This window comes from Pseudomonas sp. LBUM1678 (assembly GCF_059695575.1).
In genome coordinates this window covers 4,750,834-4,805,188 of record NZ_CP166775.1, presented here as the reverse complement: position 1 = coordinate 4,805,188, position 54,355 = coordinate 4,750,834, and the positions used below count along the sequence as shown (strand labels likewise).

The following is a 54,355-nucleotide window of genomic DNA, read 5'->3' as shown; positions in this document are numbered from 1 at the left end:
GCAACCAGCGGCGGCAGGGCAAAACCGGCCAAGGCCACCAGTCCGGTACCGATCCCGGCGATGGCAGGAAACAGACCGCCCGGTGGCACATCGGTCGGCAACAAATCATGCAGCAATGCGAACAATCCAAGCTGTGCGAGCCAGCCGAGGAGGGCGCCACCGAGGCTGGCGAGCAGGCCGAGTACCGTCAGTTGCAAACTGAACAGCACCATGGTTTCCCGGCGCGACAGACCCAGGCAGCGCAGCAAGGCACTGGCATCGAAGCGGCGGGTAGCGAAGCGCGTCGCCGACAGCGCCACGGCCACGCCGGACAGCAGAACCGCCACCAGACTGGCCATGTTCAAGTAACGCTCGGCCTTGCCCAGCGCGCCGCCGATCTGCCGATTGCCGTCGCGCGCATCCTGTATGCGCTGGTTGGCGGCCAGGCCGGGTTTGATCAATTGGCGATAGGTTTCCAGCGCTTCGGCTTTGCCGCGCCAGAGTTCGCGGTAACTGACCCGGCTGCCCGGTTGCACCACGCCGGTCGCGGCGAGGTCGTTGAGGTTGATCAGCACCCGCGGCGTGAGGCTGTAGAAATTGCCGGCACGGTCCGGTTCGTAGGTCAGGACGCGCGCCAGCTTCAGGGTGCGCAGGCCGACATCGATGCTGTCGCCGATCTTCAAATCGAGCGCGGTCAGCAGTCGCGCTTCGACCCAGGCTTCGCCGGGTTTCGGACCGCCACCGGCTTCTTCCGGGGCGAAGGGCGCCGGGGCGCTTTTCAGTTCGCCACGCAGCGGATAAACGTCGTCGGCCGCCTTGATGCTGGACAGCTGAATGCCGTTGTCAGTGGCAATGACACTGGAGAATTCCACCACTTGAGCGTGTTCGAGTCCCAGTTCCGTGCCGCTTTTGATCTGTTCGGGCCGAGCGGGAGAGCTGCCCTCAAGCAGAAGGTCGGCGCCGAGAAACTCGGTGGCGCGCAGCATCATGGCGCCGTTCAGGCGGGCACCGAAATAACCGATGGCGGTACTCGCCGCCACGGCCACCACCAGGGCGAAGAACAACACGCGCAGCTCACCGGCACGGGCGTCGCGCAGGAGTTGGCGGATGGCAAGACTGAACAGGCGCAACAGCGGCAGGCGTGCCATCAAGGCTCCAGAGGGGCGACCAGCAGGCCGGCTTCAAGGCGGATCAGGCGCCGGCAGCGATGTGCCAGGCGTTCGTCGTGGGTCACCAGCACCAGGGTCGTGCCGCGTTCCTGGTTGAGTTCGAACAACAGGTCACTGATGCGCTCGCCGGTGTGGCTGTCGAGGTTGCCGGTGGGTTCGTCGGCGAACAGCACATCGGGTTCGGCGGCAAACGCTCGGGCAATCGCCACGCGCTGCTGCTCGCCACCGGAAAGCTGGCGCGGTGAATGGGTCAGGCGCTGGCCCAGACCAACCCGCTGGAGCAATTGCGTGGCACGCTCACGGGCGTCTTTGCGGCCGTCGAGTTCCAGCGGCAACATGACGTTTTCCAGCGCGTTGAGGCTGTCCAGCAGTTGAAAGGACTGAAACACAAAACCGACATGTTCGGCGCGAATGCGCGCACGCTGGTCTTCGTCGAGATTGCTCAGGCCCTGGCCGGCGAGGGTGACTTCACCGCTGCTCGGCAGGTCGAGGCCGGCGAGCAGGCCAAGGAGGGTGGATTTGCCGGAACCGGAGGCGCCAACGATGGCCAGGCTGTCGCCCTTGTTCAGTTCCAGGCTGAGTTCGTGCAGGATAGTCAGTTCACCTTCCGCGCTGGGGACCACTTTGCTGAGGTTCTTCGCGGTGAGAATGCTTGCGCCCATGGAGAATCCGATGCGAGTGTGGTTTTTGAGTGCTGGCCTGGCCTTGATGTGCATGGCCCAGAACGCAGCGGCGGGTACAGTCCTGATCGTTGGCGATAGTATCAGCGCCGGTTTCGGCCTGGATACCCGCTTGGGGTGGGTCTCGTTGCTTGAACAACGGCTCAAGCGCGAAGGTTTCGACGATAAAGTGGTGAACGCCTCCATCAGCGGCGACACCAGCGCCGGAGGCCAGGCGCGCCTGCCCGCGCTGCTTGCAGAGCATAAGCCTGAGCTGGTGATCCTCGAGTTGGGTGGCAACGACGGCCTGCGCGGAATGCCCCCGGCTAATTTGCAACAAAACCTTGCGTCGATGATCGACAGCTCCAGGGACAGTGGCGCCAAGGTGCTTTTGCTCGGCATGCAGTTGCCACCCAACTATGGCGTTCGTTACACCGAGGCCTTTGCGAAGGTCTACAGCGCGCTGGCCGACGAGAAAAAAATCCCGCTGGTGCCGTTTTTTCTCGACGGCGTGGGCGGTCATCCTGACCTGATGCAGGCCGACGGATTGCACCCGGCTGCCGGGGCTCAGGACAAGTTGCTGGAAAATGTCTGGCCGACACTGAAACCGCTGCTTTGACGCTTTTCTAGCGGCGGTGTTTCGGCTAAGGTGGCGCCCCCGATTTGGAGCCCCCGATGCCGCGTCCCGCCTGGTCCCTTTTTGCCTACCAACTGATCGAGCCTGACGAGCAGCTGGATCTGTTCGCCTGCCAGGAAGTGCGGGTGCATCTGGTGACCCGTCAGCTGGAGCTGGGCGGCTCGGCCGATCGAACCTTGTGCGGCAGTCTGTTGCCCGCGCAACCGCGCTGGTCGAGTGTCGACCGCCGGGTGTTCCAGGACCAGCGCCTTTGTTCGCTGTGCCGGGCCATCCTGGAATCGCAAAAACGTGGCACCTCGCCGATCTGGCCAGAGTTGCGGTTCGAGCTGTAAAGCGTCAAAGATAGCTTGCTATCGGCCAACTCCCCGAAATTCCGGATGCCGGTGTACAATCGCGTTTTTATACCCTTGTCGATCATGCGAAGGATTTTCCGGATGTTGCCGCGTTTTCCTGCCGTCACCCGCTGCCTGTCTCTTGCCGCCCTTTGTGTGGCGGGCCCCGTAGCCGCATTGGAGCTGCCCCTGCCACCACCCGGTGAAGACATCATCGGTCAGGTGCAAGTGATCAAGGCCAAGTACGAAGACACCTTCGCCGACCTCGGCACCACCTACGATCTGGGCTACACGGAAATGGTCGCGGCCAACCCTGGCGTGGACCCATGGTTGCCGGGCGCTGGTACCGAGATCGTCCTGCCGACGCGCTTCATCCTGCCGCCGGGCCCGCGTGAAGGCATCGTCATCAACCTGGCTGAATACCGCCTCTACTACTTCCCGAAAGGCCGGAACGTGGTCTACACCTTCCCGCTGGGTATTGGTCGTGAAGGCTGGGGTTCGCCGATTGCCCACACCAGTATCACCGCCAAGACGCCGAACCCGACGTGGACCCCTCCAGCGTCGATCAAGGCCGAGCACGCCGCTGATGGCGATCCGCTGCCGAACGTCGTACCGGCAGGCCCGGATAACCCTCTGGGGCCGTTCAAGTTCACCTTGGGCACACCGGGCTACCTGATCCACGGTTCGAACAAGAAGTTCGGCATCGGCATGCGCACCAGCCACGGCTGCTTCCGTATGTTCAACAACAACGTGCTGGAAATGGCGGGCATGGTGCCGGTCGGTACGTCGGTACGCATTCTCAGCGATCCGTACAAATTCGGCGTCAGTGGTGGCAAGGTCTATCTGGAAGCGCACACACCGCTGGACGACAAGGGCAACCCTTCTGTGGTCGACAAGCACACGGCGGTGATCAACGCGATGCTCAAGCGTGAGGACATCACCAATAACCTGCGCATGAACTGGGATGTGGTCCGCGACGTGGTGGCCGCTGAAGATGGCCTGCCGGTGGAAATCGGAGTGCCGAACTCCTCGGCGCCGATGGTGACGAGTGCACCGATCGACCCGCTGCAGTAACGCTTGAAAAGAACCCGCCGACGCAGGCCGCGTCGGCGGGTTTTTTGTTGCCGACAGGAAACATCAGGCAATAAAAAAGCCGACCCATAAATGGGTCGGCTTGATAACAATCCCGAGGGATTATTACTTGCGGCTAGCTTTGTCCAGCATGCGCAGAGCACGCTCGTTAGCTTCGTCAGCAGTCTGTTGTGCTTTTTGAGCAGCAGCCAGAGCTTCATCAGCTTTACGGTAAGCTTCGTCTGCACGAGCCTGGGAGCGAGCTGCTGCGTCTTCAGTAGCAGTCAGACGTGCTTCGGTTTCTTTCGATACGCTGCTGCAACCGGTAGCCAGAACTGCGGCCAGAGCCAGAGCAGAGAATTTCAGAACGTTGTTCATCGTGTTCCCCTTCAAGGACTTTCTATTAAGTTAGCTGTCTCCTCAGAGTGAGGAAATAGCCGGCGTACATACTACCCATTACTTCTAGTAAGTAAACTGACGTGTAGCAAGAAGCAAAAAAAATTGTAGGCGTTGATTCTTTTTCGAGCAACTTTTAACTGCATTGTTTAAAAAATATCCAGCTGGGAGGCCCGAGCTGAGCGAGCCGGCGAAAAAAAGTTCCGCGCACTCAGCGCTGTTTTTCTCAATCTTGGCTAAAGTCTGTCTATATGGATTCGTCCATACTTTTGTTCGGATTTTGCGCCGTGGCTCTCATAATCTTTAACCATCTTGATGGTGACTTTAAGAGCGCGCGTTCGTCTTAAGTCTCAACATCCGGCAATGTTCAGGCTATCGACCCGCGGATACCTTCGGTCGAGCCGTCCCTGCGTAACCCGGAGCAGCACCCGCCACCTGCGCGCGATGACGAGCGTACCTTGAGCATTTTTGCCAATGGTGCCTACTATTTGATACGTGTCAGGTTGCGCGAGATCGGTGCAGCTCTTCTCGGTGTCCATTCAGGCACGGGGTGGCGTAGATGTTCCTTCGCCGGAAAAACATCGGTAAGGTAGGGGTCAGAATTCAAGACCCGCGAGGAGTAGTGATGAGCGAGGCGTTGTCCATCCACCATGACCAGGCTGGTCATCAGTTCGAGACCAGTGTGGACGGTCATCGTGCCTACCTGACCTATATGGATCTGGGGAAACAGACCCTGGATATCTATCGCACGTTCGTGCCCAACGCATTGCGTGGTCGCGGCATTGCGGCAGCCTTGACCGAGAAGGCGCTGGAGTACGCCGAGGAAATGGGCTACACCGTCATTCCTTCGTGTTCCTACGTGGAGCGCTACATGGAGCGTCACCAGCGGCATGCCGCCAAGCTGAGCCAGTAACCTCAAAATACGGACACAAAAAAACGCCGGGTTTAGCCCGGCGTTTTTGTGTGCGGCGAAAAGTGATCAGGTGCGAGCGCGTTTCGGCAGCACATCCTTGAGCTTGGCGTGCATGCTGCGCAAGGTGTTTTCAGTCGCGGACCAATCGATGCAGGCATCGGTGACCGACACGCCGTATTGCAGGTCGGCGAGGTCTTTCGGGATGGCCTGGCAGCCCCAGTTCAGGTGACTTTCGACCATCAGGCCGATGATCGACTGGTTGCCTTCGAGGATCTGGTTGGCGACGTTCTCCATCACCAGCGGTTGCAGGGCCGGGTCTTTGTTGGAGTTGGCGTGGCTGCAATCGACCATGATGTTCGGCTTGATCTTCGCCTTGTTCAGCGCCTGCTCGCAGAGCGCGACGCTGACCGAATCATAGTTCGGCTTGCCGTTGCCGCCGCGCAGTACGACGTGACCGTAGGCGTTGCCCTTGGTGGTGACGATCGACACGCCACCTTCCTGGTTGATCCCCAGGAACCGGTGCGGGCTGGAAACCGACTGCAGGGCGTTGATCGCAACCGTCAGGCCGCCATCGGTGCCGTTCTTGAAGCCGACGGCCGAAGACAGGCCGGAAGCCATTTCACGGTGAGTCTGGGATTCGGTGGTGCGCGCGCCGATGGCCGACCAACTGATCAGGTCCTGCAAGTATTGCGGGGAGATCGGGTCAAGGGCTTCAGTGGCGGTTGGCAGGCCCATCTCGGCCAGGTCCAGCAGCAACTGACGACCGATGTGCAGACCGTCCTGAATCTTGAAGGAGTCATCCAGGTACGGGTCGTTGATCAAGCCTTTCCAGCCAACGGTGGTGCGTGGCTTCTCGAAATACACGCGCATGACCAGATACAAGGTATCGGACACTTCTGCGGCAAGCACTTTCAGGCGCTCGGCGTATTCGTGGGCGGCCTTGATGTCGTGAATCGAGCAAGGCCCGATCACGACGAACAGGCGGTGGTCGGTGCCATCGAGAATGTTGCGAATGACTTCGCGGCCCTTGGTGACGGTGCGCAGGGCAGCGTCGCTCAGAGGGATATCACGCTTGAGCTGATCGGGAGTGATCAGGGTCTCGTTGGAGGCGACGTTTAGGTCGTTGATCGGTAAATCAGCCATCGTTTACTCGTCAGGTCACGGGTGCCGCCGCCAGCGAACCCGCGCGGCGGAGCACAGCAAATTAAGCGCGTCGGGGAGCCGAACCTTAGCGCGTTACGCGCCTGCTCGACAATGGGCAGACACCAGTTTGCGGGGCATTCTCAGTAATTGAGAGCGCCGCTCAACCCAGCGCAGGCTGTGCAAATGCCTTGCGAACCGTATCGTGAGAGAACTCGTCGGCATGCTGCTGGACCCAGTCGAGGGCCATGGCCTGATTATCTTGCAGGTCTTCGTGTGCGTCACGCAGGCGGCAATAACGTTCGATCTGGCAAACCTGCTCGCCCATTCGCGCACTGAACAGCATCTGTTCGTCGACGAAGGCAATGCCCACCAGATAGCCGCGCTTGCGTCGCAGGCACCAGGCCACATAGCCCAGATAGCGCAAATCGGGATTCAAGGTTGGCATGCGCACTTCCAGCGCCGTACCGTGGCGCCAGGCGCGGTGGTAATTGCAAGCCATGCCGCCGAGGCTGATAGTGTGCAGCCGTTGCCGCGAAATGCACTCATGCTTGAGCAACGTTAATTCGACGGGCACATCGTCAGGGTGAGGTAGAAAACGTCCCATGAGCACAGACTCCATGTGTCGGCCATTTGACATTGTTTCCCCCAGTATAGTGGTCGAATTGGAACTGACCGATTTCGACGCCGACCAACGGCTGCTGGCGATGAGCGGTGTGTCGCTGGTGATTTTCACCAGTGTCGGCTGCGCCAGTTGCCGTTTTGCCCGTGAGCAGTTGCCAAGACTCGATCTGGCAATCGACCGGCTGTGCTGGATTGATGCCGGGGACAATGGCGGGGTGGTCGAGCGTTATCAGGTTTTTCATTTGCCGGCGCTGTTTGTGGTGCGCGACGGTGAGTTCTTCGGGCCAGTACAGTCGCGCATGACCAGCACCGGGCTCAATGAAGCCTTGCGTCAGGCGCTCAGTCGACATGCAGAGGAGTTGCCATGATGGGGGCAGTTGCCAAACCGACAATCGGTGTTATCGGAACCGGCGCGATCGGCGGGTTCTATGGGGTGATGCTGGCGCGTGCCGGGTTCGACGTGCACTTCTTGTTGCGCAGTGAGTTTGCAGCCGTCGCAGAAGGAGGGCTGCAAGTCGACAGTGCGGCCCATGGCGCACTGACGTTGAACCCGGTCCAGGCCTATTCATGCGCTGAAGACATGCCCGCCTGCGACTGGTTGCTGGTCGGCGCAAAAACCACCAGCAACGCGGACCTGGCGCCCGCCATCATTCAAGCCGCCGCGCCGAATGCCAAAGTCTTGCTGTTGCAAAATGGCCTGGACGTCGAAGACAGCTTGCGCGACTTGCTCCCCGATTCCCTGCATTTGCTCGGTGGGCTGTGTTTTATCTGCGTCCATCGCGCAGGGCCTGGCGTCATCACCCATCAAGCGCTTGGCGCGGTGAATGTCGGCTACCACAGTGGTCCCGCAACCGATGAACAGGCGCGAATGACAATTGTCGAGAAGGGCGCCGGGCTGTTCCGCAGCGCCGGCATCGACTCTCAGGCCATGCCGAACCTGCATCAGGCACGCTGGCAAAAACTGGTCTGGAATATTCCTTACAACGGTCTGTCGGTTCTGCTTGGGGCCAGCACCACGCCATTGATGGCCGATGCCGACAGCCGGGAATTGATCCAGGCGCTGATGGCCGAAGTGGTTCAGGGGGCAATCGCCTGCGGTCACGACATACCGGCCGGGTATGCCGACCATTTGTTCAAGGTGACTGAGAAAATGCCCGACTATTGGCCGAGCATGTACCACGATTTTCTACATAAACGACCGCTGGAATTGCAGGCGATTTACGCGCGGCCTCTGGCAGCGGCCAAGGCGGCAGGGTGCGAATTGCCGCGAATCGAAGCCTTGTATCGCAGCTTGAGTTTTATCGATCGACGCAACACGTGAGTCGATCAACCTGAGGGGGAAGGGCATGGCAAAGACTATCGACGACAAACTGGTGCTGGCGATCTCGTCGCGGGCATTGTTCGACCTGAGCGAAAGTCACAAGGTCTATCTGTCGAGCGGCGTCGAGGCCTACCGGCAATATCAGATCGAACACGAAGACGAAATCCTCCAGCCCGGTGATGCGTTTCCGCTGGTGGAAAAGCTGCTGAGCTTGAACGCCAGCCTCGGTCGCGCCCGGGTCGAGGTGATCCTCGTGTCGCGCAACAGCGCCGACACCGGCCTGCGGGTGTTCAATTCGATTGATCATTATGGGCTGGCGATTTCCCGTGCTGCGTTTGTCGGCGGGCGCAGCCCTTATCCGTACCTCAAGGCCTTTGGCTGCGACCTGTTTCTCTCTACCCATGCCGAAGACGTTCGCAGCGCGCTGGATGCCGGGTTCGCCGCGGCGACCATTCTGTCGGGCGGTGCCAGCCGTGCGGCCAGCGATGAATTACGCATTGCGTTCGACGGTGATGCCGTGCTGTTTTCTGACGAGTCCGAGCGGGTTTATCAGTCCGGTGGCCTGGAAGCGTTTCAGGCCAGCGAACGCGAATCGGCCCGCGAGCCGTTGCGCGGTGGGCCGTTCAAAGGCTTTCTCGCGGCGCTCAATCTGTTGCAGCGCGAGTTTCCCGATGACGCCTGCCCGATCCGCACCGCCCTGGTGACGGCGCGGTCGGCGCCGGCCCATGAACGGGTGATCCGTACGTTGCGCGAATGGGACATTCGTCTGGATGAGTCGCTGTTTCTTGGCGGGCTGACCAAGTCGGCGTTTCTCGAAGCGTTTGCCGCCGACGTGTTTTTCGACGATCAGGCTGGCCATTGCGAGTTGGCCCGGGAAGTGGTCGCCACCGGTCACGTACCTCACGGCATAAGCAACGAGCAAAAAGTTTAAGCCCGCCGTTCAACGCGTTACGCCGAGCGTCGTACTCGTCAAGGCACTGCTAAGCTGAATCAAATCTCCGCCATGTTGGCACGCGAGGAGGTCATATGATTCGTTCGATGCTGTATGCCACTGACCTCGGCCTGTATGCACCGTTGGTGATGCAGCATGCCCTGGCGTTGGCGCGGACATTCAATGCCGACTTGTATGTGGTGCACGCCGTTGAACCCATGGGGTTGTTTGCTGAATCCGTGCTGCAGAGTTACCTCGATGAGCAGGCCTTGAGCGAGTTTCACAGTCAGGGCCTGAGCACGGTGATTGCCAGTATCGAGCAGCGGGTGCTCGACAGCTTCCGGGAGGAGTTGGGGGATGAAGGGGAGCAGGACCTGGAGCGGATTCAAGCGGTGCGGGTGCTGCAGGGTGACCCGTCACAGGTGATTCTCGACCAGGCGCAGAAACTCTCTGTGGATTTGTTGATCGTAGGTAGTCATAGCCATGGTGCTGGCGCGGAAACGCCTCTGGGCAGGACCGCTGCGCGGGTGTTGCAACTGTCTCGGGTGCCGGTCTATCTGGTGCCGCTGGTAGAACGTCGTCGCCAGGGCGACCGCTAGAACACGAATAGTGGCAATTTGACAAAAAAGTTCTAGATTTATTCTTCAAACCATTAATATAGTTATATACCGTCGCTGATGCCCGTGGCGTCTACCTGCTTTGAGGGATTCATATGAAGCTTCAACAACTGCGCTACATCTGGGAAGTGGCGCACCACGACCTCAACGTTTCCGCTACAGCCCAAAGCTTGTACACCTCGCAACCGGGTATCAGTAAACAGATCCGCCTGCTGGAAGACGAATTGGGCGTCGAGGTTTTTGCTCGCAGCGGCAAGCACCTGACCCGCGTCACCCCGGCCGGCGAGCGCATCATCACCACCGCCGGCGAGATCCTGCGCAAGGTTGAGAGCATCAAGCAGATCGCCCAGGAATTCTCCAACGAGAAGAAAGGCACCCTGTCGATCGCCACCACTCACACCCAGGCACGTTATGCATTGCCACCGGTGATCAGCAATTTCATCAAGCAGTACCCGGACGTTGCGCTGCACATGCACCAGGGCTCGCCGATGCAAATCGCCGAAATGGCCGCTGACGGCACCGTCGATTTCGCCATCGCCACCGAAGCGCTGGAACTGTTCGGTGACCTGGTGATGATGCCGTGCTACCGCTGGAACCGCTGCGTGGTCGTGCCGCAGGGCCACCCGCTGACCAAGCTGTCGAAGCTGACCCTGGAAGCCCTGGCCGAATACCCGATCGTAACGTACGTGTTCGGTTTCACCGGTCGTTCGAAACTCGACGAAGCCTTCAGCCACCGTGGCCTGACGCCGAAAGTGGTGTTCACCGCCGCCGACGCCGACGTGATCAAGACTTACGTTCGCCTGGGCCTGGGCGTAGGCATCGTGGCGAAAATGGCTGTTGACGCCAAACTCGACAGCGACCTGGTCATGCTCGACGCCAGCGACTTGTTCGAATCCAGCATCACCAAAATCGGTTTCCGGCGTGGCACCTTCCTGCGTGGCTTCATGTGCGACTTCATCGAGAAGTTTGCCCCGCACCTGACCCGCGAAGTCATGGCCAAGGCCATTCAGTGCCACAACAAGCAGGAACTGGAAGAGCTGTTCGACGGCGTCGAACTGCCGGTTCATTAATTTTTCTAGACCACCTCGGTGACAGCAAACTGTTGCCGAGCGCCCGCCACCAGAATCTCCACCTCGTCCCCTTCGAACTTGCCCAGCAGGCTTTTGCCCAGCGGTGAGCGAGGGGTGATGACAGTGATCATTTGCCCCACCATCTCGACTTTCAATCCCGCCGCGTCGGGTGCCAGAAACAGCCACTGCTCACGACCCTTTTCGTCTTCGAGGCCGAGCAGGGCGCCGACTTCGATCCCGCGTTGTTCGTCATAAGCACGCAAGGTCAGGTTCTGGCAAAGCGTGAGTGAATGACGGATTTCTTCCACTCGTCTGGCCTGGCCTGCCGCCAGATAAGAAGCCTCGAGGCCCAGAGTGTCGTACTTGTTTTCGGCGATGTTTTCTTCGTGGGTCGCGGTTTCGTAAGCGGTTTGCGCGGCACGCTCGGCGATGTCGAGATCGATCCGAAGCTTGTCGATAATTAACTCGTGGACGGCATGCTTATTCATGGTCAGTCGCAGAATTGCAGGACGTTGGCGCGGCTTTTTTCGCTCGGCGCGGTCTGGTCCTGTTGGAGCCAGAACTGGCATTTCGGATTGGACAGATTGCGGCCGCTGCTACGGGCCTGATCCAGTCGTTGCTGCTGCTCGTTCTTGCGCAGGTTCTCTTCGTACTGTTCAAACAGCGGGCTCTGCGGCGGGATGTCCGGCACCGGTTGCACCACCACCGGCGGCTTGGCCAGTTGCTCTACCGCGGCGGCGACTGGCGCGAGTTGCTCGCTGAACAGCAAGCGCGAGGCGAGCCAGCAGGTCAGCGCGATCGCGAGAAATCCAAGCCACAGACCGAGGGCAATGCTGCCGGTCAATTGCAGCGCATTGAGCTGAATCGGCAACGGACGGCGCGGGTTGGGACGGTAGGGCATGGCTGCCTCCTGGCGGGTGGTCGCGGGCGAATGGCGATTGTCGCACGAAGATTAATCGCCGTCGGCTCTTCTGCGCGAGGTAATTTATGCGGACAATCGGCGCCTTTGCCAACGGGAGCCTGGAATGCCTGAAATGAACACCCGCTGGGATATTTTTTGCACCGTGGTCGACAACTTTGGCGACATCGGTGTGACCTGGCGCCTGGCCCGACAGCTGGTGGCCGAACATGCCGTGGCGGTGCGCTTGTGGGTCGATGACCTGCGGGCCTTCGAACGCATCTGCCCTGAAATCGACATCAGCGCCGCGCAGCAATGGCAGCAGGGTGTCGAGGTGCGTCAGTGGCCGACCGAATGGCAACCCACTGAAGCCGCCGATGTAGTGATTGCCGCATTCGCCTGCCAGTTGCCAAGCGCCTACATGGACGCCATGGCCTCGCGGGAAAAGCCGCCGCTGTGGATGAACCTCGACTACCTGAGCGCCGAAGACTGGGTGATCGGCTGCCACGGTTTGCCGTCGGTGAAGTACAAGAGCGTGCAGAAGTACTTCTTCTTTCCGGGGTTTCAGAAAGGTACGGGAGGCTTGTTGCGTGAAAGCGGATTGCTTGAAAGTCGCAGGCAGTTTCAGCAAAACCCCGAGGCGCAGAGAGAATTCCTGCAAGGCCTGGGGATTGATCGCGCACCCGACGCCCAACTGATCTCATTATTTGCCTACGAAAACAGCGGATTGGCCAGTTGGCTGGAGGTGATGGCCGCCGATTCGATACCCACGCATCTGCTGGTGCCCGAAAGCCGGATTCTCGGGGATGTCGAAAGTTGGCTCGGTGTCGATCAGCTGGCGGCCGGTGCGTTGCATGTGCGTGGCGAATTGACTGTGCAAGTCCTGCCGTTCGTCCGACAAGATCAATACGACCACCTGCTCTGGTGCTGCGATTTCAACGCCGTGCGCGGCGAAGATTCCTTCGTTCGCGCGCAATGGGCAGGGCGGCCGCTGCTCTGGCACATCTATCAGCAAGACGAAGATATCCACCTGGACAAGCTCGATGCCTTCCTGGCTCTGTACGTACGAGGCCTGTCCGAGCCTGCCAGCGAGGCGATCAGCAGTCTTTGGCATGCATGGAATGCTGGTCAGGATATGTCCGACCACTGGCGCACGGCCCGTAAACACTGGCCAGAGCTACAAAAACACGCCGAGGTGTGGTGTCTGGAACAGGCCTTGCAGGCCGATCTTGCCGCAGCGCTGGTACAGTTTTATGTAAATTGGATATGATACGCGGCCTAGATTTTTGTAAATCCCATCCAAATTCGGATATTCGCAATGAAAACTGGTAAAGAACTGAAACCCGGTACCGTGATCCGTCTCGAAAACGATCCTTGGCTGGTTCAGAAAGCTGAATTCACCAAATCCGGTCGTAACAGCGCGATCATGAAGACCAAGCTGAAAAACCTGCTGACCGGTTACAAGACCGAGATCGTTTACAGCGCCGACGACAAACTGGACGACGTAATCCTCGACCGCAAAGAAGCGACCCTGTCCTTCATCAGCGGCGACACCTACACGTTCATGGACACCACCGACTACACCATGTACGAGCTGAACGCTGAAGACATCGAAGCCGTTCTGCCTTTCGTTGAAGAAGGCATGACCGATGTTTGCGAAGCGATCTTCTTCGAAGAGCGTCTGGTTTCCGTAGAGCTGCCGACCACCATCGTGCGTCAGGTTGACTACACCGAAGGTTCCGCTCGCGGTGACACTTCCGGCAAGGTGATGAAGCCTGCCAAACTGAAGAACGGTACCGAGCTGTCGGTTGCTGACTTCATCGAAATCGGCGACATGATCGAGATCGATACCCGCGAAGGCGGTTCCTACAAAGGCCGTGCTAAATAAGCACAGCTTCAGGAATGAAAAAGCCCGACCATTGAGTCGGGCTTTTTTGTGGGCGCAGTTTCACGCTCAACCATGAACCCTGTGGGAGCGGGCTTGCTCGCGAAGGCGGTGTGTCAGTCGACAAAAATGCTGACTGATGTACCGCCTTCGCGAGCAAGCCCGCTCCCACATTTTGACCTGTGTTATTTCTTCAGGTGTTGTTTCAGTTCCTCGGAGGCTTGCCGCATCGCGGAGCGTACTGCTGGAACCTGGCTCACCACATTCAACAAACCATAATCATGAATCAGGCCGTTGTAGCGAACCGCCGTGACCGGCACACCCGCCTCGTCGAGTTTACGGGCATAGGCTTCACCTTCATCGCGCAACACGTCGGCACCGGCCGTCTGCACCAGCGCAGGAGGCAAGCCCTTCAGTTGCGCAGTGGTTGCCCGCAGCGGTGAGGCGTAGATCTCGTTACGTTGCTTGGCGTCGGTGGTGTAGTTGTCCCAGAACCACTTCATCATGTTTTTGGTGAGGAAGTGTCCCTCGGCAAACTGGTTGTAGGACGCGGTTTCGAAGCTGGCATCCGTCACCGGCCACAGCAGCACCTGGAACTTGATCGCCGGGGTGCCCTTGTCTTTGGCCATCAGCGCAACCACGGCCGCCATGTTACCACCGACACTGTTGCCGGCCACGGCCAGACGTTTGCCGTCGACGTTGATCTCTTTACCGTGCTCGGCCACCCATTGGGTCGCGGCGTAAGCCTGGTTGATCGCCACCGGGTAATGCGCTTCCGGCGACGGGGTGTAATTGACGAACACCGCCGCCGCACCCGAACCCGTCACCAGGTCACGAACCAGGCGTTCGTGGGTCGGGAAGTCCCCAAGCACCCAGCCACCGCCGTGGAAGAACATGAACACCGGCAGCTCGCCTTTGACCCCGGCCGGCCGGACGATGGTCAGGCTAAGCGGTTGGCCGTCGACTTGAATGGTCTTCTCGCTGACATCGGCTTTTGGCAGTGTCAGTTTCACCGAGGCTTGCGCACCCACCAGCACCGCACGGGCTTCCTTGGGGGTGAGTTGTTCCATCGGTTTGCCGGTGCCCGCATTCAGGACGTCGAGGAAGGCCTGGGTGTTGTGTTCAACCCCATCGCCTGCAAATGCGTTGCTGATGGACAAAGCGAGAAGGGTGCCGGTCAAGACTTTGCTGAAAGTGTTCATGTTCATTTCCTGTTCGGGCCTGGTAGTCAGCGGTTAGACGGTTACGTGCAGGCGTACATCGACGTTGCCACGGGTAGCGTTCGAGTACGGGCAGACCTGGTGGGCAGCCTCGACCAGGCTTTGCGCGTCGGCTTGTTCAAGCCCCGGCAGACTGATGTGCAAGTCGATATCCAGACCGAAGCCACCAGGGATCTGGCCGATGCCGACATGGGCGGTGATCGACGCGTCGTTCGGGATGCTGCGCTTGGTCTGGCTGGCGACGAATTTCAGCGCGCCGATGAAGCAGGCGGAGTAGCCGGCTGCGAACAGTTGCTCAGGGTTGGTCGCAGCACCGCCGGCACCACCGAGTTCTTTCGGGGTAGCGAGTTTGACATCGAGGATGTTGTCACTGGAAACCGCACGACCGTCACGGCCGCCAGTGGAGGTTGCGATTGCGGTGTAGAGAGTTTGCATGGTGTGAGCCTCGTTTGGATTTGAGTGTTTTGCGCTAAATGTTTGCGCGCTAAGTAAGTGCGAGGTGAATGTATCGCGCTAATATTTAGCGCGCAAGATAAATTTTTGAAAAAGTTGTGGATTGGAGGAGGGCGTGGATTGGATGTGTTGAGTTAGAGCGGTCGCGGCAGGGTTTTTCAGCAGAGATTATTTTGGTGGGCAGCGACGGAGGAAGGGCACCACAGAGCAAATGTAGGAGTGAGCCTGCTCGCGATGGCAGCTTCACATTCAACAGATGTGTTGACTGATCTACCGCTATCTCGAGCAGGCTCGCTCCTACAGGGGATTTGTGGAGGTTTGAGAGTTAGAGGCTGTCTTGCAGGTTGCTGCGCAGCACTTGCAGCTCCGCTTGCAGTTTCTGCAATCGTTCAAGCGTCATGCCGCTGGCGCCGAGGATGCATTGGGGCACGCTGCGCGCCTTGTCCCGCAAGGCTCGACCCTGTTCAGTCAGCTCGACAATCACCACCCGTTCATCCTCTCGGCTGCGGGTGCGGCTGAGCAATCCCTCGACCTCCAGACGTTTGAGCAAAGGTGTCAGTGAGCCGGGGTCTGTCAGCAGTCGCGTGCTGATTTCGCCTACGGTCAAACCATCCCGCTCCCACAGCACCATCATCGCCAGGTACTGCGGATAGGTCAGCCCCAGCGCTTGCAGCAGGGGCTTGTACACCTTGGTCATCAACAGAGATGTGGAATGCAGGGCGAAACACGCTTGATTGTCCAGCAGCAGGTCTTCGCAGTTATCCGGGGTGTTGCGGTCGGTGTTCATTTCAAAGCCTTGATCAGTGATCTTCATGAATCTAGCGGGCGAATCTTTAATGCGCCAGATAATTCTCGACTAGTGATGGATCAGCGTGTTTTGTAGGGCCAGATCCCACGGCGGAATGGGGCTGAAGCGGGTTTTCAGGTATTCCAGCAACAAACGACTGCGGGAGTTCGGTTGTTGCGACAGGCGCAGCGCATAGATACCGGTGGTTTCCGCAGGTGGCAGGCCGCTTTCACAAAACAGCGGCAGCAGCTCGCCGCGCAACAGGTACTCGCTGGCCAGCCAGGTCGGCAAATGCGCGATGCCCAATCCGGCCAGTGCACCGCAGACCAGCGCCTCGGCATTGTTGGCGCTCATGCGGATTCGCGCAGGACGATGCAGGTGCATGTGGCCGTCACGTTCAAAGCGCCAGGCGAAGGGTGGGGCCAGGCCGTCCCAGTCGAGGCCGTCATGTTCGATCAACTGCGCCGGCTCGGTCGGCACGCCGCGACGTTTCAGGTACTCAGGGCTGGCGCAGGCAATGCGCACCATACTCGCCAGCGGCGTGGCCACCAGCCGGGTGTCGGCCATTTGCCCGGCGCGTAGCACCAGATCAACCTTGCCGAGGTTCAGCCCCTGCATGTCGACAAAACTGTCGATCAAATGCAATTGCACATCGAGGCCGGGGTAGAGCGTCAGGAAGTCAGCAATCACCGGCGCCAGATGCCGTCGGCCGAATGCCGCTGGTGCATCAATCCGGATCAAGCCTTCCGGCGCGCTGCTCAGGGACACGGCTTCGGCGCGGGCCAGGCGCAATTCCGCCACGATCCTCCGCGCCCGTTCGGCAAACGCCAGGCCGGCGGGAGTCGCGCGCACCGCGTGGGTGCTGCGAATGAACAGTTGGCTGCCGACTGCATTCTCAAGGCTGTCGATACGCCGCGCCACAGCCGAAGGCGTCAGCGGATGCCGGCGGGACGCAGCGGAAAAGCTCCCGGTTTCCAGCACATCGAGAAACAGGCCGAGCTGATCAGTCAATTGATTGGGGTTCATGATTTGGCGGCGCTTATGCGAAGTTGGCACAGCCATTGTGCGTTGCTGTGCGTTTCCCCGCCAGCCTCGACTGCGTAGGATGAGTAGCCTGACAAATGGGAAATCGCCTGTGATTGAGTTCGTGATGTATCTGGCCTTTGGCGCAGCCCTGGGAACGCTCGGCGGGATATTCGGCATTGGCGGTGGATTGATCGCAATTCCGTTGCTCGGTGTGCTGTTTGGTCTCGATCAGCAAATTGCCCAAGGTACGGCGTTGGTCATGGTCGTGCCCAATGTGATGCTGGCGTTGTGGCGTTATCACCAGCGCAACCGCATCGAAATGCGTCATGCACTGCCATTGGCCGCGATGGGTTTCTGTTTCGCCTGGGCCGGCTCGATTTGGGCGGTAGGCATCGACGCGCAAACCATGCGCGTGGGGTTTGTCGCGTTCCTGATTGCTCTGTCGGCCTACAATCTTGTGCGCATGTTCATTGCTAACGCGCCGGTCTCTGCACAGATGCGTTATTCCTGGCCATGGTTGGGCGTACTCGGTGCGGCATCCGGCACCATGGGCGGGTTGTTCGGGGTCGGCGGTGCGGTCGTGGCAACGCCGGTGTTGACCAGCGTGTTTGGCACCACCCAAGTCGTGGCACAAGGTTTATCCCTGGCTCTGGCGCTGCCCAGCACCGGTGTCACGCTGGTGACTTACGCGGTGCATCATCAGGTGGACTGGACGATCGGGTTGCCATTGGCCGTCGGCGGATTGATGAGCATCAGCTGGGGCGTGAAGATTGCCCACGCCATGCCGGAGCGGCTATTGCGCGGGTTGTTTTGCGGTTTCCTGGTGCTGTGCGCGGTGATGCTCGCGTTTAAAGTTTGAAGCCTTCAACGATGTGCTCGGCCAGGCACTCGGTGATTGGTGACGGGTTGTGCAGGTTGCGCACCAGCATGATGCTGGCTTCCGGCAACAGCGGCAGGTCTTCGGCGGCGCCGAGGATGCGCATGTCCGGTGTGATCAGGCTTTCCAGTTGCGCGGTCACCGCGAGGCCCGCACTGACCACGGCCATCAACGCCGACAGGCTCGAACTGTTGTAGGCAATGCGGTAATCGCGACCCATGGCGTCCAGCGCATTGCACGCCCACAGCCTGCAGAAACAATCACTGTTGAACATCGCCAGTGGCAGCGGCGTCTGCTCATGGGCGCTGTAGCATTGTGCTTCGGCCCAGACGAAACGTTCCTTGCGCAACAACTGGCCGATTTCAGTACCGGGTTCACGGGTAACGATGGACAAATCCAGGTCCTGGCGCTGCAACAGTTGTTTGGTTGATTCGCAGTGAACCTCGATCTGGATCAGCGGATAGAACTTGGCGAAGCGCGACAGGATCCCCGGCAGGAAACGCATGACGTAATCGTCGGGCGTGCCGATGCGCACAGTGCCGACCATGTGCGGCTCGCGCAGGGTATTGAAGACTTCGCTATGGAGTTTGAGGATGCGCCGCGCGTAACCCAGCAATACCTGGCCTTCGGCGGTCAACTTGACCTGGCGTCCATCACGCTCGAACAGCTGGCGTTGCAACACGTCTTCTTCCAGACGCTTCATCTGCATGCTCACCGCTGACTGCGTGCGGTTGACCATTTCACCGGCTCGGGTAAACCCGCCCTGATCGGCAATGGCGACGAAGGTGCGCAGAACATCAGTATCGATACTTGGGTACGCCGACATCCATCAATCTCCGAGATGGTTACCATCAGAAACATTCGTTGGATTGATCTTAGCCCTGAGGCGAGACTTGAGCCATCCCTAAAGGAGGGCAACAAGATGAAAGGTCAACATGAGCATGTAACGGCAGAAAAATTCTCAATCCACGCGGTATCCGATCTGCTGCACAAGTTTAGTCGCTGGTACGAACTTCACCGTGAGCGTGAGCTACTGGCAAGCTTGAGCGACGAAGCATTGAAAGACATCGGCGTGAGTCGTGCAGATGTGGAACATGAATCGGTCAGACCGTTCTGGGACGATCCGATGCATAAATGATGAGGCCATTGCTACACAAACCCCTCTACGGTGAGGTAGGTTGCGAGCAGACAAGGAGATGCTCATGCCCGCAACAGCGTCCTTTACCCTCAAACAGGCTCGACGTCTGGCGCTGGCCGCCCAAGGGTTCAACGGGCGGCAACCGCCAGCGGCGATCAAACCGGTTCAGCTCAACCGGTTGATCGAACGGCTGGGCATTCTGCAGATCGATTCGGTCAATGCGTTGGTGCGTTCGCACTACCTTCCCTTGTTTTCCCGCCTCGGAAATTACTCCCCCGATTTGCTCGATCAGGCTGCCTGGAGTCAGGGCCGTCGGCGCACGTTGTTCGAATATTGGGGCCATGAAGCTTCGTTGCTGCCCATGTCGATGTACCCCTTGATGCGTTGGCGCATGCTGCGTGCGACTCGCGGTGAAGACATCTATCAGCAATTGGCGCGTTTTGGTCGCGAGCAGCAGGACACCATTCGCCGGGTGCTGGCATCGGTTCAGGAACTCGGCGCACTTGGGGCCGGAAGCTTGTCGACCCGTCAGGAACGGGCTGGGCCGTGGTGGGACTGGAGCGCTGAAAAACATGCGCTGGAATGGTTGTTCGCCGCCGGTGAAGTAACGGTCGCCGGCCGCCGTGGATTCGAGCGGCTTTATGACCTGCCGGAACGGGTGATTTCTTCGGCGGTTCTGCAACAGCCTTTGCTCAGTGAGGCCGAGGCCCAGCGTGGGCTGTTGCTGCATGCGGCGACGGCATTGGGCGTCGGCACGGAAAAGGATCTGCGTGATTATTTCCGTCTGAACCCGGCAGACAGCCGGCCGCGTCTGGCGGAGCTGGTAGAGGCGGGTGAGTTGCTGGCCTGCGAGGTTCAGGGCTGGCGGCAACCGGCCTACTGCTTGCCCGAGCCGAAAGTGCCGCGCAAGGTCGAGGCGAGTGCCTTGCTATCACCGTTTGATTCGTTGATCTGGGAGCGCAGCCGTACCGAGCGATTGTTCGATTTCCGTTATCGATTGGAGATCTATACGCCGCAGGACAAGCGGGTCTATGGCTATTACGTGCTGCCGTTTTTGCACAATGAACGGATTGCCGCACGGGTGGATCTGCGCGCCGAGCGAGCGTTGGGCCGGTTGGCGGTGCATGCCGTGCATGAAGAGGAACCGGGGCTGGACGAGGCGGGGATGCTGGCGTTGGCGCTCAATCTGCGGCAGATGGCGGATTGGCTGGGGCTTGCGCAGGTTCAGTTGAACTGCCCGCGGGCGAGTGCGGCGCGGTTGCGGGTGGCATTGGCGCAGATTGGTGCAGACTGACCTGACGCATCGCGAGCAAGCTCGCTCCCACATTAGATCGAGTTTTCGATATAGACGCGGTCCATTGTGGGAGCGAGCTTGCTCGCGATAGCGGTGTATCCGGAAACCAAAGACTTACTGACTCAACGGCGGACTTGTTTCAAGGTCTCGGCAATCAAAAAAGCCAACTCCAGCGACTGATCGGCATTCATCCGCGGGTCGCAATGGGTGTGATACCGATCCGACAACCCGTCTTCAGTAATTGGCCGAGCGCCACCAATGCATTCGGTCACGTTCTGCCCGGTCATCTCGATGTGGATACCGCCGGCGTAACTGCCTTCCGCTTCGTGAACCTGGAAGAACTGCTTCACCTCACCGAGGATCTGCGCGAAGTCGCGAGTCTTGTAGCCGCTGCTGGCCTTGATGGTGTTGCCGTGCATTGGGTCAGAGCTCCAGAGCACCTGCTTGCCTTCACGCTGCACCGCGCGGATCAACGCCGGCAAGTGATCGCCGACCTTGTTCGCACCCATCCGCGCAATCAAGTTCAAGCGGCCCGGATCGTTGTCCGGGTTGAGCACGTCGATCAGGCGAATCAGGTCTTCGGGGTTCATGCTCGGGCCGACCTTGACCCCGATCGGGTTATTCACGCCGCGCAGGAATTCGACGTGGGCGCCGTCAAGCTGGCGGGTGCGGTCGCCGATCCACAGCATGTGCGCCGAGCAGTCGTAGTAATCGTTAGTCAAGCTGTCGCGGCGCACGAAGGCTTCTTCGTAATTGAGCAGCAGCGCTTCGTGGGCGGTGAAGAAACTTGTTTCGCGCAGTTGCGGCGAAGTGTCCATGCCGCAGGCGCGCATGAAGGCCAGGGTTTCATCGATGCGATCGGCCAGGTGGCTGTATTTCTCGGCCAGTGCCGAGTTGGCGATGAAATCCAGGTTCCACTTGTGTACCTGATGCAGGTCGGCAAAACCGCCCTGGGCGAAAGCACGCAGCAGGTTCAGGGTGGCTGTGGACTGGTGATAGGACTGCAGCAGACGCTCCGGGTCCGGCACGCGGCTTTTTTCGTCGAAACCGATGCCGTTGACGATGTCGCCGCGGTAGGCGGGCAGGGTCACGCCGTCGATGGTTTCGTCGTTGGCCGAACGAGGCTTGGCAAACTGGCCGGCCATGCGCCCGACCTTGACCACCGGGCAGCCTGCGGCGAAGGTCATGACGATCGCCATTTGCAGCAAGACTTTAAAGGTGTCGCGAATTTTTGCGGCCGAGAACTCGGCAAAGCTTTCAGCGCAGTCGCCACCTTGCAACAGAAACGCGCGGCCCTGGGTGACCTGGGCAAACTGACGGCGCAACTCCCGGGCCTCACCGGCAAACACCAGTGGCGGATAGCTCGCCAGGGTTTGCTCGACCTGCAGCAAATGCGCCGCGTCGGGGTAGTGGGGTTGTTGCTGGATCGGCAGGGCGCGCCAGCTGTCAGGGCTCCAGGGTTGGCTCATCACGGTCTCGGTTGTTTTACGCTCGGACGTTCATGTTATCAGCAAATTAGTGCGTGACCTGTTCCCGTTGCTTCGCGGACAATCGCGCCTTTGCCGCTTCATGTTGCGGCGGGCCCGGCGACAATCTGGAGACAAAATGACTGAGGAGCGCGTCGAGCATCTGCTCGCCGAGGTACAGGATGAGTTCGGCGTGATTCGCGTGCTGGAAGTGGCCGATTACCGTTTTCTCGAGTTCGGTGATGCCATCGAGCAGAGCTGCGTGTTCACGGCTGACCCGAGCTGGCTCGAGTACGATTACACCCGGGCGATGCTGATTGGCGCGCTGTGCCACGAACAGCCGGAAAGCGCACTGTTTCTCGGCCTCGGCGCGGGCACGCTGACCCAGGCGTGCCTCAAGTTTCTGCCGCTTGAAGATGTCGAAGCCATTGAGCTGCGCCCCGACGTACCGCGTCTGGCCATCGAATACCTGGGGCTGGATGATGATCCGCGGCTGTATATCCGCGTCGGCGATGCGCTGGAGTTGCTCGATACCGCTGAGCCGGCGGACCTGATTTTCGTCGACCTCTATACCGATGTCGGGCCGGGAGTCGGTCATCTGGCCTGGCGTTTTCTGGAAGACTGTCAAAAGCGCCTGAATCCAGGCGGCTGGCTGGTGATCAATCAATGGGCCACCGACGATGGCAAGCCATTGGGCGCTGCGTTGTTGCGTGGCCTCTATCACCGGCATTACTGGGAGTTGCCGGTGAAGGAGGGCAACGTGATTTTGCTCGTGCCTTCGGAGCTGGATCAGGAGCTGGACATGGACGGGCTGATCGCCCGGGCTGAAGGGCTGGCGCCGCGGTTGGGGTATTCGTTGCAGTCGTTGATCAAGGCCATCCGCCCGGCGACTTGAAAGCTGTTGAGATAACTGTGGCGAGGGAGCTTGCTCCCGTTTGAGTGCGCAGCACTCACAAAATCCCCGTCGATTGCCAGGATTTGTGGGGCCGCTTCGCAGCCCAGCGGGAGCAAGCTCCCTCGCCACAACAACCGGCTTGTCAGCAGCCTTTGAAGATTCCCGGCCGCTTCTCGACCATCGATCGCACACCTTCCCGGGCATCCTCACTCGCCAGCAACTTCTTCACCAGCGGCGGCAACCCCTGAGCCGCTGCCGTTTCCCCTTCGTAACGCGCCTGCCGGGCCGACATCAACGTCGCCTGAACCCCCAGCGGCGCCTGCCGGGCAATCCGCTCAGCCAATTCAATCGCCCGTGGCAGCAGATCCTCGCTGGCCATGACTTCCTGCACCAACCCCAGGTGCAGGGCTTCGTGAGCATCGAATTCATCGCCGGTCAGCAGCCAGCGCATGGCATTGCCCCAGCCGGCGACTTGATGCAAGCGCAACGTCGCGCCACCGAAGGGGAAGATCCCGCGCTGGACTTCCTTCTGGGCGAAACGGGTGTTGCTGGCGCAGAGGTTGATGTCGGCGGCCAGCATCAGTTCGATGCCGATGGTCAGGCAATAGCCTTGCGCGGCGACAATCACCGGTTTGCTTACCCGGGGGCCGGCAAACACGCCCCACGGATCGCACCCGCCGGGCGGCGCCTGCCAGCCGTCGGCCAGGGCCGAGCTGGCATTGATCAAGTCGAGCCCCGCGGTGAAATGCTCACCATGAGCGAACACTACCGCCACCCGCGCCTCGCTGTCGGCCTCGAATTCGCCGTAGGCCAGGCTCAGTTCGTTGAGCAGGTCGAGATCGAAAGCGTTGCGCTTGGCCACCCGATCCAGGCCGATCATCAGGACATGGCCGTGTTTTTCACGGGTGACACGACTGGAGCCGGGCTGATTCATGGAGCATTTCCTCGGGCGGGAAGGGTGTGCCAGACCGCAGGTCTGCGTCACAAGGATTAACCGTTTTAGCGCCATCGCCAGCAGGGCCGGGCCTTTGAAAAATAGACCGTTGCACGATTATCCGCAAAGCCTGTGACACAACGGTGTATACGTCAGTTTTCCGACAAATAATGCTCCCTTTTTGGCCGAATTCCGGTATAGTGCGCGCCGGCCTTTAACCGGGCCGCGTTTAGGTAGCGCAATTTCCCGAAGTCAGCTTCGGCTGCACGTCCGCACAGCGGACTCTCCCTTGACGAATCTTTTTCATTCATTCGTTTTCGCAAATCCCCGCCGACAAAGCAGCCAGGGCGACTCTTGAGTCTTACACGGCATGCGCAGCTTTGGAGCATGGGTCTTTGCGGATGCACTTAGAGGCAGACCCATGACCCAGGAAACCGGCGGCTTCGCCGCTTTTAATCTTAATCCGAATATTCTTGCAGCCGTCATCGCGACTGGCTACGAAGAGCCTTCGGCTATTCAGCATCAATCGATCCCGATCATCATGGCCGGTCACGACATGATTGGTCAGGCGCAAACCGGTACGGGTAAAACCGCTGCGTTCGCCCTGCCGATCCTGCATCGCATCGATCCTGCTAAGCGCGAGCCGCAAGCCCTGATCCTGGCGCCAACCCGTGAGTTGGCGCTGCAAGTAGCAACCGCTTTCGAAACCTACGCCAAGCAAATGCCGGGCGTTACCGTTGTGGCCGTTTACGGCGGCGCCCCTATGGGTCCACAACTGAAAGCAATCCGTAATGGCGCACAGATCGTTGTCGCCACGCCGGGCCGTCTGTGCGACCACCTGCGTCGTGACGAAAAAGTCCTGTCGACCGTGAACCACCTGGTTCTCGACGAAGCGGACGAAATGCTCAAACTGGGTTTCATGGACGACCTCGAAGTTATCTTCAAGGCTCTGCCACCAACCCGTCAGACCGTATTGTTCTCGGCCACCCTGCCACAGTCGATCCGTGCCATTGCCGAACGCCATCTGCGCGATCCGCAACACGTGAAGATCCAGACCAAGACTCAGACCGTTACCGCGATCGAACAGGCTCACCTGTTGGTTCACGCTGACCAGAAGACCTCGGCTGTATTGAGCCTGCTGGAAGTGGAAGACTTCGACGCCCTGATCATGTTCGTGCGCACCAAGCAAGCGACCCTGGACCTGGCCAGTGCCCTGGAAGCCAAAGGCTACAAAGCCGCTGCGCTGAACGGTGACATTGCCCAGAACCAACGTGAGCGCGTGATCGAATCCCTCAAGGATGGCCGTCTGGACATCGTTGTGGCGACCGACGTTGCTGCTCGTGGCCTGGACGTTCCGCGCATCACTCACGTGTTCAACGTTGATATGCCTTACGACCCGGAATCCTACGTTCACCGTATCGGCCGTACCGGTCGTGCCGGTCGCGAAGGTCGTGCACTGCTGTTGGTGACTCCACGTGAGCGCCGCATGCTGCAAGTGATCGAGCGTGTAACCGGTCAGAAAGTTGCCGAAGTCCGCCTGCCGGATGCTCAGGCTGTTCTCGATGCCCGCATCAAGAAACTGACCAACAGCCTGTCGCCGCTGGTGGCTGATGCCGAATCGACTCACGGTGATCTGCTGGATCGCCTGACTGCCGACATCGGTTGCACCCCGCGTGCACTGGCCGCTGCTCTGCTGCGCAAGGCGACCAACGCTCAGGCGTTGACCCTGGCTGCGATCGAGAAAGAACGTCCATTGGTGCCGAACAACGCACCGCGTGGCGATCGTCCAGAGCGTACCGGTGATCGTCCGGACCGTGGTGATCGTGAGCGTCGTGCTCCGGTTGCATTGGCCGAAGGCCGTGCTCGTTGCCGTACCGCGCTGGGTGCGCGTGATGGTATCGCTGCCAAGAACCTGCTGGGCGCCATCCTCAACGAAGGTGGCCTGGCTCGCGAAGCAATCGGTCGCATCCAGGTGCGTGACAGCTTCAGCCTCGTCGAGCTGCCGGAAGATGGTCTGGAAAAACTCCTGACCAAACTGAAGGACACTCGCGTTGCTGGTAAGCAGTTGAAGCTGCGTCGCTACCGCGAAGATTGATCCGCTTTCGGGCTGATTGATCGAACATAGAAAATCCCCGACTGGCTCGGGGATTTTTTTTGGCCTGCTGTTTGTGCCTGGCTGGAGACCGAGTTGCCCTCATTCGCGAGCAAGCCCGCTCCCACAGGGGATCTCTGGAATACACAGATATTGTGTTCACTGAAGATCTACTGTGGGAGCGAGCCTGCTCGCGATGGGGGTGACTCGGTCTACCGGTCAGTCAAAGCGATAAATGTCCATCCCCAGCGCCCCCATGGTGAACCCCTGGTGCGCAATGCTGAACTCACCCCCAGCCCCACGAGCAAAGTACAACGGCAGCAAATGCTCATCGCTGGGATGGTTGCGCACAGCATTCGGCGCCTGCTGACGATAATCGTGCAGCGCCGCTTCATCGTTGGTCGAGAGTTTCTCGATCATCCAGTCACGAAACGTCTTGGCCCACGGTTCAACGCTGTCCGGGCCGGCGTGCCAGTCCAGCTCTCGCAGGTTGTGGGTGATGCTGCCAGAACCGATCAACAACACGCCGTGTTCGCGCAAGCTGGCCAAGGCATGGCCGACTCGGGTTTGAAGGGCAGGGCCGCCACGGGTGGGCAGGGAGACTTGCACCACCGGGATGTCGGCCTGCGGATACATCAAAGACAACGGCACCCAGACCCCGTGATCGAACGGCCGCTTGACATCGATGCGAGAAGGCATTCCATCGGCCTTCAACAACTCCACAACCTCTGCCGCCAGCTGCGGCTCGCCCGGCGCCGGGTATTGCACCTCGAACAGGGCCTTGGGAAAGCCGCCGAAGTCATGCCAGGTTTCAGGCCGGGAATTGCCGCTGACCAGCAGCTCGTTACTTTCCCAGTGCGCAGACACAATCACGATGGCTTTCGGTTTCGGCAATTCTGCGGCCAGGCGAGCCAGGGCGGGTCCGCTGGCGCCGGGTTCCAGTGCCAACATGGGCGAGCCATGGGATATGTACAGGCTGGGGAACATGAATGACCTCCTGAGGGGTAAGATGGCAGCATCTTCAGTCAGATCATTGATCTAAATCTAATATAAGTTTTAGGGTCTTTTGATCGAATTTTCGGGATTAATTATGCAGCCGGAGTTTTGGCACAAGCGGTGGACGTCGAATCAGATCGGCTTTCACCTGCCGGAAGTGAATCCATATCTGCAACGCTACTGGCCGCAGCTGGGCCTGGAGGAGGGCGCGCGCGTACTGGTGCCGTTATGTGGGAAAAGCCTGGACCTGCTGTGGCTGGCGAAATGCGGTCACGAAGTGTTGGGCATCGAGTTGTCGGAAAAGGCTGTGGAAGACTTTTTCCACGAGCACCAATTTGACCCGGATGTCAGCGACCAGGGCCCCTTCACGGTCTACCGCGCGGGTTCGATCGAAGTCTGGTGCGGCGACTTCTTCGCGTTGACTGCCGGCGATGTCGCCGATTGCAGCGCGCTGTACGACCGCGCGGCGCTGATCGCCTTGCCGCCGACGATGCGTGAGCAATACGCCGAGCACCTGAAGCGGATTCTGCCGAATGATTCGCTGGGGCTGTTGATTACCCTGGATTACGAGCAGGCGCAAAAGGACGGCCCGCCGTTTGCCGTGCTGGATGACGAAGTGCAACGGTTGTTCGGGGCGACCTGGGAGCTGAAGATTCTGGAAGACCAGGACGTGCTGGGTGAGAGCTGGAAGTTTGTCGAGAGTGGTGTCACGCGGCTTGAAGAGCGGGTGTATCGGGTTTCCAGTCGATAGCTTGTGTTGTTAATGCCGGCCCCATCGTCGGAACGCCGCCCGGAGCAAGCTCGCTCCCACAATGGAATGCATTCCCCTGTGGGAGCGAGCCTGCTCGCGATGGGGCCCTGACAGGCACTACAGAAATCATCTGACAAAAAAGGCCCGCAATCACTGCGGGCCTTTTCTTTTAATGCGTAGTACGGAAGCTATCAGCCCCGACGACGCAACGCGTCAATACGCTCTTCCAGCGGCGGGTGGCTCATGAACATCCGAGCGAACCCTTGTTTGATGCCACCGTTGATGCCAAAGGCATTCAGCGTATCCGGCATGTGCACCGGCAGGCCCTGTTCGGCACGAAGCCGTTGCAAGGCACCAATCATTGCACTGGTACCGGCCAGGCGCGCACCGGCTTCGTCTGCGCGGAATTCACGTTTGCGCGAGAACCACATGACGATGGAACTGGCCAGGATACCCAGGACCAGTTCGGCGAAGATGGTCGCCACGTAGTAGGCGATGCCCTGGCCTTCTTCGTTCTTGAAGATCACCTTGTCGACAAAGTTGCCGATGATCCGCGCGAAGAACATCACGAAGGTGTTCACCACGCCCTGGATCAACGCCAGGGTGACCATGTCGCCATTGGCCACGTGGCCGATTTCGTGGGCCAGAACGGCCTTCACTTCATCCGGCGAGAAACGCTCGAGCAAGCCCTGGCTGACCGCGACCAGTGCGTCGTTCTTGTTCCAGCCCGTGGCGAACGCGTTGGCCTCGTAGGCCGGGAAAATCCCGACTTCGGGCATTTTGATCCCTGCTTCGCGGGACAGTTGCTCGACGGTTTGCAGCAGCCATTGCTCGTGACGTGTGCGCGGCTGGCTGATGATTTGGGTGCTGGTGCTCATCTTCGCCATCCACTTGGAGATGAACAGCGAGAACAGCGAACCGGCGAAACCAAAGACCGCACAGAAAATCAGCAGCTGATTGAGGTTGAGATCAACCCCGTTGGCCGCCATGAACCCGTTGAAGCCGAAAAGGCTCAGGGTGATGCTGGCAATCAGCACGACCGCCAGGTTAGTGGCCAAAAACAGCAGGATGCGCATCATGGTTGTAGAAATCTCCTCATGCTAAAGATGTAGCGTACTGCGGGGTATATAAGGTGCTGCACCGGGCTATTCAACCGAGTGACTATTTCAAACTGTGTCCTACGGCAACAGTCTAGCTGCTTGAAGGGCATTTCCGACGGGGATGCCGGATGCGTTTGACAGGCAATTCGCGTCGCAGGCCCCGTCTTTGTTAGACGCGGCCACGAAGCAGGGCATCAATCAGCGATAAGCGCAGTGATGTCTGGCAGGGCGCAAAGATATGTTGCTGAATTAATCACCGTGCGACAAACGCACGCGTCGCACGGTGAACATCAGTTTACTGACGGTAGGATTTGAGGAAGTTGCCGATCCGGCCGATGGCCATGTCCAGGTCGTCCACCCGTGGCAAAGTCACGACACGGAAGTGATCCGGCCAAGGCCAGTTGAAGGCCGTGCCTTGTACCACGAGCAGCTTCTCGGAGAGCAGCAGGTCGAGCACGAACTTCTCGTCGTTGTGGATCGGGCAGACTTTCGGGTCGATCCGCGGGAACGCATACAACGCGCCCATCGGCTTGACGCAGCTGACGCCCGGAATATCGTTGAGCAATTCCCAGGTGCGATTGCGCTGTTCCAGCAAGCGACCTTGCGGCAACACCAGGTCATTGATGCTCTGATAACCCCCGAGTGCGGTCTGGATCGCGTGTTGGCTCGGCACGTTGGCACACAGGCGCATGTTGGCCAGCATGTCGATGCCTTCAATGTAGCTCTGGGCGTGGTGTTTCGGGCCGGAAATGGCGATCCAGCCGGAACGGAAACCGGCGACGCGATAGGACTTGGACAGACCGTTGAAAGTCAGGCACAGGAGGTCCGGCGCCAGGGACGCGGTGCAGATGTGTACGGCATCGTCGTACAGGATCTTGTCGTAGATCTCGTCGGAGAACACCACCAGATTGTGCTGGCGAGCCAGTTCCAGCATGCCCAGCAGCACTTCCTTCGAATACACCGCGCCGGTCGGGTTGTTCGGGTTGATGATCACCAGGGCCTTGGTGTTCGGGGTGATCTTGGCCTTGATGTCGGCCAGGTCCGGCCACCAGTTGGCCTGCTCGTCGCACAGGTAATGCACCGGGTTGCCGCCGGACAGGCTCACGGCCGCGGTCCACAGCGGATAGTCAGGCGCTGGCACCAGCACTTCGTCGCCATTGTTCAGCAAAGCCTGCATCGACATCACGATCAGCTCGGAAACGCCGTTGCCCAGGTAGATGTCTTCAATGCCGACGCCTTCCACCTGTTTTTGCTGGTAGTACTGCATGACGGCCTTGCGCGCACTGAACAGGCCCTTGGAGTCGCTATAGCCCTGAGCGGTCGGCAGGTTGCGGATCACGTCCTGGAGGATTTCGTCCGGCGCTTCGAAACCAAAAGGCGCCGGGTTGCCGATGTTCAGCTTGAGGATGCGATGACCTTCCTCTTCCAGGCGCTTGGCGTGCTTGAGCACTGGGCCGCGAATGTCGTAGCAGACGTTGGCGAGCTTGTTCGATTTGCTGACCTGCATGGCGATGTGTTCCCGAAAATGAACGATCCAGGCGGCGTATGAACTACCGTACTGGGAATCCTGCGTATTCACACAGGCCCGGCGCCTTGAAATGCAGCACCCATAAATCCGTTTGAATGCGCGTGGTCTGGCTGCCAGACTGGCGTTTGACGAGGCGCAATCATACGTGCCGCCCGATCCGTGGAAAAGGTACAGATCGGGCTTTTTCAGCTGCTGAGGTGTGACGATGGAAAAGTTGGAAAAAACCCTGGAAGAATGGAAGGCGATGCTCGATCCAGAGCAGTACAACGTTTGCCGTCTCAAGGGCACCGAACGGCCGTTCTCCGGCAAATACAACGACACCAAAACTGACGGCGTTTACCACTGCATCTGCTGCAAAGAGCCGCTGTTTGATTCGAAAACCAAGTTCGACTCGGGCTGCGGCTGGCCGAGCTTCTACGCGCCGATCGGCGAGAGTGCGATGGTCGAGATCCGTGACGTCAGCCACGGCATGGTCCGCACTGAAGTGGTCTGCGCCAAGTGCGAGGCGCACCTGGGGCACGTGTTCCCGGATGGCCCGCCGCCGACCGGTCTGCGCTATTGCATCAACTCGGTGTGCCTGGACCTGGTGCCGCGCGCCTGACGCGAGCCCCTGTAGGAGCGAAGCTTGCTCGCGAAGGCGTCCTGACATTCAACACCGATGTTGACTGACCCGGTGCCTTCGCGAGCAACCCTCGCTCCTGCAGACGATCGGCGTTCAATAATTTAAATTGCACACAATTCAATTGCTCGCTATGTTCAGTGCTTGTTTCTTTATATCGAGCCCAAGCCATGAGCGACAACCTGCTGACCATCCCGGTGACCACCATCAAAGGTGAACAAAAAACCCTGGCCGATTTCGCCGGCAAAGCCGTCCTGGTGGTCAACACCGCCAGCAAATGCGGTTTCACCCCCCAATACAAAGGTCTCGAGGAGTTGTGGCAGACCTACAAGGATCAAGGCCTGGTGGTACTCGGCTTTCCCTGCAATCAGTTCGGCAAGCAGGAGCCGGGTAACGAAGGCGCGATTTCCGAGTTCTGCGAGTTGAACTTCGGTGTCAGCTTCCCGCTGTTCAAGAAGATTGATGTCAACGGTGCCGGCGCCCATCCGCTGTTCGTGCAGTTGAAAAAACGTGCGCCGGGCGTGCTGGGTTCCCAAGGCATCAAGTGGAACTTCACCAAGTTCCTGATCGGCAAGGACGGCCAGTTGGTCAAGCGTTTCGCTCCGGCGACCAAACCGCAGGACCTGAGCCGCGAGATCGAAGCCCTGCTCAAATGAACACTTTGTCAGTCGATTCCCTGAAGCTCGACAGTCAGCTGTGCTTCAAGCTGTATGCCGCTTCTCGGGCGGTGATCCGCGCGTACAAGCCGATGCTCGATCAACTTGGCCTGACCTATCCGCAATACCTGGCGATGCTGGTGTTGTGGGAATGGCAGGAGGCGGCGCCGGAACAGCCGACGGTCAAGGCGCTGGGCGAACGTCTGGCGCTGGATTCCGGCACCCTGACGCCGTTGCTCAAGCGTCTTGAGCAGCTGCAACTGGTGCAGCGCCAGCGTTCGGTGCGCGATGAGCGGGAGGTGCACCTGAGTCTTTCGACAACCGGCAAGGCCTTGCGTGATCAGGTCGGGCCGCTCAAGGCCCGGTTGTTGTGCGACAGCGGTGTCGATCTGGATCGCCTGAATGATCTGCGCAACGGTCTGGATCACCTGTTGGGGCAAATCAAAGCGCTGTCGTAGTCGGTATCCACAGGTCGAGCAGGGCGGCCAGTTCTTCACGGCGAAAGGGCTTGGCCAGGTAGTCACTCATGCCCGCCACACGGCAGCGTTCGCGTTCCTCGGACATGGCGTTGGCGGTCAAGGCAACGATGGGCAATTGTGGCCAGCGCCCGCTGCGACGGATTTGCCGACTGGCCTCATAGCCATCCATCACCGGCATGTTGCAGTCCATCAGCACCAGATCGAATTCACTGTGCTCGAGCTGATCCAGGGCTTCGGCACCGTGCGCGGCGACAATCACCTCGCAACCGAGTTTACCGAGCATGCCCTTGGCCACCAATTGATTGACCGGGTTGTCCTCGACCAGCAGGACGCGTCCGCGTCGTTGCGGGGTAAGGGCTTCGACCCGGGCACCGTTGATCAGGTTGCTTTCCGGCTGCAGCACCCGGCGCAATGTCTGATAAAGCGCATTTCGCGCCAGAGGTCGTGCCTGTTGTTGCAGGGGCGCCAGACCACTCGCTTCTTCGCTGGGCATGAAGCTGCCGTAGGCGGTCACCAGCAGAATAGGGGCGTCGAGGGTCGGGCGCAGGCCAAACAGGCATTCGGGGCAGTCGGTGATCAGCACATCCGGGTCGAGGCCGATCAAGGAGTCATCGATGGAGCGTTGTTGATAATCCAGGCCCCAGCCGGGCAACAGGTTTTTCAACAGTTCCGCCAGGCCACTGTTGGCCGCAGTGATCGCGATGACCTTGCCCGGTAAAGGCTGCGGGGACATGGCACGGGTGTGGCAGGGTAACGGCAGGTCGGCGCAGAACTGGCTGCCGAAACCCGCTTCCGAGCTGATGGTCAGGCGGCCCTGCATGGCTTCGCAAAGGTTATAGGTCAGCGCCAGGCCCAACCCGGTGCCACCGAACTGTCGGGTGATGCCCGCGCCCGCCTGCGTGAAGGGCTGGAAGATTTTGACCTGCGCATCCTGGGCAATCCCGATACCGGTGTCGCAGACTTCGATTCTGACGCCATCTTCAAATGTTGAAAGACGCACATCGACCCGACCGAATCGGGTGAACTTGAGGGCGTTGGACAACAGGTTGCTGACGATCTGCCGGACGCGGGTGGGGTCCCCCAGCACCAACGCTGGAAAGTGCGGATCGATCAGGCAAGTCAACTCGACGCTGGGCGCGGCGTTCTGGGACAGCAGGTTGGCGGTGTCTTCGATCAGCGACCCGAGGTCGAACGGGATGTGTTCGAGTTCGAGCTGGCCGGCATCGAATTTCGACAGGTCGAGAATATCGTTGAGCAGCTCCACCAGGACTTTGCCCGAGTCATGGGCGATGGACAGCTGTTGCTGTTGTTCGGCGTTGAGTGGGCCGTCCAGCGAGAGCGCGATCATGCCCAACAGGCCGTTGAGCGGCGTGCGGATTTCATGGCTCATGTTGGCGAGGAATACCGAGCGTGCCTCGGCCATATCGAGGGCGGTGCTGCGCGCGACTTCCAGTTCCTGGTTGGATTGGCTGAGCCTGGCGTTGATCGCCTTGAGTTCTGCGGTGCGCGCCGAGACGATGTTTTCCAGTTGCCCGAGGTAGTCGGTCAGGCGGTTTTCGGCGTTGCGTCGCTGCTGGATTTCGGTGGCGATGTTCTCGAATTGCTGGTTGGCTACTTTGACCAGGACACCGATTTCATCGTTTTTATGCCCGCTCGGGTAGTCCAGCAAGGTCGGTTCCGCGCTGCGCGGATCGCGTCCGCTGAGTTCGCGGATAACCCGCACCAGCGGTTTTGTCAGCATCACGTAGAACAGCGCCAACAGGATGCCGGTCAGGATCAGACTGCGAGCGAAGCCGTTGAGCAGCGTCACCTCGGCCCGGCGCAGGAAGCGGCTGCCGTAGGCATAAGTATCGACTTCCAGTCGCAAGGTCCCGAGGGATTCGTCCGGCAAGTGATCGAGGTAGAGGCGGTCTTCAAACTGGCGGTTGGCGCCGAACAGGAAGTCGCTGATCATCCGGTAATTGTTTTGCTGGGTCTCACGTTTGACGCTGGCCAGAACGGTACCGTTGTTGTCCGTCAGTTGCCCGCCGACGATCGCCGGTGAGCGTAACAGGCCCATGGTCAGTTCCTGAGCGAGTTCGGCGTCGATGTTGTAGGCGATACGGGATGCGGGGTTATGGCTGATTTCCAGCAAAGACAGGATTTCGCGGTTGATGGAGGCGTCTTCGCTGGCATAATCGATGCCGATCTGCAGCAGACTGAGCAGCGTGCCCAGAATAAAACCGACCAGCACAGTCAGCCTGGCTTGCTTGTAAGACAGCCGTTGGGTGAATTTGATATCCATGGGGTGTTGAACCACTTCCGTTTCCCTTCGCTGCTCAAGCATAGTCGATCATGCATGGATACCGATGTTCTCGCGAGCCCTTGTGCAACAAGGGATGAACCGGATACCGAACGCTGCGTACCGTCGCTGTAATGCCATCATCACTGTGAACGTGCCCGAGGAGAAGACGTGGATTCCCGATTGAATGCTTTTCTTGAACGCGCCGATGCCGTCCTGGCCCGTATCGAACCGCTCTTGCCTGCGCATCGGCAAGCCATCGACTGGACGCAATGCCTGGCAGCGCGCTGGCAACGCGAGGGTCGCAGCGGCTTTCTGCTGCCGCTGCACGTCAGTCTCGACACGCGGTTGTCCGACCTGATCGGTGTCGACCGACAAGTGGAGCAACTGGGGCGTAATACCCAACAGTTCCTCGACGGTATGCCCGCGAACCACGCACTGCTCTGGGGTTCGCGCGGCACCGGCAAGTCGTCGCTGGTGCGCGCCTTGCTGTCTGAACACGCCAAGGCGGGCCTGCGGCTGATCGAGATCGAGCGCGATCACTTGGCGGACCTGCCGCGCGTGGTCGAACAGATCGCCAAGCTGCCCCAGCGTTTCGTGCTGTTTTGCGATGACCTGTCGTTTGAGTCGGGCGAAGGCGATTGTCGCGTGCTCAAGAGCGTGCTCGACGGTTCTCTGGAACAGGCGCCGGATAACGTTTTGCTCTACGCCACCTCCAACCGTCGCCACCTGGTGCCGGAGAAAGAGAGCGATAACGAAAACTGGAAAAGGGTTGACGGCGAACTGCATCCCAGCGAGGCGGTGGAAGACAAGATCGCGCTGTCGGACCGTTTTGGATTGTGGCTGTCGTTCTATCCGTTTACTCAAGAGCACTTCCTTAATGTCGTCGAGCACTGGATCGGTCAATTGGCCGAGAAATCCGGCCTCGAGTGGCAGCGTAACGAAGAACTGGACATCCTCGCCGTGCGCTGGGCCACGGGCCGGGGCAATCGCAATGGACGCTGCGCGTATCAATTTGCCCGCTATTGGGTGGGGCTGAAGCTGTTGGAGCACAAAGCATGATCGATTTACAGAAGAGCGGCCAAGGCCTGGACGGTTACGGCATGTTATGGGCGCAGCTGGAGTCGTTGTTGGCGGACGAGCGTGACTTCATCGCCAACGCCGCACAGTTTTCAGCGTTCCTGTACAGCCAGCTCGACGACCTGAACTGGGCCGGTTTCTACCTCAATCGCAACGAAGAACTGGTACTGGGCCCGTTTCAGGGGCAAATCGCCTGTGTACGCATTCCGTTCGGTCGTGGCGTGTGCGGGACGGCGGCGGCGACCTTGCAGACCCAGCTTGTCGAAGACGTTCACGCGTTCCCCGGGCACATTGCTTGCGACAGCGCATCAAACAGCGAACTGGTTGTGCCGCTGGTCAAGGACGGTCGCCTGATCGGTGTGCTGGACCTCGACAGTCCGAGCCTGGCGCGGTTTACCGCTGACGATCAGGCCGGTATCGAGCAACTGGCGGCGATTTTCCTGCGACTGACCGATTGCTGATCACGCCCTCAAGCCGGCCTTGACCAGCAGGCTTGACGGGTCGACTGCATCGATCTGCCGTGGATCGAGGAATCGGTCGGCGTACTGCAAATAAATTCCGGCGTTGATGAACAGGCCGAACAACTCTGGATCGATATGGGCGTCGCGGCACATGGTGGCCATGATGCCCAGCGCTTCGCTCAAGGATTTAGCCTTCTTGTAGGGGCGATCGGCGGCGGTCAGCGCCTCGAAAATATCGGCAATCGCCATCATCCGTGCCGGCAGGCTCATTTCTTCGCGTTTCAACTGTTTGGGATAACCGGTGCCGTCCATTTTCTCGTGATGGCCGCCGGCGATTTCTGCGACGTTGTTGAGGTGGCCGGGGAAGGGCAGGTGGCTGAGCATCAGGATTGTCTGCACCATGTGGTGATTGATGATGTAACGCTCCTCGCGGGTCAGCGTGCCTCGGGCGATGCTCAGGTTGTAGAGCTCGCCCCGGTTGTACTTGTAGTGCGGGACATCGAGCTTGAAACCCCAAGGGTTATCTTCCGGGATCAGCTCGCTTTCGGCGCGTTCGAACAAGTGCTCGGGCTTATCCGCCAACAGCGGCTCGCTGACCGGCAAGGTCGGCGCCGGGGTTTGTGCCTGGCGGCGGTTCTCTTCCCAGGACACGCCGAGTCGATCGTCCAGGGTTCGGGTCCAGTTGCGCTGGGCAATGCTGCGCAGACGTTGCAGATCGGCCTCGGCCATGGCCTCTGCGCCCAGATTGCAGCGGGCGACGAAGGCGAAATCATCATCCAGCCCGGCCAGGTTGGCATTGCGCAATTCGGCCAGGTGCTGTTCGTCACCGCCCAGGGCAATGGCCTGCCAAAAGTTGATCCAGGCATCACGCTTGAGGACTTCGAAACGGGTGCGGATTTCATGGATGCGGTCGTTCAGTGTCTCAAGTTTGGTGGCTTTGTCGACCACGTATTCAGGTGTCGTGACCTTTCCGCAGTCGTGCAGCCAGGCCGCAATGTGCAGGGCTTCCCACTCGTCTTCGGTGGGTTGGTAGTCGCTGAAGGCCGGGGCCTGACTGGCGGCCGCCGCCTGGGCAAGCATCAGGGTCAGTTCCGGCACTCGCTGGCAGTGACCTCCGGTGTAGGGGCTTTTGGCATCGATCGCACCGGCCAGCAGTTGAATAAAGGCGTCCAGCAATTGTTTCTGCTTGGCTTGCAGACGCTGGCTCTCAATGCTCACGGCGGCCGCGCCGGAAACAGCCTGGAGAAAGGCGATGCGGTCCGGGCGAAGCTTTTCCAGGTCGCTTTGTGTACCGCTGTCGGTCAACAGCAGGGTCAACAGGCCCACGGTTTCATTGTGCCGATTGTGTAAGCGGATGCCGATCAGGTGAACCCGGGGGCATTCCAGCGCGAGCATCACCTTCTGCAAATCCCCCGCCTGTTCGAAACCCAGATTGGTGACGACATTGTCGGCGTTCGACAACTGCTGCAACCACTGGGGGCTTTGCGGGTCCTGGAGTTCGTGTCCTTGAACACCGAACGACGGCAGTGCCTGTGACGTTCCATTGATGACCAGGCCTTGGGGCTCCATGCGATCGCTGTCACGTTCGCGCAAGTAAATCAGACCGGCCTGGGCCTGGCCGATCTTCACGGTTTCGAACAACACCCGCTGCAGGAGTGGCGCGAAGCGCGTCTCGGCGCTCAGGCTATCGGTGATCTGGAAAAAACTGCCCAGGGTGTCCTTCACCCGCGCCATCGACACGCTCAGTTGGTCAACTTCGAGCACCGGCGATCGACGACTGGGCGGAAAGTTGAAGTTGAAACTGCGAATCGCGTCAGCTTCCTGCACCAGCGTGCGCAGCGGCTTGACCAGGACTCTTGAGGTCAACCATCCCACGGGCAGGCACAGCAGCAATGTCGCCAGGGTAATCAGCGCGCCTTGCCAGCGCATGCGATAGGCATCGGCGAGCAATTCGTCCTCTGGCACCAGCAACGCCAGTTGCAACCCCTGAGGGCCGCCCTCCGTCATGCTGCTACGCGCCACGATCCATTGCCGACCGGCGGCGTCCAGTCGATTGCCGGCGGGAGGATGGGTGAGCAGGGCACCGAGGCCTGGGCTCAGGTCGGCAGCTTTGCTCAGGCGAGCAGTCTGGTCGTCGATGATCAGTTTGCTGCTGTCGGGGTAGGCGATCGCATTGCCCTGGGCATCGAACAGCACGATTTCGGTATGGGGTGTCACCACATGTTTGGCGAGGGTGGCGGACAATTCCGCCAACGTCAGGTCGGCGCCCATCACCGCGTTCTCACCACTGCGCCGGGCCAGGGTGGTGCCGACGTTGTGGGTGGAGAAAAAAACGTAGGGTTCGGTGGTGATTTGGCCCACATCGCCGAGCGCGCTGGAGAACCAGGCGCGGGTACGGGGATCGTAAGTTTCCTCGGGATTGTCCTGACGATTGACGAGTGTCAGGAACTGATCAAAAAACAGGGATTGAGAGCGGATCTGACCACTGCTGCCATTGCGTTCGATGCTCCAGACTTGAAACGCCGCCGTGTCCGGGGCTTTCAGGGCGGTTCTCATGGCTGTGGTCCGCAGGGGGCGAACCATGAAAAAGTCGCCATTGTCGTAGCCCAGGTACAACGATGCCAGGTTGGGGTTGTCGTTGAGCGATTGGCTGAAAGGCTGAAGCAACGCCAGGCGCTGCTCCAGATCCGATGCCCGGGTCGCTGGGTAGTCCGCCAGCAGGCTCAGCAGATGACGAATCGGTTCATAGGTGCCTTGCAGGTCGAGGCGTACATCCTGTTCGATGCGATTGAAGAGCTTTTCACTGCTGGAAAGAATGATCTGCGTGGTTTGGCCGTAATTGAAAATGCCCAACACCACGCCGGTCAGCAATAACAGGAAGGTGAACATCACACTGATATGGATGTGCAGGGGAAACCGGCGTTGATCCGGGCGCAGTGGGCTGGGCATTGCGGGTCTCTCCATGATGGTTAACACACTGCTCAGCGTCCAAGCATAGTTAAGGCTCCATCATTCTGCTTTTGTCGTTTTGGCCTATCTGTTGTTGCAATGCCTGCTCCAGTTCGAGCATGGCGCGGTCTATGGCCTTGGTGCAATTGACGACTTCGTCAGGGTGGGACACTTCATGACAGGCGTTTTCGAGCGCCTCGCAGCTGTCGATCAATCGGCACGCCTGGACGATTCGCGCAGCACCCTTGATTTTGTGGGCAACGTCGATGAAAGACTGCCGGTCCTCTGAGGGGGACAACGCCAGCAATTCTTGCCGGTCCAGACGGTTGCTGTTTAGTAATTCGGACAACAATCGCTGGTCGAGTGCAGGGCTGCCACCCGTTAACAGGTGCAGCCCTGCAAGGCTGAAGGCTGGGGCGCGGACCATCGGCGCAACGCCTCCAACCCATTGACTCAAGGCTGTCAGGCTGAGGGGTTTGAACAGGCAGTCGTCCATTCCGGCGAGTTTGCAGCGTTGGATTTCTTCGGGCTGTGCATTGGCGGTGAACCCCAGCACGGTACAAGGCCGGCACTGGGTTTGCTGTTCATGTTGGCGAATGGTGCGAGCCAGTTCGTATCCATCCATGATCGGCATGTTGCAATCGACAATCACCAGATCGAACAACTCGTCCTTCCAGGCTTTCAACCCCGCTGCGCCATCCGGTGCGGCGCTGGAGCGATGTCCCAGGAACTCCAGTTGCTGGCACATGAGCAAGCGATTGGCGGGATGGTCATCGACCACCAGGACGTTCAGCGTAGCCGCGCTTGCATGGATAGGCGGTTCAGCGGTTTTCGTCACCCGCTCGGCTGGCAGCGTTGCAAGGTTCAGCGAGACCTGGACCTGAGTACCGATACCGGCCTGGCTGCTCAATTGCAGGCTGCCGCCCATCATCTCGCACAGACTGCGGCTGATCACCAGGCCAAGCCCCGCACCGCCTCTGACGGACTGCCCGGCATTATCGGCCTGGGCAAAAGGCTCGAACAAACGCCGTTGATCCTGTTCACTGATCCCGACCCCGCTGTCCTCAACCTGCAACTGCAGCAATATCCGCTCGGGTTCGTCGGTCGGATGCAGCTCGACCACAATCCGGACCTGGCCCTGTTCGGTGAACTTGATGGCGTTGCTCACCAGGTTGGACAGCACCTGCTTGAAGCGCATCGGGTCCAGCAGGACATCGGTGGGTGGTTCGGCAGGGTTGAAGTCCAGCCGCAGGCCAAGATTTTTCTGGCGGGCCAGTCCGTCGAAGATCCGCACCACCGACGCCACGGTTTCTCTCAGGTTGACGCGTTCCGGGCTCAGGCTCAGGCGCCCGGATTCAATTCGCGCAATATCGAGAATGTCCCCGATCAGGTTCAGCAGGTCTTTCGCCGAGTGGTAGGCCACGTCAATGGCCGGGCGATCCGGGTGGTTGTGATCGATACGCTTGAGGGTCAGTTCGAGCATGCCGATGATTGCGTTCATCGGTGTTCGGATTTCATGACTCATGGTCGCCAGGAAGGTGCTTTTGGCGCGGTTGGCTTCATCCGCACGCTCTTTCGCGGCACGCAGGTCATCGAAAAGTTGTCGCCGCTCGCTGATGTCGATCCAGCCGCCGATGATGCCTTGTACTTCACCGCTGGAGTCCCGGTAGGGAAGTATCCAATGATAAATCGTCAGCGAGCGGTCACCGATATGCAATGGCCGGTCGAGAATCAACGGCACACCCTCGGCCACGACGCGTTGGTAATCCGCCTGATATTTATGCGCTTCAAATGAGTTGCTCATGCTGCCCTGCATGACGGTTTTACCCATCACGTCTTCGCGTTTGGCGCAGAAGGTCTCCAGGTAACTGTCGTTGCAGCTTTGCAGCAAACCCTGGCGATCACGCACGTAGATGGGATGAGGCGTTCCATTGACCAGCGACCGCATGAACTCGAGTTGGTCGTTCAAGGCGAGCTCGGCGGCCAGACGCTGATTGATCTGACGACGCATGTAAGCGTTCCAGGTGACGGAAATCAGTAGAAGCACGCCGATACCGAGAACGATCTGATAGAACACCCGGTGATAGTTCCGCCAGGTACTTTGCGAGGCAGACGAGTAGCCTCGCCAGCGGCTGTTGATAATGCCCAGCTCTTCCGGCGCGATGCTCATCAATGCCTTGTCGAGGATCGAACCCAGCTCTTTGGCGTCGCGCCCGGTCGCCAGGGAGAACGCGGCTTGCCGGGTGCCGATGGTGGTGCTGATTTGAAGTGTGTGCTCGAAAATTCGCGATGAGATGAAATAGTTGGCGATCACCAATGAGCTCACTGCACCTTCAGCCTGACCCTCGGCGAGTAGTTCCACGGCACTGAAGGTGTCCGGCGTTTCGATCAGATGGATTCGCGGGAACTCGCGGCGCAGGTAATCCGCCATTGGATTGCCTTGGGCGATGGCCAGGCGCTGGTCCTTCAGTTGCGTCAGGTTTGACGGGCTGCCAGCCGCTTTGCGAGTCAGCAGGACAACGGAGTTTTCCAGATAAGGGCGGCTGAAGTTCAGCATCGTTTCACGTTGCGCGCTGGGGAGCAGAGCGGCGATCAGGTCGGCCCGGTTGCTGTTGACCTGCTCGATCATCTCGTCATCGTTGCGGCTGCGATGGATCTCAAAGCGTAAACCGGTGCGCAATCTGATCAACTCGAGCAAGTCGGCAGAGACGCCCCGAAAGTTGCCGTCGCTGTCGAAAAAGGTCAGCGGTGCCAAGGCCTCGTTGACCACGACGCGCACAACGGGATGGTGTGCCAGCCAGCGTTCTTCGCGGTCGGTGAGTTGCAGTTTCTGATCGGTGAGAAGAATGTCACTGCCCGCACTCCAGCGTTTGGCGATGTTTTCTCGCTCGCTGCCAGGGATCGCCTTGAGGGTTGCGTTAATGATCCCGAGCAGGTCCGGGTTGTCCTTATTCACGGCAAAGCTGAAACCGTGGGCCTCGTGTTTACCGAAGTTGGCCATGCGGATGTTGTTCAGATACCCCTTGTTGATCATGTAATGGGTGGAAATGGTGTCGCCAAGAAAAACATCGGCCTGGTCAAAAGCCACCGCATTGATTGCATTCTGGTAGGAGGGGTAAGAGGTGATGATCGCTTTCGGGTACAGGGCCTTGACTTCGTCCAGCGGTAGATAGTGATACACCATGCTCAGCCGCAACCCGGCGAGGCCATCGCTCAGGGATCTTGTTTCTCCTTCTCGCGTTACCAGAACCGGTTGATCCACGGCATAGGGCGTGGACAGTACAATGTCGGCATTGCGGGCTTCAAAACCATTGGCGCTCCCGAGCATGTCGACCTCGCCTTTTTCCAATGCCTCGATCGCGTCTCCCCGGGACGCGTAACGCTGAACCTTGACTGGCAAACCGGTGGTCTTGCCCAGGATACCCGCGTAGTCAGCGGTAAAGCCTTCATAATCGTGGCCGCTGATGGTCAGGTCGAAAGGAGGATAGTCGGGGGCAGAGGTGCCAAGTATCAATTCGCGCTTGTTGTTAAGCCATTGTTGTTGCGATTTATCCAGTTGGACGTCCATGTGTCCGGTCATTGAACGGCTGAGCAGGGTGTAGTGCTCGCTCGCAGTCTGTACCGCGTGCACTGAGGTGCTCAGGCATAAAGCCGCGGTCAGCAGTATCAGATAATCCTTTATACGACTGGGCATCCTGTCTCTCTCACACTAACGCGTTGCGTTTTGCCATATCAATGAGTTCAACGAGTGACTTGGCTTTGAGTTTTTGCATGAGGCGTTTTTTATAGGTGCTGACAGTTTTGTTGCTCAGGAACATGCCCTTGGCAATTTCCTTGTTAGTGCGACCCTGGGCAAAAAGTTGCAATACCATCAATTCCCGGTCGTTGACCGACTTGAACAATTCCAGGTCGGCGTATCGCTCATCGTCGACGCGAACAGGATTCAAGGCCTGACTGGGGAAATAGTTGTAACCTGAAAGTACTGCCTTGATTGCGCTCACCAGTTCACTCAGGTCTTCCTGTTTGCATACATAACCTGATGCACCCGATTGCATGCAGCGAATACCAAAAAGTGTCGGGCACTGGGCGGTTAATACCAGTGTTTTAAGGGGAGTACTCATTGCGTTGAAACGGGAGAGAACTTCGAGTCCATCCAGTTTGGGGATGCTGATGTCGAGAATGACCAGGTCGGGCATGCATTCACGAACCATCTGCATGGCGTCGACCCCATTGTCAGTTTCGCCGACGACTTTGTAACCCTCATGTTCGAGCAACATTCGGACGGCAAGACGGATGACAGGGTGATCGTCGACAATAAAAACGGAGTTCATAATCAAATCCCATACGCGCTCAAATAAAGCGGGCACCTTAGCTCAGATAGTTGAGGGGGGCATGAACTCGCGGGCCTGTGGTGGCAATATAGGACAATTCCTACAGCGGAAGAAGAATCAGACTACGGATCAACTAGGTTTCGCATGAGGACTTGTGAAAGTGTTGTAGGCGTGTCCGGGTCGTCGGAGAGGTTGGTTTATAGTGTTTTATTTGTGACTTAAATGATTGGGGTTTTAGTGTGTAGTTGTTGCTGTTCTTTTATAAAGACGCCAAGGTCAATAACTTTCTAAAGTCCGATTGTTTCAGGGGTTTGATCAAGTAGCCCAATAACGGCAGTCCGTGTTTGCCGGCCATTCTTTCAAGACCGTCCAGTTCAATGGACGTCAGGCTGCTCAGCAGTATTGCCTGCCTGATCATTCCCCGCTGGCTGGCGAATTCGATCAAATCAAGGCCGGAAAGGTCAGGCAGGCATTGATCGCACAGAAGGATGTCGAAGGGCTGCGACGCCTTGAACATTTGCTGCAAGGCCGCTTCGGCGCTGTCAGTTGCGGTGAGTTGAGTGAAGCCGTAACTCTCCAGCAGGTATTGGGTCGCCCTGAGCTGAAAGGGATGGTCTTCCACCAGCAAGATGCGCCAATCGTGTTTCAACATAGAATTTTTCATGCTTCATCTGTGGTGCAGAGGGAGCGTGATTATTTCGCGATCAGGCCGTTCAATCGATCAGTCGGCTCTGCACAAGGTGTAGGGCGATTCCGTTGACGCTGCGATTGAAATGAAAAATGCGCAGGAAATCGATCAGCCGCTCAGGAGGCCCCGATGCGGCTGATCGATGCAGGCTCATCCGTGGCTTGAACGACCGGTCATTTCCAGCGCCATTTGACTGGCATAGCTGTCGGTCATGCCGGCGATGAAGTCGATCATTCTCAGGAACGAGGTGTGCAAAGGGCCGTGAGGATCGGGCGCATTGTTGCCCAGCAGGTCGAGGATGCGGCGGCTCTTGAAGGACGGTGTTCGACCGTTGTGTTGTTCCAGTGCCGCGCCGCAGAACGCGTTGAGCAAGATTTCGAGAGTGGTGTAAGCACCGATTTCGTGCAGCGTCTTGCGCTTGTCCTGGAAGATCTTTTTGCGCGCCATGTCTTTGGCATTCAGGACGCAGCGTTTGGCCGGACCGTGCATGTGCTCCACCAGATCGCCGGGCAGTGTGCCAGCCAGCAGCGAGTCCTGTTGCTCGACGAAAGCCCGGGCGGCGGCATTGGTCAGGTGTTCGATGGCCTTGCCCCGCAGGATCGCCAGTTTGCGCCGGCGCGAATCCAGTGGGCCCAATTGGCGATAGGTTTGCGGAAGATCGTCGCCCACAAGATCGAGCAGCAAAGACTCGACTTCGGCGTACTCCAGCAACTCCATTTCCAGGCCATCTTCCAGATCGATCAGCGCGTAACAGATGTCGTCCGCGGCCTCCATCAGGTACACCAGCGGATGGCGCGCCCAGCGTTGGTCCTCCAGTTGCGGCAGGCCGAGTTTAAGAGCGATCTGCTCCAGTAGCGGGAGCTCGCTCTGATAGCAGCCAAACTTGTGCTTCTTGTAGCCCAATGAATCGGCGTGCTTTGCCGTCCAGGGGTACTTCAAATAAGTACCCAGCGTGGCGTAGGTCAGCCGGGTGCCGCCGTCGAACTGATGATACTCAAGCTGGGTAAGCACCCGGAAGCCTTGGGCGTTGCCTTCGAAATTCAGGAAGTCATTGCGTTCGACTTCGCTCATGGCGTCCAGCCAGCCACGGCCGGCAGCTTGCTGGAACCAGTGACGGATCGCGTCTTCGCCGGAGTGCCCGAAAGGCGGATTGCCGATGTCATGGGCCAGGCAAGCCGATTGAACCACCATCCCCAGGTCGCTCGGTTCGCACCAATCGGGCAGGGCGCTGCGAATGGTCTCACCGACGCGCATGCCCAGCGATCGACCCACGCAGCTGACTTCCAGCGAGTGGGTCAGGCGCGTGTGAATGTGATCGTTGCTGGTGACCGGATGAACCTGAGTCTTGCGCCCGAGGCGGCGAAAGGCACCGGAGAAAATGATGCGGTCGTGGTCTTTGTGAAAAGGGCTGCGGCCGAGTTCTTCCGGGCTGTGCAGAGGCTTTCCGAGACGTTCGCGGGTAAGCAGGGTTTGCCAATCCAAGGCTGGACTCTCCGTCAGGTGACTGAGCCTCTAGCTTCCGGGTTCGTGACGGTGCCTGCAAGCGGAACTAGAGCCCCGCGGCGTCGATGTCGATGAGCAGCAGTCGCTCGCCGTTGTCGAAAAATTGCCCGGCGGTGAGGCAATACTGATTGCTGGTGGCATCACGGTAGGTCGTGGACAGTGTCAGGCGCCGCTCTTCCCAGCCCTCGGCCAGCAAGTGATAAAAGTACGGTCGCCACGACCAGTTATGACCCAGATAGCGGTTGTCGGCCTCCCAGCCGTTGTTGCGCCATTCCAGATTGGGCGTCAACTGGGTGCCATGACGGTCGCATTGATAGAAACGCAACAGCCAGGGAAACGCATGCAGTTGTGGCAGGGCGCTCAGTGGCGCACGGGCCAGGGCCCAGGCTTGCAGGATGGTCATCAGTTCGCAGAGTTGCTGGCGCATCATCATCAGTCGACTGCGTTCGCCCAGTTTCTGCTGAACATAACGCTGGCGCAGTTGCGCGAAACGCTCGACAAAAGCGTCGGTGGCAAAGAACTCCACCTGCGCCCGGGCGAACAGAAACCCCTGTACGTAACGTGAACCGCACTCCAGGGCGAAATTGAGTTGAGCTTCGGTTTCCACCCCTTCAGCGATGATCCAGCAGCCGGTTTTCTCGGCCATTTGCGCCAGCGCCTTCACCACGTCGCTACTGTGGCCGCCCAATGCTGCGGCCTGGAACAGTCGCATGTCGAGCTTGAGAATGTCCGGTTGCAGGGCCAGCACCCGATCAAGTTGCGAGTAGCCGGCACCGAAATCATCGATGGCGATCCGTGCCCCGGCCTGTCGGTAGCGGGCCACGACGTCAGCCAGGCGCTGGATGTTGCCTCCCAATTCGGTGATCTCGAAAACGATGCGCTGCGGATTGACGTTGTGTCGGCTCAATTGCATGAGGCTCGGCAGCGCCTGGTTCGGCCGTAGACGGTTGATCCAGCGCGGCGATATGTTCAGGCTCAGAAACCAGTCCGAAGGCGCTTCATGCAGACGGCTCAGGGCGTTGTCGCGAATCTGGCGATCAAGACGACGCAGGGCGATGGCGGGCGTTCGCGGGTCGGCGAACAGCGGTCCCACCGAGGCCAGTTGACCGTCGGCCTGACGCAGTCGACCCAGCGCTTCCACCCCCGCGATACGACCCGTGGCGGTATCGATAAACGGCTGAAAGCAGGCGAGCGGTTGCCCGTCGATCACGAGGCCTCCTTAGTAAGGTCTTGTTTTTGGATTAACCTGCTCACCGGATAGGCACACAGGATTGAACCTCTCGATAAAGAGGTTAATCCCGGTGGTATTGCAAGAATGCAGCCAGATAGTGACTATTCAGTCTTTACGCGAAGAGCCTTGCATGACCAGCTTGATCAGCGGCCCGAGCGTTGTGCCCAGACGAACCAGCCGAGTCAGGCCGCTGGTACCGCCGCTCTTGGCGCCTTTACCGGTCAGAAAACCGAGCAACGTCACGGCCGCCATGCCCCAGAGCGGGGCGTGTTTGATGCCGAAGCCTTCGTGCAGGTTTTGCGTCATCCCGCGTACCCGCTGCAAGGGTTGCAGCAGTTGCGCGGATTCGTGACGAATTTCCTGGCGATGCATTTCCATGCGCAGGCGTATCAGCGCCTTGCGCATTTCGGTGCGCGAGCTGTTATGGGGCAGTTCAGGCAAGCTCATGGCAGCAGGCGCTCCCTATCGTTGGCCAATTCTTCCAGGGTGCCGTGGAAGGGCGAGGACTCATCGAAAATCGCCGCCTTCAGGCGCATGGCACAGAATATTGCAGCCAGGGTGTAGAACACGCAGAGTCCGATAATCGCTGGCAGTCGGTAGGTGTCCCAAAACAGGATCAGCACCAGCGTCGACAATCCCACCAGCAACAGCAAGGCAAAGACCAGCGCCAGGCCTGCAAACAGCAACAGGCTTACGGTGCGCGCTTTTTGTTCCTGCAACTCGATGCCGAACAGTTCGACATGGCTGTGCAACAGTCCAAGAAAAGCGGCACCCAGGCGCCGCGATGAAGAGCTTGTGCCCGTCGCGGACGAGCTGGATTCACCGATAGACATATCAGCGCCGAGTGGCCAGCAGGCCAATCAGAAAGCCGACGCCCGCTGCGATCCCGACCGATTGCCATGGATTGGTCTGGACGTAATCTTCGGCAGCGGTAACGGCGGCCTGGCCGCGTTCGCGCAGGGAATCTTCGGTCAGCTTCAGGGTTTCGCGGGCACGCAGCAGGCTTTCGTGGATCTGACTGCGCAGCTCATCGGCCTGATCGCCAGCCAGGGTTTTGGTGTGTTCCAGCAACCGTTCGGTGTCGCTAACCAACGTCTGAAAATCGTTCATGAGGATTTCTTGAGCAGTCTTTGCTTTGATGCTGGCCATTGGTGATCTCCGTAAGTGGCTTCTGAAGCGTTCGAGTATGAGCCCTGTGTGAAGGTTCAGTACAAATGACTGGTACAACTTTTGCTACGTCATGGTGCATCAGCCCGCGCCGTTGCGCTGTTGCCGGGCATGATTTCAGGAAAACCCTGATTCAAACAATCATAACTCGCGTGAAGGTTTCGGCCTTGTGCGCCAAATCGGTTCACCCGGATCAACGCCTTGATCCTGATGGGCCGCAACTTGGTGCATAAACCGGCCGCGCGAACCGCTTTGGTGCTTTTTAGCCTTCAGGTCTGCCAACTCCATGGAAAATCTGCAAAGCGCTGTGGACAGTCTGGTCCATAGCTCCAATACGTTGTTCATCCTGATCGGTGCAGTCATGGTTCTGGCCATGCACGCCGGTTTCGCCTTTCTTGAAGTCGGTACGGTTCGACAAAAGAACCAGGTCAACGCCTTGTCGAAGATTCTCAGCGACTTCGCGATTTCGACCCTGGCCTACTTCTTTATAGGCTATTGGATTTCCTACGGGGTCACCTTCATGCAACCGGCGGCGGTGATCAGCGCCGATCACGGCTACGGGCTGGTAAAGTTTTTCTTTCTGCTGACCTTTGCTGCGGCGATTCCCGCGATCATTTCCGGAGGCATTGCCGAGCGCGCCAGGTTCGTCCCGCAGTTGTGTGCGACGGCGCTGATCGTTGCGTTCATTTATCCGTTCTTTGAAGGCATGATCTGGAACGGCAACTTTGGGCTGCAAGCCTGGTTGCTGGAGCGATTTGGCGCCAGCTTCCATGACTTCGCGGGCTCCGTCGTGGTGCACGCCATGGGCGGATGGCTGGCGCTCGCGGCGGTGTTGTTGCTCGGGCCAAGGAATGGGCGCTATCGCGAAGGGCGACTGGTGGCCTTTGCACCGTCGAGCATTCCCTTCCTGGCATTGGGTTCGTGGATCCTGATCGTCGGCTGGTTCGGTTTCAACGTCATGAGCGCACAAACGCTGCAAGGCGTCAGCGGATTGGTGGCGGTGAACTCGCTGATGGCCATGGTCGGCGGCACCGTGGCGGCGTTGATTGTCGGGCGCAATGACCCCGGGTTCCTGCATAACGGCCCGCTGGCCGGGTTGGTGGCAATCTGCGCCGGTTCTGACCTGATGCACCCGGTGGGCGCGCTGATCACGGGTGTGATCGCCGGGACATTGTTTGTCTGGTGCTTCACCGCGGCTCAGGTCAAATGGCGCATCGACGATGTGCTGGGTGTCTGGCCGTTGCATGGCTTGTGCGGTGTCTGGGGAGGAATCGCCTGCGGCATCTTCGGCCAGAGCGCATTGGGTGGTTTGGGCGGGGTGAGCCTGATCAGCCAGGTGATCGGCACCTCGTTGGGGGTGATCGTGGCGCTGCTCGGCGGTTTTGTGGTGTATGGCGTGATCAAGGCGTTGCATGGCCTGCGCCTGAGCCAGGAAGAGGAGTATTACGGCGCGGACTTGTCGGTGCACAAGATCGGCGCCGTGAGCCAGGACTGACTCACTTTTCTTCATCGTCGCTCCCGGGATAAAAACCGTGCAGCAGACGATAACGGTCATGCCTTATCTGGTCGGCCCGTTCCTGTACCTGATGCGCGGGTAAACCCAGCATGATCAGTGCGTGGGAGGCGAGCATCAGGCTCGACTCCAGCAGTTCGGGCACGACTTCGCTGGCGCCGGCCGCTTTCAACTCGGCCAGCTGGCTGTCGTCCCGAGTGCGCACCAGGATCGGAACGGTTGGGTTCAATCGGCGCGCCTCGTGGAGAATCAGTAGCGCGATGTCGGTCTGGTCGACGGCAATCACCAGCAGCCTGGCGCGCGCCAGCCCTACCGCCAGCAGCAGTTCACCGCGCCGCGAGTCGCCGTAATGCACACAGGCTTCACCGACGGCGGCTTCCTGGACACGCACCGGATCGGTGTCCAGTGCAAGGTAAGGTTGCGTCGCATTGCGCAGCGCTCGGCCGATGGACTGCCCCACGCGACCGTAACCACAGATCACGACGTGGTTGTGCAAATCGGCGTTGAGCGCGCTGATTTCTGCCAGTTTTGTTTCTTGGTTGGGGTTGCGATGCAGGCGTGTCGCAAGGTGGGGAGCGGCGCGCAGCAGCAACGGAGTGACCAGCATCGAGCAGAATGTCGCGGCCAGCAGAAGACCTCCGAAGTCCGCTGGCATCAATTTGTTTTGCTGCATCAACGCCATCAGTGCAAAGCAGAACTCGCCACCCTGCGCCAATGCCAGGCCGCTGCGCCAGGCGGTTTCGCCGTCGCTGCCGCGCCACTTGACCAGCACCGCGACCACTGTGCCTTTGATGAGCAGTAAACCAAGCGTCAGGCCGAGGATCTGCAGGCCGTGGCTGGCGAACAGCTGCAAGTCGATCAGCATGCCGATGCTGACGAAAAACAACCCGAGCAAGATGTCGCGGAACGGGCGGATGTCTGCCTCGATCTGATGCCGATAGTGGCTTTCCCCCAGCAGCATGCCGGCGAGAAATGCGCCCAGGGCAGGGGAGAGGCCGAGCAGGTGAGTCAGCCATGCTGTCAGCAAAACGATGACCAGCGCCAGCAGCACGAACAACTCCGCGGAGCGGGCAGCAGCGACCTCATGGAACAGCCGCGGCAGCAACCAGCGACTGGCCATCAGCAGGCCGACGAACAGCACCACGGTCTTGCCCAACGTTATCGGCAATGCCCAATACCAGACCTGATCGCTGTTGCCAGCGAACACCGGCACCAGGGTCAACAGCAACACCGCCACCACATCCTGGAACAGCAGCACGGCGATGGCGTTCTGACCGTGGCTGCTGAAAATCTCGCCGAGGCTACCCAGCTCTTTGCTGACAATGGCGGTGGAAGACAGCGACAGGCCGGCTCCGAGTAACAACGCAGGCGTCGTCGACATGCCAAACAGGATCAGTAACGCCCCCATCAATAGCCCGGACAACAACACTTGCAGGCTGCCAAGTCCAAACACCACCCGGCGCAGCGCGATCATTTTCGACAGGGAAAACTCCAGCCCAAGGGAGAACAGCAGAAACACCACACCCAGCTCGGCAAGGTCTGGTAACTCTTCGCTTTCATTCACCCAGTTGAACGCCGTCGGCCCGATCATCAGCCCTACGCACAGATAGCCCAGCACCGGTGGCAGACGCAGGCGCTGGAACAGTGCAATCACCACCAGGGAGGAGGCGAGGATGATCAAGAGGTTGGCGAACACTAAAAACTCCGGTGATGGGGGTGGGCTACTCAAGCGTAGAGGTAAAAAAAACCTGAGCATCGCGTAAATGGCATCTAGAGCGACTGATATGCATCAGGGTTTTGCCGCCGCCATCGCGGTTCGTGTTCCAGGGTAGTAAATTCAACGGCTCGACGGCTTTTCGGGGCAGGCCTAGAATAGTTACTTAATTTTTTAGGTTGAGCGCTCATGCTTCCTGAATGTCAGCTGTTCGGCACCCTTGGGTGCCATCTCTGCGAAGTGGCCGAAGCCATGCTGATGGAGTTTGTCGAACGTGGTCTACTGGTAGAGCTGGTAGATATCGCTGAAGATGAAACGTGGTTTGAAGCGTACAGTTTGCGTATTCCAGTGTTACGACGGGTTGATACCGGCGCTGAACTCGGCTGGCCATTCAGTGCCGATGAGGTGGTGGCGTTCCTGAGTTAAGTGGTTTTGGTGGTGGCGACGTACCCCGTCTGTCGAACTTTGCGATTCATCCTCTTGGCTTAACCGACGGTCTTCGGATACTGTATGCGCATACAGTTATTCGTAATGCTGCGTTGCGCCTCTGGTTTTCAGGGTTGAGCAGGCAGTTCCGGGCGTAAGAGGGATACATCGTGGTCAATGTCGAACAATTGAAGAACAGCGTGAACCGGATGTCGGCGGATGTGGTGCGCGAAGCTGTCCTCGAATTGCGTCTGGATGGTTTGGTCCTGGAAGGAAAAACACCCTTCAACAAATTGCACTTCAATACCTGTTTTGCCGAAATCGAAGCGTTGTTCCAGCGCGCGGGTTATCACCGGCAGCTGGATGTCGTCGGTTATCAGGGGTTGTTGTATGCGCTTTATGATCCAGGTCGCTGGGAAGCGGTCGATGTGTTGCGCTGGCTCAAGGAGTTCACCGAGGCGGCGGCGCGCACGCAGATACCGGCGTGAGGATTCTCTTCTAGGTTCGTTCCGGCCACTGTTGGATAATGCTGACCTGTATTGAGGGTCAGAGCGTTCGTATGTCCACTTCATCTTTTTCTGCTGCACACAACCAGGCCAGCACGCTCTACTTGCCGCCAGGTCCGTGGCAGACCGTGCTCGATTGCCTGTGCGAACACTTCAGCGCTATCGGTCGTGAACAATGGCTGGACAGAATTGCTCGAGGTCGTGTGCTTGACGGGCACGGTCAACCGATTGCTCTTGATCTGCGTTACAAGGAAGGCCTGCGGATTCATTACTTCCGTGAGGTGCCGGACGAAAAACCGATCCCGGTGGTTGAGTCGATCCTGTACGCCGACGAACACTTGGTGGTGGCGGACAAGCCTCATTTTCTGCCAGTGACCCCTGCTGGCGAATACGTGGAGCAGACGTTGTTGCGACGGCTGATCCGTCGACTGGATAATCCGCATCTTGTGCCTTTGCATCGCATTGACCGGCATACGGCGGGACTGGTGTTGTTTTCAGCGAACCCTGAGAGTCGCTCGGCCTACCAGTCATTATTTCCTACACGGAATATCGAAAAACGCTACGAAGCAATCGCCCGTGCATTGCCTGAGCTGACCTTTCCATTGGTTCATAAAAGTCGGCTGGTCGATGGCGAGCCATTCTTTCGCATGCAGGAAGGTCTGGGCGTCAGCAACACCGAGACGGCAGTCGAGGTTCGTGAGAAGAACGGCGATCTCTGGCGTTATGGACTTTACCCGGTGACCGGCAAAAAACATCAGTTGCGGGTGCACATGACCGCATTGGGCGCCAGTATCTGCAATGACCCGTTCTACCCGCAGGTGCTCAAGGATATCGAGGATGATTATGCCAATCCCTTGAAGCTGCTGGCTCAGGGCCTGCGGTTTGTCGACCCGGTCACCGGTCAGCAACGTGAATTCGAGAGCACCATCACCCTGCAATGGTGATCACACACCAGGCACGAAAAAGCCCGCATAAAGCGGGCTTTTCTGTATCCGGTTGGAGCCGCAAAGATTACAACTCTTTAACGGTACGAACCTGATCCTTGTTGATGCGGGTTTGTTTGCCATCCAGCTGTTCGAACTCGTAGAAACCCGATTCGTCATCGTATTTTGGCGCGTCGACGGCCTGGATTTCGCGACCGTCATTCAAGGTGATCACTGTAGGCGAAGCGCAACCAGCGAGGGTCGCGAGGCCCAGTGCGAGCATGAAAGTGGCGAGGGTCCGTTGAGTCATGAGTGTGTCTCCGAATATGAATTCTTTTGGTAACTGAGCTTGAGACGTATACAACGCGCGCAAGTTCCTTCTCGTGTCAGTCTGACACAGTGTTGTGTGCACTTAACAGCTCGGGCGTGTTGAGGTTGGCGAGGCGAGGGTCGTTGTCGGGGCATTGCAGGGCGGTAGCGCCCATTTTGCGCATGAGGCGGCCCGGGCTGCGTTCGCCCTCGTTCCAGGCACTTTCGAACGCTGCTGAAAGAGCCGCGGGGATAACGCACAGCAACGGTTCCCAGTGTTCGTTATGGCGCAACATCAGCGGTTTGTCCGGATGCTGGCGGGCGGTGTCGCGCATGCTGTGGAGCAGGGCCGCATCGATGCGCGGGACGTCGCATGGCAACACCAGCAGAAAGGGATGGCGGGCGGCCTTGAGGCCAGCGCGAATACCGGCCATGGGGCCGGGGAAGTCGCCCTCGTCGTCATGGACCAGTTGGTCGGCGTAAGGCGCGTATTTCTCCAGGTTCCTGTTGCAGGAGATGATCAGGTCGTCGCTCAGGGTGCGGGTCTTGCGATGCAGATGCGCAATCAGCGGCTCGCCATGCCATTCCAGCAACCCCTTGTCCTGGCCGCCCATGCGTTGGCCTCGGCCACCTGCCAGGAGCAAAATGGAGCAGGGCGGCAAATGTGTATTCGAGGTCATGGCAAGTCTCCATGGGAGCGGCGAAAAAACGGGGCGCTGTGATATAACACCGGGCTGTTTATCCTACAACTGGACGAGCCTATGAAAGCCAAGGCTGATGTACCTTTCGCTCCGCTCAACATCGCGGTGTTGACGGTTAGTGATACCCGCACCCTGGAAACCGATACGTCAGGGCAGGTCTTCGTCGACCGCTTGAGTGCTGCCGGTCATTACTTGGCCGCTCGGGTTTTGCTTAAAGATGACCTCTACAAAATTCGCGCGCAAGTCGCCACCTGGATTGCCGATGATGTCGTGCAGGTGGTGTTGATCACCGGCGGTACCGGGTTCACGGGGCGCGACAGCACACCGGAAGCGGTGAGTTGCCTGCTGGACAAGCAGGTCGACGGTTTTGGAGAGCTGTTCCGGCAGATCTCGGTCGCGGACATCGGCACTTCGACTGTTCAATCCCGGGCTCTGGCGGGTTTGGCCAATGGCACGCTGGTCTGCTGTTTGCCGGGATCGACCAACGCTGTGCGCACCGGTTGGGATGGCATCCTCGCCGAACAGCTGGATTCGCGGCATCGCCCCTGCAATTTCGTCGCTCACCTGAAACAGGCCGAACCCTGTGAATCCCGTGGGTAAGCCTGGTAAAACCGGCAGC

58 protein-coding genes (2 of these 58 running past the window's edge) are annotated in these 54,355 nt (G+C 59.0%); 28 read left to right on the top strand and 30 right to left on the bottom strand.

Going from position 1 to position 54,355, the window contains the following annotated elements:
* Both ACA070_RS21780 and ACA070_RS21775 read right to left on the bottom strand, forming a co-directional pair.
* Window positions 1–1,127: the 5' portion of an ABC transporter permease gene (locus ACA070_RS21780; RefSeq protein ID WP_497448298.1), read on the bottom strand. It extends 1,378 nt beyond the left edge of the window; 1,127 of the gene's 2,505 nt are visible here — the first part of the coding sequence; it begins with the start codon at window positions 1,125–1,127; its stop codon lies beyond the left edge, outside the window.
* On the bottom strand, window positions 1,127–1,810 hold the full coding sequence (locus ACA070_RS21775) for an ABC transporter ATP-binding protein (RefSeq protein ID WP_109633656.1): 684 nt from the start codon (window positions 1,808–1,810) through the stop codon (window positions 1,127–1,129). Before ACA070_RS21775 ends, ACA070_RS21780 begins: the two co-directional genes overlap by 1 nt.
* 10 nt (window positions 1,811–1,820) lie before the next feature.
* Here ACA070_RS21775 and ACA070_RS21770 point away from each other — a divergent pair, with 10 nt between their 5' ends.
* The 3 genes from ACA070_RS21770 (at window position 1,821) to ACA070_RS21760 (ending at window position 3,850) form a co-directional block, all read left to right on the top strand.
* A complete protein-coding gene (locus tag ACA070_RS21770) occupies window positions 1,821–2,426 on the top strand; it encodes an arylesterase (RefSeq protein ID WP_497448297.1) in 606 nt (201 codons plus the stop codon).
* Between the two features lie 56 nt (window positions 2,427–2,482).
* On the top strand, window positions 2,483–2,776 hold the full coding sequence (locus ACA070_RS21765; RefSeq protein WP_003226812.1) for a hypothetical protein: 294 nt from the start codon (window positions 2,483–2,485) through the stop codon (window positions 2,774–2,776).
* Between the two features lie 102 nt (window positions 2,777–2,878).
* A complete protein-coding gene (locus tag ACA070_RS21760) occupies window positions 2,879–3,850 on the top strand; it encodes a L,D-transpeptidase family protein (RefSeq protein WP_462028095.1) in 972 nt (323 codons plus the stop codon).
* 123 nt (window positions 3,851–3,973) lie between these two features.
* Here ACA070_RS21760 and oprI read toward each other — a convergent pair whose 3' ends face one another.
* On the bottom strand, window positions 3,974–4,225 hold the full coding sequence (gene oprI, locus ACA070_RS21755) for an outer membrane lipoprotei OprI (RefSeq protein WP_002553018.1): 252 nt from the start codon (window positions 4,223–4,225) through the stop codon (window positions 3,974–3,976).
* 643 nt (window positions 4,226–4,868) lie between these two features.
* Here oprI and ACA070_RS21750 point away from each other — a divergent pair.
* Window positions 4,869–5,156, top strand: a complete 288-nt coding sequence (locus tag ACA070_RS21750; RefSeq protein ID WP_010461341.1) for a GNAT family N-acetyltransferase — start codon at window positions 4,869–4,871, stop codon at window positions 5,154–5,156.
* Between the two features lie 66 nt (window positions 5,157–5,222).
* On the opposite strand, the gene ACA070_RS21745 is transcribed toward ACA070_RS21750, so the two are convergent.
* Together ACA070_RS21745 and ACA070_RS21740 are read right to left on the bottom strand one after the other, a co-directional pair.
* Window positions 5,223–6,299 carry a 3-deoxy-7-phosphoheptulonate synthase gene (locus ACA070_RS21745; protein ID WP_497448296.1) on the bottom strand — a complete coding sequence of 359 codons (1,077 nt, stop codon included), beginning with the start codon at window positions 6,297–6,299 and terminating at the stop codon, window positions 5,223–5,225.
* Window positions 6,300–6,459: 160 nt separating this feature from the next.
* On the bottom strand, window positions 6,460–6,903 hold the full coding sequence (locus ACA070_RS21740; RefSeq protein ID WP_497448295.1) for a PilZ domain-containing protein: 444 nt from the start codon (window positions 6,901–6,903) through the stop codon (window positions 6,460–6,462).
* On the opposite strand from ACA070_RS21740, the gene ACA070_RS21735 reads away from it, so the two are divergent.
* The 5 genes from ACA070_RS21735 (at window position 6,902) to cysB (ending at window position 10,859) form a co-directional block, all read left to right on the top strand.
* Window positions 6,902–7,288, top strand: coding sequence for a thioredoxin family protein (locus ACA070_RS21735; RefSeq protein ID WP_497448294.1), 387 nt, complete (start codon window positions 6,902–6,904; stop codon window positions 7,286–7,288). The two genes, ACA070_RS21740 and ACA070_RS21735, sit on opposite strands and share 2 nt — an antisense overlap.
* On the top strand, window positions 7,285–8,241 hold the full coding sequence (locus tag ACA070_RS21730; RefSeq protein WP_497448293.1) for a putative 2-dehydropantoate 2-reductase: 957 nt from the start codon (window positions 7,285–7,287) through the stop codon (window positions 8,239–8,241). Before ACA070_RS21735 ends, ACA070_RS21730 begins: the two co-directional genes overlap by 4 nt.
* A 25-nt stretch (window positions 8,242–8,266) precedes the next feature.
* Entirely contained in the window at window positions 8,267–9,172 is a 906-nt protein-coding gene (locus ACA070_RS21725; protein ID WP_462028091.1) for a 5'-nucleotidase, read from the top strand.
* Window positions 9,173–9,267: 95 nt separating this feature from the next.
* Window positions 9,268–9,771 carry a universal stress protein gene (locus ACA070_RS21720; protein WP_462028090.1) on the top strand — a complete coding sequence of 168 codons (504 nt, stop codon included), beginning with the start codon at window positions 9,268–9,270 and terminating at the stop codon, window positions 9,769–9,771.
* 113 nt (window positions 9,772–9,884) lie between these two features.
* Window positions 9,885–10,859: an HTH-type transcriptional regulator CysB gene (cysB, locus tag ACA070_RS21715; RefSeq protein ID WP_008148549.1), complete on the top strand. Its 975-nt coding sequence runs from the start codon at window positions 9,885–9,887 to the stop codon at window positions 10,857–10,859.
* Between the two features lie 5 nt (window positions 10,860–10,864).
* Here the strand turns inward: cysB and ACA070_RS21710 are convergent, their stop codons facing one another.
* Both ACA070_RS21710 and ACA070_RS21705 read right to left on the bottom strand, forming a co-directional pair.
* Complete coding sequence (locus tag ACA070_RS21710; protein WP_497448292.1) at window positions 10,865–11,347, bottom strand: GreA/GreB family elongation factor; 483 nt, start codon at window positions 11,345–11,347, stop codon at window positions 10,865–10,867.
* A 2-nt stretch (window positions 11,348–11,349) separates the two neighbouring features.
* The gene (locus ACA070_RS21705) at window positions 11,350–11,760 is read right to left on the bottom strand and encodes a hypothetical protein (RefSeq protein ID WP_497448291.1); all 411 of its coding nucleotides are present in this window, start codon (window positions 11,758–11,760) and stop codon (window positions 11,350–11,352) included.
* Between the two features lie 124 nt (window positions 11,761–11,884).
* Between ACA070_RS21705 and earP the strand changes: the two genes are divergently transcribed.
* Complete coding sequence (gene earP, locus ACA070_RS21700) at window positions 11,885–13,027, top strand: elongation factor P maturation arginine rhamnosyltransferase EarP (protein WP_497448290.1); 1,143 nt, start codon at window positions 11,885–11,887, stop codon at window positions 13,025–13,027.
* 48 nt (window positions 13,028–13,075) lie between these two features.
* Window positions 13,076–13,645 (top strand): elongation factor P, encoded by a 570-nt coding sequence (locus tag ACA070_RS21695; RefSeq protein ID WP_007943632.1) that lies wholly within the window; start codon window positions 13,076–13,078, stop codon window positions 13,643–13,645.
* Between the two features lie 182 nt (window positions 13,646–13,827).
* On the opposite strand, the gene ACA070_RS21690 is transcribed toward ACA070_RS21695, so the two are convergent.
* The 4 genes from ACA070_RS21690 to ACA070_RS21675 form a co-directional block, all read right to left on the bottom strand.
* Window positions 13,828–14,844, bottom strand: coding sequence for an alpha/beta hydrolase (locus ACA070_RS21690; protein WP_497448289.1), 1,017 nt, complete (start codon window positions 14,842–14,844; stop codon window positions 13,828–13,830).
* Between the two features lie 33 nt (window positions 14,845–14,877).
* Window positions 14,878–15,297, bottom strand: a complete 420-nt coding sequence (locus tag ACA070_RS21685) for an organic hydroperoxide resistance protein (protein ID WP_010461312.1) — start codon at window positions 15,295–15,297, stop codon at window positions 14,878–14,880.
* A 343-nt stretch (window positions 15,298–15,640) separates the two neighbouring features.
* Window positions 15,641–16,102 (bottom strand): MarR family winged helix-turn-helix transcriptional regulator, encoded by a 462-nt coding sequence (locus ACA070_RS21680; RefSeq protein ID WP_497452001.1) that lies wholly within the window; start codon window positions 16,100–16,102, stop codon window positions 15,641–15,643.
* Between the two features lie 69 nt (window positions 16,103–16,171).
* A complete protein-coding gene (locus ACA070_RS21675; RefSeq protein WP_497448288.1) occupies window positions 16,172–17,128 on the bottom strand; it encodes a LysR family transcriptional regulator in 957 nt (318 codons plus the stop codon).
* A gap of 109 nt (window positions 17,129–17,237) precedes the next feature.
* On the opposite strand from ACA070_RS21675, the gene ACA070_RS21670 reads away from it, so the two are divergent.
* Window positions 17,238–17,987 (top strand): sulfite exporter TauE/SafE family protein, encoded by a 750-nt coding sequence (locus tag ACA070_RS21670; RefSeq protein ID WP_497448287.1) that lies wholly within the window; start codon window positions 17,238–17,240, stop codon window positions 17,985–17,987.
* Here the strand turns inward: ACA070_RS21670 and ACA070_RS21665 are convergent.
* Window positions 17,977–18,831 (bottom strand): LysR substrate-binding domain-containing protein, encoded by an 855-nt coding sequence (locus ACA070_RS21665; protein WP_131060042.1) that lies wholly within the window; start codon window positions 18,829–18,831, stop codon window positions 17,977–17,979. The two genes, ACA070_RS21670 and ACA070_RS21665, sit on opposite strands and share 11 nt — an antisense overlap.
* Window positions 18,832–18,927: 96 nt before the next feature.
* Here ACA070_RS21665 and ACA070_RS21660 point away from each other — a divergent pair, with 96 nt between their 5' ends.
* Both ACA070_RS21660 and ACA070_RS21655 read left to right on the top strand, forming a co-directional pair.
* Window positions 18,928–19,143 (top strand): DUF1127 domain-containing protein, encoded by a 216-nt coding sequence (locus ACA070_RS21660; protein ID WP_133838411.1) that lies wholly within the window; start codon window positions 18,928–18,930, stop codon window positions 19,141–19,143.
* 64 nt (window positions 19,144–19,207) lie between these two features.
* A complete protein-coding gene (locus ACA070_RS21655; protein WP_497448286.1) occupies window positions 19,208–20,437 on the top strand; it encodes a winged helix-turn-helix domain-containing protein in 1,230 nt (409 codons plus the stop codon).
* A gap of 122 nt (window positions 20,438–20,559) precedes the next feature.
* Here the strand turns inward: ACA070_RS21655 and ACA070_RS21650 are convergent, their stop codons facing one another.
* On the bottom strand, window positions 20,560–21,906 hold the full coding sequence (locus tag ACA070_RS21650; RefSeq protein ID WP_131060045.1) for a class II 3-deoxy-7-phosphoheptulonate synthase: 1,347 nt from the start codon (window positions 21,904–21,906) through the stop codon (window positions 20,560–20,562).
* A gap of 136 nt (window positions 21,907–22,042) precedes the next feature.
* Between ACA070_RS21650 and ACA070_RS21645 the strand changes: the two genes are divergently transcribed.
* On the top strand, window positions 22,043–22,798 hold the full coding sequence (locus ACA070_RS21645; protein ID WP_462028082.1) for a spermidine synthase: 756 nt from the start codon (window positions 22,043–22,045) through the stop codon (window positions 22,796–22,798).
* A gap of 142 nt (window positions 22,799–22,940) precedes the next feature.
* Here the strand turns inward: ACA070_RS21645 and ACA070_RS21640 are convergent, their stop codons facing one another.
* Window positions 22,941–23,732 (bottom strand): crotonase/enoyl-CoA hydratase family protein, encoded by a 792-nt coding sequence (locus ACA070_RS21640; RefSeq protein ID WP_497448285.1) that lies wholly within the window; start codon window positions 23,730–23,732, stop codon window positions 22,941–22,943.
* A 421-nt stretch (window positions 23,733–24,153) separates the two neighbouring features.
* Here ACA070_RS21640 and ACA070_RS21635 point away from each other — a divergent pair, with 421 nt between their 5' ends.
* On the top strand, window positions 24,154–25,827 hold the full coding sequence (locus tag ACA070_RS21635) for a DEAD/DEAH box helicase (protein ID WP_309677529.1): 1,674 nt from the start codon (window positions 24,154–24,156) through the stop codon (window positions 25,825–25,827).
* A 216-nt stretch (window positions 25,828–26,043) separates the two neighbouring features.
* On the opposite strand, the gene ACA070_RS21630 is transcribed toward ACA070_RS21635, so the two are convergent.
* Window positions 26,044–26,811 (bottom strand): DODA-type extradiol aromatic ring-opening family dioxygenase, encoded by a 768-nt coding sequence (locus ACA070_RS21630; protein WP_497448284.1) that lies wholly within the window; start codon window positions 26,809–26,811, stop codon window positions 26,044–26,046.
* Between the two features lie 103 nt (window positions 26,812–26,914).
* Between ACA070_RS21630 and ACA070_RS21625 the strand changes: the two genes are divergently transcribed.
* Window positions 26,915–27,571 carry a thiopurine S-methyltransferase gene (locus ACA070_RS21625; protein ID WP_497448283.1) on the top strand — a complete coding sequence of 219 codons (657 nt, stop codon included), beginning with the start codon at window positions 26,915–26,917 and terminating at the stop codon, window positions 27,569–27,571.
* 191 nt (window positions 27,572–27,762) lie between these two features.
* Here the strand turns inward: ACA070_RS21625 and htpX are convergent, their stop codons facing one another.
* Entirely contained in the window at window positions 27,763–28,650 is an 888-nt protein-coding gene (gene htpX, locus ACA070_RS21620; RefSeq protein WP_059403635.1) for a protease HtpX, read from the bottom strand.
* A gap of 316 nt (window positions 28,651–28,966) precedes the next feature.
* The gene (locus tag ACA070_RS21615; RefSeq protein ID WP_008030363.1) at window positions 28,967–30,178 is read right to left on the bottom strand and encodes a pyridoxal phosphate-dependent aminotransferase; all 1,212 of its coding nucleotides are present in this window, start codon (window positions 30,176–30,178) and stop codon (window positions 28,967–28,969) included.
* Between the two features lie 226 nt (window positions 30,179–30,404).
* Here ACA070_RS21615 and msrB point away from each other — a divergent pair, with 226 nt between their 5' ends.
* The 3 genes from msrB (at window position 30,405) to ACA070_RS21600 (ending at window position 31,932) form a co-directional block, all read left to right on the top strand.
* Entirely contained in the window at window positions 30,405–30,800 is a 396-nt protein-coding gene (gene msrB, locus ACA070_RS21610) for a peptide-methionine (R)-S-oxide reductase MsrB (protein WP_497448282.1), read from the top strand.
* Between the two features lie 188 nt (window positions 30,801–30,988).
* The gene (locus ACA070_RS21605) at window positions 30,989–31,474 is read left to right on the top strand and encodes a glutathione peroxidase (protein WP_438659299.1); all 486 of its coding nucleotides are present in this window, start codon (window positions 30,989–30,991) and stop codon (window positions 31,472–31,474) included.
* Window positions 31,471–31,932, top strand: a complete 462-nt coding sequence (locus tag ACA070_RS21600; protein ID WP_497448281.1) for a MarR family winged helix-turn-helix transcriptional regulator — start codon at window positions 31,471–31,473, stop codon at window positions 31,930–31,932. Before ACA070_RS21605 ends, ACA070_RS21600 begins: the two co-directional genes overlap by 4 nt.
* Here the strand turns inward: ACA070_RS21600 and ACA070_RS21595 are convergent.
* Window positions 31,916–34,237 carry a hybrid sensor histidine kinase/response regulator gene (locus ACA070_RS21595; RefSeq protein WP_497448280.1) on the bottom strand — a complete coding sequence of 774 codons (2,322 nt, stop codon included), beginning with the start codon at window positions 34,235–34,237 and terminating at the stop codon, window positions 31,916–31,918. The two genes, ACA070_RS21600 and ACA070_RS21595, sit on opposite strands and share 17 nt — an antisense overlap.
* A 168-nt stretch (window positions 34,238–34,405) precedes the next feature.
* On the opposite strand from ACA070_RS21595, the gene ACA070_RS21590 reads away from it, so the two are divergent.
* Both ACA070_RS21590 and ACA070_RS21585 read left to right on the top strand, forming a co-directional pair.
* Window positions 34,406–35,296 carry an ATP-binding protein gene (locus ACA070_RS21590; protein ID WP_497448279.1) on the top strand — a complete coding sequence of 297 codons (891 nt, stop codon included), beginning with the start codon at window positions 34,406–34,408 and terminating at the stop codon, window positions 35,294–35,296.
* Window positions 35,293–35,775, top strand: a complete 483-nt coding sequence (locus ACA070_RS21585) for a GAF domain-containing protein (protein ID WP_094468350.1) — start codon at window positions 35,293–35,295, stop codon at window positions 35,773–35,775. Before ACA070_RS21590 ends, ACA070_RS21585 begins: the two co-directional genes overlap by 4 nt.
* Here the strand turns inward: ACA070_RS21585 and ACA070_RS21580 are convergent, their stop codons facing one another.
* The 9 genes from ACA070_RS21580 to ACA070_RS21540 form a co-directional block, all read right to left on the bottom strand.
* Window positions 35,776–38,724, bottom strand: coding sequence for an HD domain-containing phosphohydrolase (locus ACA070_RS21580; protein WP_497448278.1), 2,949 nt, complete (start codon window positions 38,722–38,724; stop codon window positions 35,776–35,778).
* Between the two features lie 49 nt (window positions 38,725–38,773).
* Entirely contained in the window at window positions 38,774–42,418 is a 3,645-nt protein-coding gene (locus ACA070_RS21575) for a transporter substrate-binding domain-containing protein (protein WP_497448277.1), read from the bottom strand.
* Window positions 42,419–42,428: 10 nt separating this feature from the next.
* Window positions 42,429–43,055, bottom strand: coding sequence for a response regulator (locus ACA070_RS21570; protein ID WP_497448276.1), 627 nt, complete (start codon window positions 43,053–43,055; stop codon window positions 42,429–42,431).
* A gap of 259 nt (window positions 43,056–43,314) precedes the next feature.
* Window positions 43,315–43,719, bottom strand: a complete 405-nt coding sequence (locus tag ACA070_RS21565) for a response regulator (protein ID WP_497448275.1) — start codon at window positions 43,717–43,719, stop codon at window positions 43,315–43,317.
* A 174-nt stretch (window positions 43,720–43,893) separates the two neighbouring features.
* Entirely contained in the window at window positions 43,894–45,225 is a 1,332-nt protein-coding gene (locus ACA070_RS21560; protein ID WP_497448274.1) for a deoxyguanosinetriphosphate triphosphohydrolase, read from the bottom strand.
* A 67-nt stretch (window positions 45,226–45,292) separates the two neighbouring features.
* Window positions 45,293–46,456, bottom strand: a complete 1,164-nt coding sequence (locus ACA070_RS21555) for an EAL domain-containing protein (protein WP_497448273.1) — start codon at window positions 46,454–46,456, stop codon at window positions 45,293–45,295.
* A 126-nt stretch (window positions 46,457–46,582) separates the two neighbouring features.
* Window positions 46,583–46,924: a hypothetical protein gene (locus tag ACA070_RS21550; protein ID WP_497448272.1), complete on the bottom strand. Its 342-nt coding sequence runs from the start codon at window positions 46,922–46,924 to the stop codon at window positions 46,583–46,585.
* The gene (locus tag ACA070_RS21545; RefSeq protein WP_094468343.1) at window positions 46,921–47,310 is read right to left on the bottom strand and encodes a phage holin family protein; all 390 of its coding nucleotides are present in this window, start codon (window positions 47,308–47,310) and stop codon (window positions 46,921–46,923) included. The genes ACA070_RS21550 and ACA070_RS21545 overlap by 4 nt, the downstream gene beginning before the upstream one ends.
* 1 nt (window position 47,311) lies before the next feature.
* Window positions 47,312–47,626 (bottom strand): ElaB/YgaM/YqjD family protein, encoded by a 315-nt coding sequence (locus ACA070_RS21540; protein ID WP_497448271.1) that lies wholly within the window; start codon window positions 47,624–47,626, stop codon window positions 47,312–47,314.
* A 304-nt stretch (window positions 47,627–47,930) separates the two neighbouring features.
* On the opposite strand from ACA070_RS21540, the gene ACA070_RS21535 reads away from it, so the two are divergent.
* Window positions 47,931–49,139, top strand: a complete 1,209-nt coding sequence (locus ACA070_RS21535) for an ammonium transporter (protein ID WP_497448270.1) — start codon at window positions 47,931–47,933, stop codon at window positions 49,137–49,139.
* A 1-nt stretch (window position 49,140) separates the two neighbouring features.
* On the opposite strand, the gene ACA070_RS21530 is transcribed toward ACA070_RS21535, so the two are convergent.
* Entirely contained in the window at window positions 49,141–50,853 is a 1,713-nt protein-coding gene (locus ACA070_RS21530) for a cation:proton antiporter (protein ID WP_497448269.1), read from the bottom strand.
* Window positions 50,854–51,060: 207 nt separating this feature from the next.
* Between ACA070_RS21530 and ACA070_RS21525 the strand changes: the two genes are divergently transcribed.
* The 3 genes from ACA070_RS21525 (at window position 51,061) to ACA070_RS21515 (ending at window position 52,747) form a co-directional block, all read left to right on the top strand.
* A complete protein-coding gene (locus ACA070_RS21525) occupies window positions 51,061–51,297 on the top strand; it encodes a glutaredoxin family protein (RefSeq protein ID WP_497448268.1) in 237 nt (78 codons plus the stop codon).
* 170 nt (window positions 51,298–51,467) lie between these two features.
* Complete coding sequence (locus ACA070_RS21520; RefSeq protein ID WP_131060064.1) at window positions 51,468–51,785, top strand: transcriptional regulator; 318 nt, start codon at window positions 51,468–51,470, stop codon at window positions 51,783–51,785.
* Window positions 51,786–51,856: 71 nt separating this feature from the next.
* The gene (locus tag ACA070_RS21515) at window positions 51,857–52,747 is read left to right on the top strand and encodes a pseudouridine synthase (RefSeq protein WP_497448267.1); all 891 of its coding nucleotides are present in this window, start codon (window positions 51,857–51,859) and stop codon (window positions 52,745–52,747) included.
* Between the two features lie 67 nt (window positions 52,748–52,814).
* On the opposite strand, the gene ACA070_RS21510 is transcribed toward ACA070_RS21515, so the two are convergent.
* Together ACA070_RS21510 and mobA are read right to left on the bottom strand one after the other, a co-directional pair.
* The gene (locus tag ACA070_RS21510) at window positions 52,815–53,036 is read right to left on the bottom strand and encodes a YgdI/YgdR family lipoprotein (RefSeq protein ID WP_109633577.1); all 222 of its coding nucleotides are present in this window, start codon (window positions 53,034–53,036) and stop codon (window positions 52,815–52,817) included.
* A 76-nt stretch (window positions 53,037–53,112) separates the two neighbouring features.
* A complete protein-coding gene (gene mobA / locus ACA070_RS21505) occupies window positions 53,113–53,715 on the bottom strand; it encodes a molybdenum cofactor guanylyltransferase MobA (protein ID WP_497448266.1) in 603 nt (200 codons plus the stop codon).
* A gap of 81 nt (window positions 53,716–53,796) precedes the next feature.
* On the opposite strand from mobA, the gene moaB reads away from it, so the two are divergent.
* Together moaB and ACA070_RS21495 are read left to right on the top strand one after the other, a co-directional pair.
* On the top strand, window positions 53,797–54,336 hold the full coding sequence (gene moaB, locus ACA070_RS21500) for a molybdenum cofactor biosynthesis protein B (protein WP_462028063.1): 540 nt from the start codon (window positions 53,797–53,799) through the stop codon (window positions 54,334–54,336).
* A protein-coding gene (locus tag ACA070_RS21495) for a molybdopterin molybdotransferase MoeA (RefSeq protein WP_497448265.1) crosses the window boundary here: on the top strand, window positions 54,320–54,355 show its 5' portion. Its footprint extends 1,191 nt past the window's final position; only the first 36 of its 1,227 coding nucleotides appear in the window; it begins with the start codon at window positions 54,320–54,322; its stop codon lies beyond the right edge, outside the window. Before moaB ends, ACA070_RS21495 begins: the two co-directional genes overlap by 17 nt.

What these genes read in the sequence shown, in the direction of transcription:
- ACA070_RS21775 (WP_109633656.1), bottom strand. Translation starts at nt 1,810, where the DNA reads ATGGGCGCAAGCATTCTCACCGCGAAGAACCTCAGCAAAGTGGTCCCC.
- ACA070_RS21770 (WP_497448297.1), top strand. Translation starts at nt 1,821, where the DNA reads ATGCGAGTGTGGTTTTTGAGTGCTGGCCTGGCCTTGATGTGCATGGCC.
- ACA070_RS21765 (WP_003226812.1), top strand. Translation starts at nt 2,483, where the DNA reads ATGCCGCGTCCCGCCTGGTCCCTTTTTGCCTACCAACTGATCGAGCCT.
- ACA070_RS21760 (WP_462028095.1), top strand. Translation starts at nt 2,879, where the DNA reads ATGTTGCCGCGTTTTCCTGCCGTCACCCGCTGCCTGTCTCTTGCCGCC.
- oprI (WP_002553018.1), bottom strand. Translation starts at nt 4,225, where the DNA reads ATGAACAACGTTCTGAAATTCTCTGCTCTGGCTCTGGCCGCAGTTCTG.
- ACA070_RS21750 (WP_010461341.1), top strand. Translation starts at nt 4,869, where the DNA reads ATGAGCGAGGCGTTGTCCATCCACCATGACCAGGCTGGTCATCAGTTC.
- ACA070_RS21745 (WP_497448296.1), bottom strand. Translation starts at nt 6,299, where the DNA reads ATGGCTGATTTACCGATCAACGACCTAAACGTCGCCTCCAACGAGACC.
- ACA070_RS21735 (WP_497448294.1), top strand. Translation starts at nt 6,902, where the DNA reads ATGAGCACAGACTCCATGTGTCGGCCATTTGACATTGTTTCCCCCAGT.
- ACA070_RS21740 (WP_497448295.1), bottom strand. Translation starts at nt 6,903, where the DNA reads ATGGGACGTTTTCTACCTCACCCTGACGATGTGCCCGTCGAATTAACG.
- ACA070_RS21730 (WP_497448293.1), top strand. Translation starts at nt 7,285, where the DNA reads ATGATGGGGGCAGTTGCCAAACCGACAATCGGTGTTATCGGAACCGGC.
- ACA070_RS21725 (WP_462028091.1), top strand. Translation starts at nt 8,267, where the DNA reads ATGGCAAAGACTATCGACGACAAACTGGTGCTGGCGATCTCGTCGCGG.
- ACA070_RS21720 (WP_462028090.1), top strand. Translation starts at nt 9,268, where the DNA reads ATGATTCGTTCGATGCTGTATGCCACTGACCTCGGCCTGTATGCACCG.
- cysB (WP_008148549.1), top strand. Translation starts at nt 9,885, where the DNA reads ATGAAGCTTCAACAACTGCGCTACATCTGGGAAGTGGCGCACCACGAC.
- ACA070_RS21710 (WP_497448292.1), bottom strand. Translation starts at nt 11,347, where the DNA reads ATGAATAAGCATGCCGTCCACGAGTTAATTATCGACAAGCTTCGGATC.
- ACA070_RS21705 (WP_497448291.1), bottom strand. Translation starts at nt 11,760, where the DNA reads ATGCCCTACCGTCCCAACCCGCGCCGTCCGTTGCCGATTCAGCTCAAT.
- earP (WP_497448290.1), top strand. Translation starts at nt 11,885, where the DNA reads ATGCCTGAAATGAACACCCGCTGGGATATTTTTTGCACCGTGGTCGAC.
- ACA070_RS21695 (WP_007943632.1), top strand. Translation starts at nt 13,076, where the DNA reads ATGAAAACTGGTAAAGAACTGAAACCCGGTACCGTGATCCGTCTCGAA.
- ACA070_RS21690 (WP_497448289.1), bottom strand. Translation starts at nt 14,844, where the DNA reads ATGAACACTTTCAGCAAAGTCTTGACCGGCACCCTTCTCGCTTTGTCC.
- ACA070_RS21685 (WP_010461312.1), bottom strand. Translation starts at nt 15,297, where the DNA reads ATGCAAACTCTCTACACCGCAATCGCAACCTCCACTGGCGGCCGTGAC.
- ACA070_RS21680 (WP_497452001.1), bottom strand. Translation starts at nt 16,102, where the DNA reads ATGAACACCGACCGCAACACCCCGGATAACTGCGAAGACCTGCTGCTG.
- ACA070_RS21675 (WP_497448288.1), bottom strand. Translation starts at nt 17,128, where the DNA reads ATGAACCCCAATCAATTGACTGATCAGCTCGGCCTGTTTCTCGATGTG.
- ACA070_RS21665 (WP_131060042.1), bottom strand. Translation starts at nt 18,831, where the DNA reads ATGTCGGCGTACCCAAGTATCGATACTGATGTTCTGCGCACCTTCGTC.
- ACA070_RS21660 (WP_133838411.1), top strand. Translation starts at nt 18,928, where the DNA reads ATGAAAGGTCAACATGAGCATGTAACGGCAGAAAAATTCTCAATCCAC.
- ACA070_RS21655 (WP_497448286.1), top strand. Translation starts at nt 19,208, where the DNA reads ATGCCCGCAACAGCGTCCTTTACCCTCAAACAGGCTCGACGTCTGGCG.
- ACA070_RS21650 (WP_131060045.1), bottom strand. Translation starts at nt 21,906, where the DNA reads ATGAGCCAACCCTGGAGCCCTGACAGCTGGCGCGCCCTGCCGATCCAG.
- ACA070_RS21645 (WP_462028082.1), top strand. Translation starts at nt 22,043, where the DNA reads ATGACTGAGGAGCGCGTCGAGCATCTGCTCGCCGAGGTACAGGATGAG.
- ACA070_RS21640 (WP_497448285.1), bottom strand. Translation starts at nt 23,732, where the DNA reads ATGAATCAGCCCGGCTCCAGTCGTGTCACCCGTGAAAAACACGGCCAT.
- ACA070_RS21635 (WP_309677529.1), top strand. Translation starts at nt 24,154, where the DNA reads ATGACCCAGGAAACCGGCGGCTTCGCCGCTTTTAATCTTAATCCGAAT.
- ACA070_RS21630 (WP_497448284.1), bottom strand. Translation starts at nt 26,811, where the DNA reads ATGTTCCCCAGCCTGTACATATCCCATGGCTCGCCCATGTTGGCACTG.
- ACA070_RS21625 (WP_497448283.1), top strand. Translation starts at nt 26,915, where the DNA reads ATGCAGCCGGAGTTTTGGCACAAGCGGTGGACGTCGAATCAGATCGGC.
- htpX (WP_059403635.1), bottom strand. Translation starts at nt 28,650, where the DNA reads ATGATGCGCATCCTGCTGTTTTTGGCCACTAACCTGGCGGTCGTGCTG.
- ACA070_RS21615 (WP_008030363.1), bottom strand. Translation starts at nt 30,178, where the DNA reads ATGCAGGTCAGCAAATCGAACAAGCTCGCCAACGTCTGCTACGACATT.
- msrB (WP_497448282.1), top strand. Translation starts at nt 30,405, where the DNA reads ATGGAAAAGTTGGAAAAAACCCTGGAAGAATGGAAGGCGATGCTCGAT.
- ACA070_RS21605 (WP_438659299.1), top strand. Translation starts at nt 30,989, where the DNA reads ATGAGCGACAACCTGCTGACCATCCCGGTGACCACCATCAAAGGTGAA.
- ACA070_RS21600 (WP_497448281.1), top strand. Translation starts at nt 31,471, where the DNA reads ATGAACACTTTGTCAGTCGATTCCCTGAAGCTCGACAGTCAGCTGTGC.
- ACA070_RS21595 (WP_497448280.1), bottom strand. Translation starts at nt 34,237, where the DNA reads ATGGATATCAAATTCACCCAACGGCTGTCTTACAAGCAAGCCAGGCTG.
- ACA070_RS21585 (WP_094468350.1), top strand. Translation starts at nt 35,293, where the DNA reads ATGATCGATTTACAGAAGAGCGGCCAAGGCCTGGACGGTTACGGCATG.
- ACA070_RS21580 (WP_497448278.1), bottom strand. Translation starts at nt 38,724, where the DNA reads ATGCCCAGCCCACTGCGCCCGGATCAACGCCGGTTTCCCCTGCACATC.
- ACA070_RS21575 (WP_497448277.1), bottom strand. Translation starts at nt 42,418, where the DNA reads ATGCCCAGTCGTATAAAGGATTATCTGATACTGCTGACCGCGGCTTTA.
- ACA070_RS21570 (WP_497448276.1), bottom strand. Translation starts at nt 43,055, where the DNA reads ATGAACTCCGTTTTTATTGTCGACGATCACCCTGTCATCCGTCTTGCC.
- ACA070_RS21565 (WP_497448275.1), bottom strand. Translation starts at nt 43,719, where the DNA reads ATGAAAAATTCTATGTTGAAACACGATTGGCGCATCTTGCTGGTGGAA.
- ACA070_RS21550 (WP_497448272.1), bottom strand. Translation starts at nt 46,924, where the DNA reads ATGAGCTTGCCTGAACTGCCCCATAACAGCTCGCGCACCGAAATGCGC.
- ACA070_RS21545 (WP_094468343.1), bottom strand. Translation starts at nt 47,310, where the DNA reads ATGTCTATCGGTGAATCCAGCTCGTCCGCGACGGGCACAAGCTCTTCA.
- ACA070_RS21540 (WP_497448271.1), bottom strand. Translation starts at nt 47,626, where the DNA reads ATGGCCAGCATCAAAGCAAAGACTGCTCAAGAAATCCTCATGAACGAT.
- ACA070_RS21535 (WP_497448270.1), top strand. Translation starts at nt 47,931, where the DNA reads ATGGAAAATCTGCAAAGCGCTGTGGACAGTCTGGTCCATAGCTCCAAT.
- ACA070_RS21525 (WP_497448268.1), top strand. Translation starts at nt 51,061, where the DNA reads ATGCTTCCTGAATGTCAGCTGTTCGGCACCCTTGGGTGCCATCTCTGC.
- ACA070_RS21515 (WP_497448267.1), top strand. Translation starts at nt 51,857, where the DNA reads ATGTCCACTTCATCTTTTTCTGCTGCACACAACCAGGCCAGCACGCTC.
- ACA070_RS21510 (WP_109633577.1), bottom strand. Translation starts at nt 53,036, where the DNA reads ATGACTCAACGGACCCTCGCCACTTTCATGCTCGCACTGGGCCTCGCG.
- mobA (WP_497448266.1), bottom strand. Translation starts at nt 53,715, where the DNA reads ATGACCTCGAATACACATTTGCCGCCCTGCTCCATTTTGCTCCTGGCA.
- moaB (WP_462028063.1), top strand. Translation starts at nt 53,797, where the DNA reads ATGAAAGCCAAGGCTGATGTACCTTTCGCTCCGCTCAACATCGCGGTG.